This is a genomic window from Pseudomonas zanjanensis, assembly GCF_014268745.2.
Taxonomy (GTDB): Bacteria; Pseudomonadota; Gammaproteobacteria; order Pseudomonadales; family Pseudomonadaceae; genus Aquipseudomonas; species Aquipseudomonas zanjanensis.
The window spans coordinates 1,719,490-1,777,160 of record NZ_JABWRB020000001.1 but is presented as its reverse complement, the minus strand read 5'-3'; the positions used below and the strand labels follow the sequence as shown (position 1 = coordinate 1,777,160).

The following is a 57,671-nucleotide window of genomic DNA, read 5'->3' as shown; positions in this document are numbered from 1 at the left end:
ACGCCTGCGTCATCGGAAAGCAGCACGATCCCGCGCTCGCCCACCGCCACCAGGCGTTCGCCGGCCCGGCCCAGCCCGAGCAAGACCGCGCGCGGCGCCTTGGCCGTCGGCAGTGCCGGTTGCTGCAGCACCGCCAGGGTCGTGGCCTGTGCGACCCAGGGCACGCTCGCCAACAGGCATCCGAGCAAGGCGCAAGCCCCCCATAACGGACCGCGGCGCGCAAAGATTTTTTCAACGTTCATATCGTCATTCCGCCTGGTAAATCGTAAGCGACCGCGACGAACCCCCTCCTCGCCACGGCCGCCACCGGTTCAACGCATGTTTTCGTTGGCCATGGCATCCGGGGTGAAATAGGACGCCGAAGGCTTCGCGACTTTCTGGTACTGAACCGTCAGGTCGTTGCTCGATGAGTTGAGGAAGTAGGCCCCCGTGTCGAGGTTGTAGCTGCCCCACATGACCTGTGCGGTCAGGGCCGGCAGGTCCGGTGCCAGCAGCGTCAGCGAATACATCTGCCTGCCGAGTTTGCCCTGGGCGTCATATCCGTCGGCCATCAGGATCTGCCAGGAATCCTCATCGACGTAGTAAGTGCGACGTGGCACGACATGGCGCTTGCCGGATTTGAGCGTGGCCTCGACCACCCAGACCCGATGTTTCTCCCAACGCACCAGATCGGGGTTGAGGAAGTTCGCCTTGACCAGGTCGTCGCTCTTGGCCAGCGCGGCGCGGTTATTGTTGTAGGCGACGATCAGCTCTTTCTTGCCCACCAGCTTGAGGTCATAACGATCGGTCGGCCCGAACAGCATGAATGCTTCGTCGAACAAGCCGACGCCGGAGGTCACGAAGTCCGGCGTGTCATAGGCAATGTTCGGCGCCCGACGAACCCGGCGCTGACCGACCAGGTACTGCCAGGCCGCCCGATTGGCCGGGTCCAGGTCCCAATGGGTCATCAGGCCTTCGCCGGCCTTGGATGACGGCAACTCGGTGAACAGCTTGCCCAGCAGGTACTTGCCCGAATAGTTTTCCAGGCTGCCGCCTTCGACGTAGTAGGGAAACTGGTAGGTGTATTGGGCCCGGGTCGCCTGGACTTTCTTGCCACCGGCAGTCATCAGCCAGGTATCGAATGGCGAGCTGATGGTGTCACCGCCCTGCCAGGACAACCGATAATTCCACAGCACCTGCGCACCGTTTTCCGGGATCGGGAACGGGATGCCGCCGTACGCACTGGAGACCTTCTCGCTGTCCACGTCCAGCGTGGCGCGGGTGGCGTTCTTGCTGGTGTTGTCATAGACCCATTGCGGCGCGGCGGCCGAGCGATGGGTCGGGTACACGTCCAGGCGGTAGTCCGGGTACTTTTTCAGCAGCAACTTGGTGCCTTCGGCCAATTCGCCGGCGTACTGCTCCATGTTCGCGGCCTTGATCGAATACAGCGGTTTCTCGCTGGCGAACGGATCGGCGCGCTTGTCGCCCGGTTTATAGCCGGGCGTGACCTGGGTGTACCCGCCCTGCCATGCCGGGATGCTGCCATCGGCGTTGCCGGCACGCTCGCCGCCCAGGGGGGTCAGATCGGTTTTCAAACGGGCGGCCTGTTCAGGCGATACCGCCGCCTGCGCCAGCCCCATGCCGGCGAGGGCCAGGGTCAGGACGCAGGTGTTCAGGAAAGCTGTGTTCTGCATGGCGAATCCACCTTATTAGAATGAGGTTTTCACGTAGAGCGAGACGAAGTCGCGGTCGGCCAACGACTGTCCGTAACTGAAATTGCCGTCCTCGCGCAGCCCGGCTTTCGGGGCGCCGAAGAAGTTCACGTAATTGAGGCCGACGTCCCAGCGTTGGAGGTAGGTGGCTTTGAGCCCGACACTCCAGTCACCGGAATGGGTGTTGCCGAAGCCGGATTTGTTGACGGCCGATGAGCGCCCATCGAGCACGATCCCCATGCCGATCGGCACCGTCAGGTCGATCCCATCGATAATCTGGAAGTACGCGGGCTCCAGCAGCACGCGCAGCGCCGTGGCATCGCGGGTGGTGTTGGAATCCAGGGCGGCCGCGTTCTTGGTCACGCTCAAGGTGCGGTTCCAAGCCAGTTCGGCCAGGGCCGAACCGCCGTCCCAGAACGCGGTGGGCGATAACAGGTAAATCGCCGACAGGTTGGCGTGGGCGGTCTTGCCCCTGGCAAACAACTCATTGTCGCCACCATCGGCCTCCACGCCGGGGGCCACCACTTGCAGGTTGCTCACCAGCGGCGCGTTCCAGCGCAACGACGTTTCACCGGCAAAGTTGAACGGGCCATAGGCGGTGGAGAAGCTGACGCCGGCCGTCTTGATGTCTTCGGCGTAGACCTGACGATAGGAACCCAGGATCGGCAAGCCAGTGGCCGCTGCCGCCGGACCGTCCAGGTAGGCATACAACCCGATCGGCGCTTTATCGTGATACTGGGCCGCGTAGAAACCCAGCTCCAGCTCAGTGCCGCTCGGCTTGAAGCGAATCTGCATGCCGCCCTGCCCTGAATTGCGCGGTTTCAGGTCGCCGCCATTCACCGTGTCATTGCCAAAGACTTCGCGCAGCGGACCGCTGCCGTAGCCGATGGCATCGACGTCGCTCAGGTAGCTGCCGGCGCCGGGCAGGTTGGAACGCTCCCACTCAAACTGATAGTAAGCGCCCACGGACAATTGCGGGTTGATCTGCAACTGCCCGGAGATCTGATTGACCGGGCGCAGGATCTCCTTGAACTGCGTACCCGGCACGCTGAGCAACTTGACGACGTCGGTCGGCCCCTGGGCATTGGCGATGCCGTTGCCACCGTAGAACAGGCTTTCGCCGTAGATCAGGCTATGGCGGCCCAGGCGCGCCACGCCCTGGGAGTCTTCACCCAGATCACCGCGCACGAACACGAAGGCATCGAGAATTTCCGCGTCGCGACCGTGGAGCTCGCGGGTTTCGCTGAGGAAATGCGGTTGCTCGCTGCTGTCGGTGTCCTGGTTGTAGATATCGTCGTACCAGGCCGCGCCGCTCACTCGCAGGCCATAGTTTTGCCGGCTGAGGTCCATTTCGGAGAACAGGTCCAGGCGGTTGGAGACCAGGCCGCGACTGAAGTTCTTGTCACCCTGGCTCTGGATCGAGGGGTACAGGCCGTTGGCGGTCGGCGCGTTGACCAAGCGGCTGTCCTGCCCTTGCAGGCGCCAGGCCTGGCTGTACTTGATGGTGTTGTCCCAGCGCAGTTTCCAGTCGGAGTCACCCAGGTCCATTTGCATGGCTTCGACCCGATCGACCATCACACCGGTGCTGCATAACGCCAGGAACAGCGCGCAATGCTTGAAACGAAAGCTCTCTTTGACGTTATCCATGGACGCTTCTCATTATTGTTATTTTTGGGCATGGCTTTGGCAGCCAACACGCTCAGGTCGCGGCTTGCGCCGCTTTCCACAGGTGCGCATTTCAGATGTAGGTAGAGGCCAATCCCCCATCGACCGGCAGGTTCACGCCGTTGATCCAGCGCGACTCGTCGGCACACAGGAACGCGATCACCGCCGCCACCTCATCGGCGTAGGCGGGACGTTTCATGCGGTGGGCATCGGCCTGGGTCCGCGCCTCGCCGAGCATGCTCACGAAGTCGTCGAGGATGGGCGTGAACACCGGGCCTGGGGCGACACTGTTCATGCGCACCGAATGCTCGAGGAACCAGGGCTGGGCCTGCAGGTAGTTCCAGACGATCAAGGCTTCCTTGAAGTACTGGTAGCAGGTCTGGTCCGGCACCGGGTGGTCGGCCAGCCAGGCTTGCGCGGCGGCGAAATCCTCGATGCGCGCCAGCGCCTTGTGCTGTTCCAGGCGCAGCGGCCATTCGGCGCCAAGGATCGAGGCGATATTGACGATGCTGCCGCCCGCATTGATGCGCGGCAGCAGCGCACGGCTCAGGTGGCGCAGCCCGAGGTAGTTGACCCGCGCCAGCAGCCGCGGATTGGCGGTGCCCGGCACACCGGCAATGTTGCACAGGCTGTCGAGTCGGGCGGGCAGCTGTGGCAGCAAACGGTCGATGTTCTCGGCGCTGCTCAAGTCGCCCTGTACAAAACCGTCCAGGGTCATGTGCGGCGCCTTGAGATCCACGCCGATCACCTGGGCACCGTGGGCACGCAGCAAGCTCGCCGTGGCAGCACCGATACCCGACGAGACACCCGTCACCAGCACAATCTTGTTGTCGAGTTTCATGTTGAGTCCTCTTCTTATTGTTGTGTACTCGCCGGGCCCAGCTCATCGGGCCCGGTAAAAACGGCCGGTCAGAACGGGTAGACCGGCGCCGTGTCCTTGATCGTGACCCACTGCCATTGGGTGTATTCGTCCCAGTCCGCCGGGCCGCCGACACTGCCGCCATTGCCCGAGGCGCCGCGTCCGCCGAACGGGTTGACGCACTCATCGGCGACGGTCTGGTCATTGATGTGCAACATGCCGCACTGCAACCGCTCACCGATGGCCATGGCCCGGCCCACCGACGGTGAAATGATCGCTGCGGCCAAGCCGTACTCGGTGCGATTGGCCAACTCGATGGCTTCGTCGTCGGTGGCGAAGCTGACCACCGTGGCCACGGGCCCGAAGATCTCTTCGTCGAAAGCACGCATGCCCGGCTTCACGCCGCTGAGCACAGTGGCCTCGTAGAACAGCCGATCGTGGTCGCCGCCCGCTTCCAGCCGAGCCCCGGCAAGCACGGTGTCGCTGACGATGTCGTGGACCCGTTGCAACTGCCGCTGATTGATCAGCGGCCCCATCGCGGCTTCTTCCCGGGCAGCGTTGCCAGTCGTCATGGCCTGGGCCTTTTCCACCAGTTTGCGGGTCAGCTCGGCGGCGATGGATTCATGGGCGAGGATCAAGCCGGTGGCCATGCAAATCTGCCCTTGGTGCAGCCAGGCGCCCCAGGCTGCGTTCCGAGCCGCGAGGTCGAGGTCGGCGTCTTCGAGAATGATCAGCGGGTTCTTGCCACCCAACTCCAGGGCGACCTTCTTCAGGTTGCGCCCGGCCACTTCAGCGACCTTGCGCCCGGCGCCGGTGGAACCGGTGAAGGCGATCATGCGCACGTTAGGGTCGCGGCACAGCGCCTCACCGGCATCCGCCGCGCCGGGCAACACTTGCAGCAAGCCCTTGGGCAGGCCTGCTGCCTCGAACAAGCAGGCGATGAGGAAACCGCCACTCACCGGTGTCTGCGGATCCGGCTTGAGCACCACCGCGTTGCCCGCCGCCAGGGCCGGCGCGACAGAGCGCATGGACAGCACCAAGGGAAAGTTGAACGGCGAAATCACCCCGACCACGCCGTGGGGCTGGCGCCGCGCATAGGACAGGCGCCCCGCCTCGCTGGGCAAGACCACCCCATGGGCCTGGGACAACAGGCCGGCGGCCTGGTGCAACAGCACGATGGCTTCGCGTACCTCGTGCTGTCCCTTGAACAGTGCAGCGCCGGTCTCCCGGGCCACGTACAACGCCAGTTCGTCGAAGGACTGCTCGGCTACATCGGCGGCCTTGCGGAAGATCGCCGCCCGTTGCCGCGGGCCCAGGGCCGCCCATGCCGGCTGAGCGAGGGCTGCGTCGCGACTGGCCTTGGCGATGTCGGCGGTGTCGGCCGTGGCACAGCGCATCAGCCGCTCACCGGTGGCCGGTTCGATGATCGTTTGCAGCGGGCCCGAGGCAGGCACCCAGTCACCGTTGAAGACACATTCCGACTCGATCACCTGAGACAACAGGTGGCTCTTGGATGCAGACATTTAACACTCCCGGCTCTTTGTTGTTGTCATCGTTTGCCGCACCTGGACGGTGTCGACGCAAACGCCGTGCAAGTGCTTGAGCAAGCGCTGTGCCGGTTTTGCCCGCAGGCCTTGATAAACCTGGCGCAGGGCTCTGGCTCAGGGTTCTTCGCCGGACACGACGGGGCGGGAGCCGTCGCTGTCCTGGCCGTTGGCCAGCTGCCGCTTGTTCATTTGATAAAGTTATGCTTAATAACTATCTCGCCAGGTGATCATTTCGATCACTGCGTCATCAGGGGCATAACAATGAATAATCCCCACTGCCAGTTGCCGGACCGGATCGCCACCGAGCATTTCCATCCACGGGGCGACAGCAAAGAGCTGAGCGACAGCAGTTCGCCCACCACGGCAGAGCTCACCGCGTGCCTGTTTTTCTCCCCCGACGATGGCCGTATCTGGCTCAACGACCAGCGCATGTTGCTGCTGCACAGTTCCTCCTTCGGTGCGTTGCGCCGGGAAATCATCGAGCGCCAGGGGCTGGAGCAGGCCCGCGGCATGCTCACCCGCACCGGCTATTCCTCCGGCGCCCGCGACGCCCGGCTGATTCGTGAACGCTGGCCCCACGCCGATGCCGCGGCGGTGTTCCGCGCCGGCACGCACCTGCATACCCTCGAAGGCATGACCAAGGTCGAGCCGCTGCATTTCAAGTTCGACGCCGACTCGGGGTTCTATGAAGGGGAATTTCTCTGGCATCACTCCTGCGAGGCCGACGAACATGTCGCCGCCTATGGCACCGGGCAGGATCCGGTGTGCTGGACCGAACTGGGCTACGCCATCGGCTTCGTCAGCGGGCTGTTCGGGCAACTGGTGGTCTTTCGCGAAGTGGAATGCCGGGGCATGGGTCATGAACGCTGCCGAGTCGTCGGCAAGACTGCCGAGCAATGGGGTGACATCGAGCAGGACCTGAACTACCTCAATGCATCACCGACGACGGTCGTTCCGCGCGCCGATACTCAGTCCGACAACGTCGCCGGAACCGCCCCGCTGCCGGACAGCGAACAGCCGCTGATCGGTGCCAGCGCCGCCTTCAACGCCGCGACCCAGGCCTTGCAACGGGTGGCCTTGACCCCCGCCACCGTGCTGGTCAGCGGCGAGTCCGGCGTCGGCAAGGAGATGTTCGCCCGCCAGTTGCACCAACTGAGTCGCCGCCGTGACGGTCCGTTCATCGCCCTCAACTGCGCGGCCATCCCCGACAACCTGATCGAGGCCGAACTGTTCGGCGTCGAGCGCGGTGCCTACACCGGCGCCACCCATTCACGCCCCGGACGTTTCGAACGCGCCCATGGCGGTACGTTGTTCCTGGACGAGATCACCTGCCTGAGCCTGGCCGGGCAAAGCAAGCTGCTGCGCGCCTTGCAGGAACGGGAAATCGAACGGGTTGGCGGCGGCCATGGCATCAAAGTCGATGTGCGGGTCGTGGCGGCCACCAACATCGACCTGCGCAAGGCCGTGGCCGACGGCGCGTTCCGTGAAGACCTGTTCTACCGGCTCAACGTCTACCCCATCGCCCTGCCGCCCCTGCGCGAGCGTCGCGACGACATACCGTTGTTGATCAACGCCTTTCTCAAGCGCTTCTGCCAGGAATACGGCCGCACGCCGATGGGGCTGACCATGCGCGCCTTGAAGGTGCTGTTGCGCTATGACTTTCCGGGCAACGTGCGGGAATTGCAGAACCTCATCGAACGCGGCCTGATCGCCAGCGAAGAGGGTCAGGCGATCGATCTGGTCCACCTGTTTCGCAATGAGCAATTGCCGGTGGATGCGTACTCCGTGGACCACCTCGGCGGCCTCTCGACCATGGGCCTGGTCGGCAACGACGTGGCAGAAAAACCGGCGCTGCTCCGGTCACTCAGCCAACTGGACGCGGACTTCTCCATTGACGGGCTGGAATCGCGGCTGATCAACGAAGCCCTGCAACTGAGCAGCGGAAACCTGGCGGCGGCCGCACGCTCGCTGGGGCTGAGCCGGGCGCAGTTCGCCTATCGGTTGAAAAAGCACCAAAGGACGCTCCCAAACTAAACACCGAACCGACTGTGGGAGCGGGCTTGCTCGCGAAAGCGGTGGGCCAGCTTGCATGTATGTCGAATGTGCTGACGCCTTCGGGAGCAGGCTCGCTCCCACATGGGTTTTCTGAATGGCCGCACGATCTGTACCCGCCCCAAATCTCCTGTGGGAGCGAGCTTGCTCGCGATGGCGGTGGGTCAGTTGGCGTCGATGCGGGCAGACTGACGCCATCGCGAGCAGGCTCGCTCCCACAGGGGTTCCCGGGTGGTTTTAAGGTCTGTGTTCAGGCCGATCAATCCGTCGTACTTGCAGCCAGCACGGCGAGCGTGCGGCGCTTGGGGTTCCAGATGCTCAGGCACCAGACGCCCCACCACTCCAGGCCATCGTCGAAATAGTCGCTCCAGGGCTCCCGTGCCGGATCGGCTTCGTCGCTGGCGGTCCAGTTGACGTTGAAGTTGTCGACCCAGCTCAACACCACGACATCCTCCCCTTCTTCGAGCCCGAGCAGGTCGAGCCATTCCTTGAACAGCGCTTGCGGCGTGTCGTCGCTGAAACGGGTGCCATAGGGCGGTTCGCAGAAGTCCGCGTACAAGGCGTAGGGCTGCTGATTGTGTTCGCCCACGTCGGTGCGCATGAGTCGGGTCACCTCCTCGTGGTTCAGCGGCTTGGCGAGAGCCTTGTCCAGATCCCAATTCATGATGGGCGACGCAACCTCGGCATAGCGCGGATCGAGGGTCAGTTGGCGGTGACGTTCCAGCCATTGGGCCTTGATCTGCTGGAACAACAGATCCACGGCCTGGCGATGGAGCGCCTCGTCAGCCGCCTCATGCGCCTCATGCGCCTCAGGCGCGAGCACCAGGAATTCGAAGGCGCAACCAGCCCTCTCCATCCGTTGGCGCAACAATGCACTGGTTGGCTGTTCAACGACATTCAACATGACAGGCTCCGTCAGACAGGGGAAAAGCGCCCCGCCGATACTCGCTGGGGGTCTGGTTCATTTCGATGCGGAAATGCCGGTTGAAGTTGGAGAGATTGTTATAGCCCACTTCAAAACAGATGTCGGTCACCGGCATTTCGCTTTGCAACAGCAAGCGGCAGGCGCGCTGGACCCGCAACTTGCGCATCAGGTCGATGAAACCGTGCCCGGTGATGCGCTTGAAGAATCGCGAGAAGCCTGGCTCGCTCATGTCCAATTGACGGGCGATCACCGACAGTCTCAGGTCGCCGGTGAGTTCGGCTTGCAGGTACTCGAAGGCTTTGTGGATACGCTCGGAACTGCGAGCGTCGAGGGTCGGCGCGTAGCATGGGCTCGCCAGGCTCAGGACCTCGTCACCGGGAGCCTGGTTGAGGGTGTGGAGCAACTCCAGGAACAGCGTCAATCGCGCCAGCCCCTGGGCCGGGCCGATGGTTTCCAGCAGGTGCGCAGCCCTCAGTGCGGTGTCTCCTGCGAAGGCCAGGCCACGGCGGGCTCGTTCGAACAGCCCCTGCAGATCCCCCAGTTCAGGCAGGGTGCGACGCAAGGTCAGCAGCGTGGCGCCGTCGAATTGCAACACCACGTCACGTCCGGTCAAGTATTCCCCCGACGCCAGATCGCCCATCCAGTCGTGGGGTAAATCCGGGCCGATCATCGCCACATGACCGGGGCCAAACGGGCCGATGTAGTCGCCCGCCAACAGTTTGCCGCTGCCCTGGCGGATCAGGTGGATCTCGAATTCAGGATGATGGTTCCAGCGCGCCAGCGGGTACGGGTAATCGTGCTCGTACCAGCGAAAACTGTGTTCGGGTTCGGGCAGGATGACTTCCAGTTCGGCCGGTCGCTGCTGGAACAGGGGCGTTCGGTGATCAGGCATGTCGCGCCTCTTTTAGCGTTATAGCGGGCACCTTACGCTGAGTGCGCAGCGCTTAGCCAGCCTCGGCCTGACCGACCTCTGGTACTTTTTTAACCCGCGCCTGTCACGTTCAGCGACGTTAAAAAAATATCAGCCCACGATTCTCCCCGCGTTTGTCCTCCTCCACGGGCGCTGCTGTAATCGGCTTATCCATGACCGGCCTTTTGTGGCGAGGGAGCTTGCTCCCGCTGGGTCGCGCAGCGCCCCCATCGGCGAGCGCTACGCACTCGAGCGGGAGCAAGCTCCCTCGCCACAGCGTGTGTGTGTGACGCCCTACTACCTCGACTGACAGGAAAATCCCATGAAACGACTCGAAGGAAAAAGTGCCCTGGTGACCGGCGCCGCCCGTGGCATCGGCAAGGCATTCGCCCAGGCCTATATCAACGAAGGCGCCACCGTGGCGATCGCTGATATCGACCTTGACCGAGCCCAGGCCACCGCCATCGAACTGGGCGGCTGCGCCTACGCCGTCAAAATGGACGTGACCGACCAGGTGTCGATCGACCAGGCCATCGAGGCCGTGGTGGCCCGGGCGGGCAAGCTGGATATCCTGATCAACAACGCCGCGCTGTTCGACCTGGCGCCCATCGTCGACATCACCCGACAAAGCTACGAACGGCTGTTTTCCATCAACGTCGCCGGCACGCTGTTCACGCTGCAGGCGGCGGCGCGGCAGATGATTCGCCAGGGCCATGGCGGCCGGATCATCAACATGGCCAGCCAGGCCGGCCGGCGTGGCGAGCCCCTGGTGGCGATCTATTGCGCCACCAAGGCCGCGGTGATCAGCCTGACCCAGTCCGCCGGGCTGGGCCTGATCAAGCATCGGATCAACGTCAACGCCATCGCCCCCGGCGTGGTGGATGGCGAGCATTGGGATGGCGTGGACGCGCTGTTCGCCCGTCACGAAAACCTGCCGCTGGGGGAAAAGAAGCGCCAGGTTGCGGAGCAAGTACCCTATGGCCGGATGGGCACCGCGGAGGACCTCACCGGAATGGCGATTTTCCTGGCCTCGGCGGAGAGCGAATACGTGGTGGCACAGACGTATAACGTCGATGGGGGTAACTGGATGAGCTGATAATCGAGGTTTTTATGGCCTTGAAACGACGGAAATGGACTTATTCGCTTGAAAACTGATCCCACTACTTGAGGATTGTCCCGAACGGTGCCCAACGGTACCGTTCCAAGGATTTCAAGAGAGCGTGAATACCGTTGCCCCGGCGGGGCAAAAATTGCGCATCATAGGCGCCGTCCGCTCAAGGGAGATTTACATGCGTGCCATTTCATCCGTCATGGGTCTTGTCGTGCTGTCGCTGGGCCTGGCGTTCACCACCAGCGCCCCGGCCACCGAAGAGACGCAACTGGTCGAGTCCATCAACCTTTACCGCAGCCAATCCCAAAGCTGTGCCGGCCAGGCCTCGTTGGAGCTGCCGCCGCTGGCGATGGACTCCCGGCTGATCCTGTCGGCCAATGGCATCGGCGACCTGCAACAGGCGCTGGCGCGGGCGGCCTATCCCATGGTCAACGTGCAAGCCATCAGCCTGTCCGGGCCGCGCGATGCGCAATCGGCCATGAAAGCCGTGCAGGAAAGCTTCTGCCAGGTGGTGCTCGACCCACAGTTCGTCGACATCGGCGTCAGCCGCCTGGATCGCGAATGGCGCATCGTGCTGGCGCGCCCGTTGCTGTCGGCGCGCCTGGGTGATTGGCAAGCGGAGGGCCAGAAACTGCTGAAGCTGATCAACAGCGCCCGCGCCCAGCCGCGTCGCTGCGGCACCGAAGCCTTCGCCGCCACCACGCCGCTGGCCTGGAACGCCACCCTGGCCCTGGCCGCCGTCACGCACACCCGGGCCATGGCCAACAACAATTTCTTCGATCACAAGGACCGCGACAACCGCACGCCCGGCGACCGCGCCGAACTGGCCGGCTACCTGGGCCAATTGATCGGCGAGAACATTGCCGCCGGACAAGACACCGCGCTCAAGGTGGTGGATGGCTGGCTGGCCAGCCCAGGGCACTGCGCCAACCTGATGAACCCGCAGTTCCGCGAATTGGGCGCCGGGTATGCGACCGATCCGAAAAGCGATGCGGGGATCTATTGGACGGCGATGTTTGGCACGCCGCAGTAGCGGTGCCATCGCGAGCAAGCTCGCTCCCACAGGGGGATTTTTGGCGGCCATGCGATCAAGTCCCAGCGCCAGCCAGTGTGGGAGCGAGCCTGCTCGCGAAGGCGGTGGCATATTCAACATCGATGCAAGCTGAACCACCGTTTTCGCGAGCAGGCTCGCTCCCACAGGGGATTTATGGCGGTCATGCGCTCAAGTTCCACCACCCGCCAATGTGGGAGCGGGCTTGCTCGCGAAGGCGGTGGCATATTCAACATCGATGCAAGCTGAACCACCCTTTTCGCGAGCAGGCTCACTCCCTCAGGGGATTTGGTGGTGTTCATGAATAGCGTTTTCAACGCCCTCTCCCTGTGGGAGCGAGCTTGCTCGCGATAGCCAGTGCCTGATCAATCTCAGCACCCATGGCTGACCTCATCCTGCCGCAGCACCTGCCGCACATGCTCCATGAACTGGCTCAACGAAGGTGATGGGGCCACCGGCTTGCGCTGCAACAGGCCAATCGAGCGTTTCGCCGGCTGGTCGATGGCGGTGACCGTGCACTGCTCGCCAATGTTGAACACGGCCGTGCAACTGGCCGGCAGCAGGGAGAACCCCAATCCTTCGCGCACCAACGCCGTGGCGGTGCTCAAGTGCGCGACCTCCCAGGCTGGAAAAGCATCGACGTTCAGATAGCGCAATGCAGCGTCAGCCAGGGGACGGATGCTGGTGTCGGGCGTAAGCGCGATGTAGGGCTGCCGCTTCCAGTCGTCCAGGCCTTCGCGCAGGTGATCCTTGTGGCTCAATAGCACAAGGTTGTCATCCAGCAGTCGCTCGAAACTCAATCCGGAAAGATCGTCAGGCAGCGAACTGATGCCGGCGTCCACCTCGCCTCGCTGCACCCAGCCCATGACTTCCCCCGCGCGGCCATCCAGCAAGCTCACCGTCACGCCCGGGTTCTCACGCTGGAAAGCAGCAATGGCGATCGGCAGGAACGACGCGGCGGCGGTAGGCAGGGCCGCCAGCCGGAGCGTGCCCCGGCTCAGGTTGAGGGTGTCACGAGCATCGCGCACGGCATCGTCCATGTCCCGGAGCATGCGCCGGGCCTGGGGCAAGAAGTGCTCACCGGCGGGCGTCAGTTCGACGCTGCGGGTGTTACGCGCGAGCAGTTGCAAGCCCATGCTCTCTTCCAATTTGCGAATGCTGTAGCTCAACGCCGGTTGGGACAGGTGCAGTTGTTCTGCCGTGCGGGTAAAGCTCGACGTCTCGGCGATCAGGATGAAGGCACGAAGCTGACGAAAAGAAACGTTCATGGCTCGCTCATAAAATTACTGGATCAATTGATTCTATCTTTAAAATTCACAGAATAATCCAGCCCCTTCACTATGGAGTCACCCTTCAGTGGAACTCGGACATGACAAAAACAATTCTCGTCGGGTGTGGCGCCGGTTTCGCCAATGATCGACCCGACGCCGCCCTGCGCCTGGCCCAGGACCTGGCGCAACGCAGCGGCCAGCGCTACATCATGCTGGAGCTACTGGCTGAGCGGACCCTGGCCGAGGCGCAGCTACGCAAACGACTTGATCCAGAGACAGGCTACTCCGCCCGCCTGTTCGACTTCCTCGAACCCATGCTCGACCTGTGCATCAAGGCCGGCATCCCGATCATCACCAACGGCGGCGCCGCTAATCCCCGGGCGGCGGCGCAACGGCTGCGCCATGGGTTGGCGGGTCGTTTCCCTGAGCTGAAAATCGCCTGTGTACTGGGCGATGACCTGTTGGAGGAAACGCCTCCCCGCTACGAACGATGGTTGTCATCGGCCCCCTTGGAGCACCCCGTTTCGGTGAACGTCTACACCGGGGCCGACGGTATTGCCCAGGCGTTGGCCGAGGGCGCCGGCATCGTGCTGTGTGGCCGGGTCGCGGATCCGTCGCTGGCGGTGGGGGCGATCCGCCATGGGCTGGGTTGGGCGGCTGACGATTGGCAGAAAATGGCCGTCGCGACCACGGCCGGGCATCTGCTGGAATGTTGCACCCAGGTTACTGGCGGCTACTTTGCCCATCCTGGGATAAAGGACATTCCGGACCCGGCCAATCTCGGTTGTCCGATAGCCGAGGTTCACCAGGACGGCCGCCTGATCATCGGCAAGACTCGCAACAGCGGTGGCCGGGTCAGCGAACAGACCGTCAAGGAACAACTCCTCTACGAAGTACATGACCCTCGACGCTATCTGACGCCAGATGTGGTGCTGGACCTGGGCCAAGCTCGCGTAGAAGATTTGGGTGGGGACCGTGTCGAGATCAGTGGCCTGCTTGGCCATCCACGTCCCTACACGCTCAAGGGCCTGGCGGGGGTGCGCGGCCTGTGGTTCGGCGAGGCGGAAATCTCCTACGCAGGCCCCGGTGCCGTGGCGCGTGCCGCGCTGGCGCGGGAGATCCTGCTGCAACGTTTTGACCAATTGGCACCGGGAATACAGCCCTGGATCGACCTGTCCGGGGTAGCCAGCCTTTTCAACGACCAGGGCGGTCGTTATCTGCAAAAGCAACTGGCCCAGGCGCCTTCCCTGGAGGATGTGCGCGTGCGCATCGGCTTGACCCACACCGACCGATTGTTGGTGGAAGCGCTGCTGGCGGAGGTTGAGTCGCTCTATACCAACGGGCCCGCGGGCGGCGGTGGCGTGCGCCGGCACCTCGCCGAGACCGTCACCACTCGCAGCTTCCTGCTGCCGCGAAATGAAATCCACACAACCCTGGAGTGGTATTGATGAACCTGGTCACCCTCGCTGACTATGCCCATGCCCGTGCTGGCGACAAAGGCAACATTCTCAGCATCGCCCTGTTTCCCCACGATCCTGCCCACTACCCCTGGCTGCTACGGGAACTGACCTGCGCCCGGGTGGCCGAGCAATTCGCGACGCGCCAGCCCTCCAAGGTGCATCGCTATGAGCTGCCGAACCTGAACGCATTGAATTTCGTACTTGAGGACGCCCTGGAGGGTGGGGTGAACCGCAGTTGCGGTCTTGACCGTCACGGCAAAAGCCTGAGTTACCTGCTGCTGGCCTTGCGTTTGCCAGGCCCGCAAGGCTGACCGAGCCACCGCCCGCGCACCATCCGACAACAATAAAAAGAGAGGCTGCAACATGATTACAACCCTGGGTTTCCTGATGATGTTCGCCATCATCGGCTTGATATTGCTGCGCAGGATCAGTCCGGTCGTGGCGTTCACCACCCTTCCCGTGGTCGTTTGCCTACTGGCCGGTTTCAATCTCGGACAGATCGGCGAGTTCATCAAGGCCGGCCTGATTACAGTGGCCCCGACCGCCGCACTGTTTCTGTTTGCCATCCTGTTTTTCGGCATCATGCGTGACCGCGGACTGTTCGATCCGTTGGTCAATCTGCTGATCCGCAGCACGGGCGGCAAGCCGTTGGCCGTGGCGTTGGTAACGGTATTGGTGACGTCGGTGGTTCACCTCGACGGCGTCGGCGCCGCCACGTTCTTGCTGACCATCCCGGCCCTGCTGCCCTTGTACAAACGCCTGAACATGAGCCCAGCGATGCTGTTGTGCCTGGTCGGCACTACCGCCGGTGTCATCAATATGGTCCCTTGGGGCGGCACGACCGCACGGGCCGCCGCGGTGTCGGGGCTGGATGCCACGCAGTTGTGGCTAGGATTGCTGCCGGTGCAGATGGTGGGCCTGGCGTGCATGCTGCTGGTCGCGACCGTATTGGGCCTGCGCGCCCAACGTCGCCAACCGATGTCCCTCGGGGCGGCGGCGACGTGCGACCTCGACGGCCTGCAACCCCAGGACCGGGAATTCAGCCTCTCGCCCCGAGAGCTGCGCTACTGGCTGAACGTGGCGCTGACCGCTGGGATCCTGGTGTGCCTGTTCACCGGTATTTTCCCCCTGTACGCCTGTTTCATGGTGGGACTGGGCATCGCCCTGCCCTTGAACTTCCCGTCCCTGGACGCCCAGGCCGAACGCCTCAAGGCCCATGCGGCCGACGCGCTGCAAATGGTCCTGGTGATGATGGCCGCTGCCGTCCTGTTGGGCGTGCTCTCCGGCGCGAAGATGTCCGACGGGATGGCCTTGGCACTGATCGATATCCTGCCGGCGGGATCCGCCCAATACCTGCACGTGATCGTCGGTTTCTTCGGCGTGCCCCTGGGCATGATCTTTTCACCGGACGCCTATTATTTCGCCCTGCTTCCGGTGATCAAGGACGTGGCCGCCGCGGCGGGTGTTCCTCTCGAAGCCGTGGCCCGGGCCATGCTGATCGGGGAGAACACTGGCTTTTCCATCAGCCCGGTGGTGCCCAGCGTCTATCTAGCACTGGCGTTGTCCGGGGTGGAGCTGCGCAAGCACATCACCTATACGTTCTTCTGGGCCTGGGGCGTCAGCCTGGTGATGCTTGCCTTTGCCGTGGCAACCGGCGCGGTACAGGTATAACGCTCAAGGGCCGGCTTCAATGCGCATCGAAGATCAGCGAACGATGCACCCCGGAGCCCGCCCTCACCCCATCGCCGACCGCCAACGCGACTGAGCCGAACGGCATCGCCGCATCGCCACAGACAAAAACACCCGGGACGCTGGTTGCACGCGTCATCGGGTCGGCCTGGATGAACGCCCCGAGCGGGCCGTCTTCAAAAGCACAGCCCAAGGACGCCGCGAGTGAACCGGCCACCTGGATGCGTGGCAAGACAAACAAGCCGTCAATGGCGATCACCCGTCCGTCCGCCAGCACCACGTCGGCCCGGTCGCCTTCAATACGTTCGACACGCTCCGGCACCAGGGTTACGCCGCGTCGGGCCAGGCTGTCCTGTTGCTCAAGGTCGGGCTCGAACACGCCATTGGTGAAGAATGTCGTCGGCCCCCAATCAGGCAGCATCAAGGCATGGTGGAGCGACATCGGCGAGGTCGCCAACACCCCGATGGGACCTTGTTCCAGTTCATAGCCGTGGCAATACGGACAATGGAAGACGCTTTTGCCCCAGCGCTGCGCCAGCCCTTCCACGTCGGGCAACTCATCGATGACCCCGGAGGCCAACAACAGCCGCTGGGTGCTGTAGCGTTGCCCGTCATGGCTCTCCACGAGGAAGCCGCCCGCCTCCTGGCTGGCCTTGCTCGCGGTAGCCGATACCCATTCCACCGTCGGGTAGGCCAACAGCTGGCGGCGGGCATCATCGGCAATGTCTCCGGGGGCGCGGCCATCCTGTCCGAGAAAACCATGGGCGCTGGCCGCGAACCGGTTGCGCCGCTGGCCGGCATCGATGACCAGCACTTTGCGGCGGGCACGGGCCAATTGAAGGGCTGCGGACATCCCGGCGTAGCTGCCGCCTGCGATGATGACGTCGTAGTGCATGATCAATCTCCTGGGTGGTCCGGCGGAATTGATGAAATCTCGACACATCGTAAGTTCCTTGAAAAGCGCCTGTCAACGATCTCGTAACTTTTGCAATTACAGGCGATACTCGGGCCGGTCTTCGCCACGGAACGCTGCAACGCTCATGAGAACCGACACCCGCCTGTCCCGCATGCTCCACGTTTTGATCCACATGGATCGCCACCAACAATCGGCCACGTCCGACACCCTCGCGCAAATGCTGGGCACCAACCCGGTGGTGGTGCGCCGGACCATGGCGCTGCTCAAGGAACAGGGGTATGTCACGTCGGAAAAAGGCCATCGTGGCGGCTGGACCTTGAGCAAGCCGCTGTCGGAGATGACCTTGCTGGACATCCACCAAGCCTTGGGCAGCACGTCGATCTTCGCCATTGGCCTGTCCACCGATCATCCGCAATGCCTGGTGGAACAGGCAGTGAATGGCGCGCTGACGGATGCGTTCGATGAGGCCCAGGCGTTGCTGCTCAAGCGTTTGGGAGCAATTACCCTGGCGCAGTTGGCGGAGGATTTTGACGCGCGGTTTCGACAGGTGTGCGCAGAGGATGGGGCAGACCTTTCGCAGATCGGGCATTGATGTTGGCGGGCCCACCGCTATCGCGAGCAGGCTCGCTCCCACAAGGGATTCGCGGCGAATAGAAGGCTTGTGGTCAAGTCTGCCCCCTGTGGGAGCGAGCCTGCTCGCGATAACGGCGGCACATCCAACATCACCTGTTCAGATGAATCGCCATCGCGAGCAAGCCCGCTCCCACATTAGGGGTTAACCGAGCGCCCAATAAAAACGCCGCTCATTTGAGCGGCGTTTTTTGTACGACTTCAGACAGCGTCCGGCTTACAGCGCCATGTCAGCCGCTGGATTGGCCTCCGGAGCAGCGCCCGGCTTGGCCGGTGCCACGGGGGCGCCAGGCTTGCCGATCAGCGGCGGTGTGTCCAGTTGCAGGACTTCGCTGGTGTACGCCCATTCCTGGGCTACGCGCTCAGGGCTATCGTTGAGCTTGGTGCCGTAGCTCGGCACGATCTGGCGCAGTTTTTCCTGCCAGGCCGGGCTGGCGACCTTGTCCTTGAAGACCTTCTCAAGCACGGTCAGCATGATCGGTGCGGCAGTCGAGGCGCCTGGCGAGGCGCCCAGCAGGCCGGCGATGCTGCCGTCCTGGGACGCGACCACTTCGGTGCCGAGTTTCAGCACGCCGCCCTTCTCTTCGTCACGCTTGATGATCTGCACGCGCTGGCCGGCCTGCCACAGGCGCCAGTCTTCCTGCTTGGCGTCCGGGAAGTACTCTTTCAGCGCGTTGAAGCGGTCTTCGTCCGACAGCATCAGTTGGCCGGCCAGGTACTCGACCAGTGGGTACTGTTCGATACCGACCTTGGTCATCGGCCACACGTTGTGGGTGGTGGTGCTGGTCAGCAGGTCGAAGTACGAACCGTTCTTCAGGAACTTGGTGGAGAACGTTGCGAACGGGCCAAACAGGATCACGCGCTTGCCATCGAGCACACGGGTGTCCAAGTGCGGAACCGACATCGGCGGTGCGCCCACCGAAGCCTTGCCATACGCCTTCGCCAGGTGCAGTTGGGCGACGGTCGGGTTTTCGGTGACCAGGAACGAACCACCTACCGGGAAACCGGCGTATTCACGCGCTTCCGGGATGTCGGACTTCTGCAGCAGGTGCAACGCACCGCCGCCAGCGCCGATGAACACGAACTTGGCGTCGGTCTCGGTTTCGGTACCGTCTTTCAGGTTCGTGTACGAAACGCGCCAGGTGCCGTCTTCGTTGCGGGTGATTTCTTCCACTTCGCTGGACAGCTTGAGGGAGAAGTTCGGCTTGGTTTGCAGGTAAGTCGCGAACTGGCGGGTGATTTCGCCGAAATTCACGTCAGTACCCAACGGGCTCCAGGTGGCCGCGACTTTCTGGCTCGGGTCACGCCCTTGCATCATCAGCGGAACCCACTTGCTGATCTGTGCAGGGTCTTCGGAATACTGCATGCCGGCGAACAACGGGCTGGCCTGGAGCGCTTCGTAGCGCTTCTTCAGGAACGCGATGTTGTCATCACCCCAGACGAAGCTCATGTGCGGCGTGGAGTTAATGAACGAGCGCGGGTTCTTCAGCACACCGTTCTTGACCTGCCAGGACCAGAACTGACGGGAGATCTGGAACGCTTCGTTGATCTCGATGGCCTTGACGATCTCGACCTTGCCATTCTTGTCTTCCGGCGTGTAGTTCAGCTCGGCCAGTGCAGAGTGACCAGTACCGGCATTGTTCCAACCGTTGGAACTCTCTTCGGCAACACCGTCCAGGCGCTCGACCATTTCCATGGTCCAGCCCGGCTCCAGCTCATTGAGCCAGACGCCGAGAGTCGAGCTCATGATGCCCCCACCAATGAGCAAGACATCCACTTTTTTTGGCTCGGCGGCGTGCGTGGTCGCAAGACCCATCGCCATCGCCAGGCCCAGTAGCGCCGTGTGTGTTTTCTTCAACATGTGTGTATCCCTAGGATGAACGCCATTCCGTCCACCGGTCCTGATCAAGGATAGATCACATCCACGGCCAGCAATGCTGGGGGATGGATCGAGACGGACTGGAGGATGGACCTACAGGGCCGAGCATATTCGTCGGCCTCTCGTTTATGTCTCTCCGGCGCTGACTTCTTGTAGGTCTTGGCTTCAGCTGGGTGAGGGACGCTGCAAACGGTGCTCATCGGGCCTGGCGTGGCCGTGCCCGATTGTCGCAGCGGGGGGAGTTTACATAAGGAAATAAACAGACCGAAGCGCATTTTTACATTCTTGGCAAAAACGCCGACCAAATGACGGCATTTTAATGGCCCTGGTAACCATTCGCGTAGGAACTGTGCGTGACCCGTGTAGGAGCTCCTACGCAACTCCTACAGCGCCAACCTATCCGAGGATCTGACTCAACACCGCCCGCAACTTGCCAGGCTTGACCGGTTTGTTGAGCAACGGAGCATCCAGCTTGCGCAGGGCGCGGCGGCACTGGTCGCTGCGGTCGGCGGTGATGATGACCGCCGGGATTGCCTGGTGGAAATGCTCGCGCAGGTGCTTGACCACTTCACAGCCGACGACACCATGATCCAGGTGAAAATCCGCCAGGATCAACTCCGGCGCGCGGTTTCGCAGCACGTCAATGGCGCCCGCCTCGTCGGTGGCGGTCAACACCTCGCAACCCCATTGCCCCAACAGCGCGGCCATGCTTTGCAAGATGCTCAGTTCATTGTCGATCACCAACAAACGCCGCCCCGGCAGTGGGTTGCCGACGACCGCCTGGGCCGGGGCCTGGGACACGGGTTGCGGTTTTTCACTGGACAGCGGCACCTCGATGCTGAACACCGAGCCCCGCCCCGGCCGCGAACGCACCTGTACCCGGTAACCGAGGATATGGGCGATGCGTTCGACGATCGCCAACCCCAGGCCCACGCCTTTGCGATCCGCCGCCCGGCCGACGTCCAGTTGGTTGAACTCAAGGAAAATCGACTCCAGGCAATCGGCCGCGATGCCCCGTCCCGTGTCCCAGACTTCCAGGCTCAGGCGCCCTCCCCGACGTCTGGCCGCCAGGAGAATGCCGCCTTGATTGGTGTAGCGGCAGGCATTGCTCAGCAGGTTGCGCAGGATACGGCTGATCAATCGCAGGTCGGTCAGCACCGCTTCGTCGCCAAACCGCACCCGCAGCTCCAACCCGGCGGCACCGGCCACCGATTGAAACTCCGACACCAGCGGCCCCAGCAGCTCATCCAGCCGATACGGCGCCAGGTCGGGCTTGACGGCGGCCTGGTCGAGCCGGGAAATGTCCAGCAGGTCAGTGAGCAGGTCTTCGGCCCCTTCGAGCGCTTGATGAGTGCGTTCCACCAGCACGTGCTCGGCGGCAGGCAACTGGCGTTCACGCAAGGTGGCGATCAGCAGGCGGGCCGCGTTGAGGGGCTGCAACAGATCATGGCTGGCGGCGGCCAGGTACTTGTCCTTGCTGCGGTTGGCGGCCTGGGCGACATCCCGGGCATCGCGCAATTGCTGCTCTATTTGCTCGCGCTGGGCAATCTGCTGCTGCAGGTTGTGGTTGGCTTCCAGCAACGCATCGGTGCGCTCGGCCACCCGTTGCTCGAGTTGGTCATTGAGTTGTTGCAGGTGTTTGCGGGCCTGTTCCAGCTCATCGAGACGGGCCGTCAGTTCCGGGTAGTGACTCTTGCGCGTCGAGTGATTGCCCAGCCCCAGCAGCCCGGCCAGGGCTTTTTGCTGCTCGTCAGAGGGCTTCGCCATAGACGACCTCGACATCCCGCTGGCTCGACTCCCGAGGGTTGGTGAGGATGCACGGGTCGTGCATCGCATGTTGCGACAGGAACGGAATGTCCGACGTGCTGACACCGTGCAAGCCCAGGGTCTCGTGGAAACCGATGGTGCGCTTGAGGGCAATCAGGTGCTCCACCAGCCGGCCGCGGATCTGCCGGTGATTGAGCCCCCGGCAATCGATGCCCAGGGTCTCGGCAATCACCTTGAAACGCTCCGGTGCCGAGTTGTAGTTGAACGCCACCACATGCTCCACCAATACCGCGTTGCACAAGCCATGGGGCAAGTCGAGGAAACCGCCCAGGCTGTGGGACATCGCATGCACCGCCCCGAGGATCGCGTTGGAGAACGCCAACCCGGCCTGCATGCTGCCCAACATGATTTTTTCCCGCAGGGCGACGTCCGCCGGGTTGGCGATCATCTGCACTAGGTGGTTGTTGATCAGGCGCATGGCTTCCAGCGCATGGGGGTCGGTCAACGGACCGTGGCCGGTGGACACGAAGGCCTCGATGGCATGCACCAGGGCGTCGATGCCGGTACAGGCGGACAGGAACGGGTCCATGCTCAGGGTGGTTTCCGGGTCGATCAACGACACGTCCGGCACCGCCGCCTTGCTGACGATGGAAAACTTCATGCGTTCTTGCTGGTTGGAGATGATCACGAACTGCGACACGTCCGCCGACGTCCCCGCCGTGGTGGGAATCAAGATCAGTGGCGGGCTGGGCACGTGCAGGGTATCGACGCCTTCGAACTCGAGGATGTTGCGGCCGTGGGCGACGACAATGCCGATGCCTTTGCCGCAATCCATCGGGCTGCCACCGCCCACCGCGACGATGACATCGCAATGGTTTTCCCGGTACAGGTCAGCGCCGAGCATCACTTCCTCGACCCGGGGATTGGGCGAGACCGCGCTGTAGATGCAGTAATCGATACCTTGGGCCTGGAGGCTGGCTTCGACGTCCGCCACCCAACCGGCGGCGATGACCCCGGGATCGGTGACGATCAGCACTTTGCGCGCGCCGAAAGTCTTGGCGTAGTTGCCGACATTGTGCCGACAACCGGCACCGAACATGATTTCAGGGGACACGAACTTGCGCAGCGGGCTGAGGCTCATCTTTTCAGTGACGTGGCTCATCGGTAAGCCTGTTGTTATTGTCTGGAATACCTTGAGCCTAAAGCATCCCACCGTGATTGCAATCAGACCAATGGGGTAGCCCGGCCTGAACGCCTCAGGCCAGGCCGGCACTCATCGGTTGGCGAAGTACATCGTCACTTCAAAGCCGATACGCAGGTCGGTGTACGCGGGTTTAGTCCACATGGGTCTTTCCTCTTCTTGTACCGGGCGATTCCGGCAAGGTCATTAATGCACGCCACGCCTGGGGCTCGAATGCTACTTTCGAAGCGGTGGGTGGGGTGCGTTGGTACTACTGGAGCAGCGAGCACTTGTGGCGAGGGAGCTTGCTCCCGCTGGGCTGCGCAGCAGCCCCAAAAATAGCAGCCACACAATCAATATGTGCATCAAGGAAAGGGCCGCTTCGCGGCCCAGCGGGAGCAAGCTCCCTCGCCACAGGGTCCCTGCAACTGCCTTGTTATCCCCCAGGGTTAGAAGAAGCCCAGCGGATTGATGTCATAGCTCACCAGCAGGTTCTTGGTCTGCTGGTAGTGGTCGAGCATCATCTTATGGGTTTCACGACCCACGCCGGACTTCTTGTAGCCACCGAACGCGGCATGGGCCGGGTACAGATGGTAGCAGTTGGTCCACACGCGACCGGCCTTGATCGCCCGGCCCATGCGGTAGGCGCGGTTGATGTCGCGGGTCCACAGGCCGGCACCGAGGCCGAACTCGGTGTCGTTGGCGATGGCCAGGGCTTCGGCTTCGTCCTTGAAGGTGGTCACGCCCACCACCGGGCCGAAGATTTCCTCCTGGAATACGCGCATTTTGTTGTGGCCCTTGAGCAGCGTCGGCTGGATGTAATAGCCGCTCGACAAATCACCCTCGAGTCGCTCGGCAGCGCCGCCGGTGAGCAGCTCGGCGCCTTCTTGCTGAGCAATCTCAAGGTACGACAGGATCTTGTCGAATTGCTGCTCGGACGCCTGGGCGCCGACCATGGTTTCGGTGTCCAGCGGGTTGCCGCGCTTGATCTTGGCGATCTTTTTCATCACCTCGGCCATGAACGGCACGTAGATCGACTCTTGCACCAAGGCGCGAGATGGGCAGGTGCAGACTTCGCCCTGGTTGAAAAACGCCAGCACCAGGCCTTCAGCCGCCTTTTCGATAAAGGCCGGCTCGGCTTGCATGATGTCTTCGAAGAAGATGTTTGGCGACTTGCCGCCCAGTTCCACGGTGGACGGGATGATGTTCTCGGCGGCGCACTTCATGATGTGCGAGCCCACCGGAGTGGAGCCGGTGAAGGCGATCTTGGCGATGCGCTTGCTGGTGGCCAGGGCTTCACCGGCTTCGCGGCCGAAACCATGGACGATGTTCAACACCCCGGGCGGCAGCAGGTCGGCGATCAGTTCCGCGAAGACCATGATCGACAGCGGCGTCTGTTCGGCTGGCTTGAGCACGATGCAGTTACCGGCGGCCAGGGCCGGAGCGAGTTTCCAGGCGGCCATCAGCAGCGGGAAGTTCCACGGGATGATCTGCCCGACCACGCCCAGCGGCTCGTGGAAATGATAGGCGGTGGTCAGTTCGTTGATCTCGGCCGCCCCACCCTCCTGGGCGCGGATGCAGCCAGCGAAGTAACGGAAATGGTCGGCTGCCAGCGGCACGTCGGCATTGAGGGTCTCGCGCACGGCCTTGCCGTTGTCCCAGGTCTCGCTGACGGCGAGGACTTCCAGGTTCTGCTCGATGCGGTCAGCGATTTTCAGCAACACCCGCGAGCGGTCCTGCACCGAGGTCTTGCCCCAGGCGTCGGCGGCGGCATGGGCGGCATCCAGTGCCTTGTCGATGTCGGCGGCGTTGGAGCGTGGGAATTGGGCAATGACTTCGCCGTTGACCGGGGACGTGTTGGTGAAGTACTCACCGTTGACCGGCGCGACGAATTCGCCGCCGATGAAATTGCCATAGCGCGGTTTGAAGGAAACGACGGCGCCTGGGGTTCCGGGTTGTGCGTAGATCATGATGGGGCCTCTGCCTGGTCGATGCCTGTCACGGGACAGGCGATAGGCCGATGGTAGAGAGCCCCGTGCCGTGGACGAATGCGTCATTGGCAGGGGGCTCTCTCGTTATTTGGTCGTAGGTTTCAAGCGATTGGCGCAAGTTCAAGGCCAGCGCAGGCCCTTGTGGCGAGGGAGCTTGCTCCCGCTCGGCTGCGAAGCAGTCGCCAAGAATCGGGAGCGCTTCGCACTCCAGCGGGAGCAAGCTCCCTCGCCACGGGTCCTGGCAGGTTTTAGCGCTTGGCGACAAGCTCTTTCGGCAACTTGAAGGTCCAGAGCATGCCGCCCTGGTTGAAGTCCTTCACGCGCTTGGCCACCTCGCCGCCCCACAGCGGCACCGCACCGCCCCAGCCGGAAACCACGGAGACGTATTGCTCACCGTCCATTTCCCAAGTGATGGGCGAGCCAAGCACGCCGGAGCCGGTCTGGAATTCCCAGACCTTTTCCCCGGTCTTGGCGTTGAACGCCTGCAGGAACCCTTCAGGCGTGCCGGTGAACACCAGGTTGCCCTTGGTGGTCAGGACCCCGCCCCACAGCGGCGCGAAGTTCTTGTGGCGCCAGACCTCCTTGCCGGTCTTGGGGTCGATGGCCCGCAGCACGCCGATGTAATCCTCGTTCAGCGGCTTGATGGTGAACCCGGCCCCGAGGAACGCCGCGCCTTTCTTGTAGGCGATGCCTTCGTTCCAGATGTCCATGCCCCATTCGTTGGACGGCACGTAGAACAGGCCGGTGTCCTGGTTGTAGGCCATGGGCATCCAGTTTTTCGCACCGAGGAAGGCCGGGGCGACGAACACCGAACTGCCCTTGGCTTCGCTGCCCGGTGCGCCCGGACGGCTGGCCTCGTTATAGATCGGCCGCCCGTCCTTGTCCAAGCCGGTGGCCCAGGTGATCTTGTCGACAAACGGGAAGCCGCGGATGAACTTGCCGTTGGTGCGGTCGAGCACGTAGAAGAAGCCGTTACGGTCAGCAGTCGCTGCCGCCTTGATGTCCTTGCCGCCTTCCTTGTAGTTGAACGAGATCAGCTCGTTGACGCCGTCATAGTCCCAGCCGTCGTGGGGCGTACTCTGGAAATGCCACTTGATGGTGCCGTCGTCCGGGTTCAGGGCCAGGCGCGACGACGAATAGAGGTTGTCGCCAGGTCGCAGGTGGGAGTTCCATGGGGCCGGGTTGCCGGTGCCGAACAGCAGCAGGTTGGTTTCCGGGTCGTAGTAGCCGCCCAGCCAAGGCGCCGCGCCGCCGGTTTTCCAGAGATCGCCCGGCCAGGTCTTGCCCGCCTCGCCACCGGAGATACCGTTCTCGACCGCCTTGCCATCCTTGTAGACGTAACCCATGTGGCCTTCCACCGTCGGGCGGGTCCACAGCAGTTCGCCATTCTTCGGATCGTAGGCGCTGATCTGGCCAACCACGCCGAATTCGCCACCGGCCACACCGGTGATCAGCTTGCCGTTCACCACCATGGGCGCGGCGCTGATGGAATAACCTTCCTTGTGGTCGGCCACCTTCTTGCTCCACACCACTTTGCCGGTGTCCTTGTTCAAGGCCACCAGCTTGGCGTCGAGGGTGCCGAAGAACACCAGGTCGCCATACAGCGCCACGCCGCGGTTGATCACGTCGCAGCAGGGACGGATGTCATCAGGCAGACGCGCATCGTACTGCCACAGTTTCTTGCCGGTGCGCGCATCCACCGCGAACACCCGCGAATAGGAACCGGTGAGGTACATCACCCCGTCCTTGATCATCGGCTGGGCCTGCTGACCGCGCTGCTTTTCGCCACCGAAGGAGAACGCCCAGACCGGGCGCAAATCCTTGACGTTATTGACATTGAGACTGTCGAGCGGGCTGTAGCGCTGGCCCTGGACGCCCAGGCCGTTGGTCACGACCTGCTGCGGGTTCTTCGGGTCCTGGAGAATTTCCTGATCGGTCACGGCGGCCAAGGCCGAACCTGACAGCAGCATGGCACTGAGCAGCAGGCTCACGGCGAAGGGTTGGCGACGTGCGGGATGAGTCATGACGGCTACCTCTGCGGTTATTGTTATACCCGGGAAATTTTCCCGGTCTGCCACAGATTCTTGGGCTCGGGGCCGTTGCCAACAATTGCCCGCTGTGTTGAGTTTTCTAGTTCCTTGGTACACATGAGGCGTCGTCGCATCCAGCTTCTTTGCCGGTGCCTCCCCCTGTGGCGAGGGAGCTTGCTCCCGCTGGGGCGCGCAGCGGCCCCAAAAATAGCCCAGCCAACATTGATAGCCAGGTTGACCGACAGGGGGCTGCTGCGCAGCCCAGCGGGAGCAAGCTCCCTCGCCACGGGGTATGTGTTCAGTCAGGGTCGTGGGTATCCACCCGCTTCATCCCCGCCCGCTCATAACGCGGATAAAGATGACTGACACTGCGAATCAACTCGTACCGAGTCAAGCTGATCCCCGCAAAGCGCTCGGAAATAGGGCAGCGGATCATCTCGGCCATGTCGTCGCCCCGCGCCGCGCCGTCGCGCATCAGTTGGTCGAGCCAGCCCAGGTAGTCGCGCATCTGCACAAAGGGCCCGGCGTCGCTCGCGACCGGGCCATGGCCGGGCACGATCTGCTTCCAGGGCAAGGCCTGCAAGGTGTCCAGGTCCTGGAGCCAGACTTCCAGACCGGGGCTGTTGGGGGTGGTCAGGGCCCGTTCGTAGAACACCAGGTCGCCGGCGAACAACGCGCCAGTGGTTTCATCCAGGATCGCCAGGTCCGCGCCGGTGTGCCCGGCCAATGCCAGCAGACGCAATGAATGATTGCCCACCGTCAACGTCCCGGCCGCCAGCTCGCGGGTCGGCAACACCACCTCGGTGCCGCGCATCCAGTCGCCCACCAGCCGGTACATGTTCTCCGCCAGCGCATCACCCTGCTGTCGCAGCAGGTCGGTGGTGCCCGCCAAGGCACCGATAGGCACGTCGCTGAACGCCTGGTTGCCCAATACGTGGTCAGGGTGATGATGGGTCAGCAAGACCTGGATGACCGGCTTGTCGGTGGTCGCGGCAATGGCCTGGCGCAGCGCCTCGCCGTAGCGTTTCGACGGCCCGGTGTCGATCACCACCACGCCGGCCTCGGTGACGATGAACGCCGTATTGACGATGTTGCCGCCGTTGGCCTTGGCAAAATTCTCGGTGCTGCCTTCCAGCAGCCAGGTGCCTGCGGCGATCTGCCGGGGCTTGAGTGAATAATCGGTGGCGGACCATGCCGGCAGGCACAGGCCAAGACAGAGCAGTAACAGCCAGCGCATGGCGCGCTCCTTCTGGTCAGGGAATGGCCGCCTCGAACGCGTTGCCGCTGTTGTCGCGCAGCACCAGGCGGGTCTGTCCCGGGCCTTGGATATCGAAGCCCAGGTTGGGGTTTTCGCTGACCGCCGGGAACAGCTCCAGGCGCGCCAACACCTGACCGTCGGCGTCCAGCAGTTGCGCCTGGTTGAGGAAAAACTCCGGGATGCCGCTCACCAGGCCGTTGTCCATTGGATGGTTGACTTGCAGGCGCAGGCGACTCGAATCCCCTCGCGGATAACGGCCGCCCAGTACCTCGCCCAAGTGTTCCTCCCAGCCCGGCTGGGTGCGCACCACGCTGGGGGCAGTGCAGCCGCCACCGGCTGCATCGATCAGGGTCGAACCGACGTGCCACAGGCCATCGCGGGTCTGCACGGCGGCGCGCAACGGCGTGGCTTGCTCGATGCGAATACGGACCGACAGCCAAGGCAGCACCCGCTCCCCGGGTTGGAAGTCGACGATTTTCGGCAAGGGGTTCAGCTCGGCCCAGGCCAGCACCCGTACGACGTCGCCGGCAAAGGCCCGGGCATCGATTTCCAGTGGCACCTGGCGCGCATCTTCGGCAAACGGTGGCGCCAGCAGCCGCACTCGGTCGTCGAACACGAACGGCGCCTCCCCCAGCAACTGCTTGTGATAAAAGGCCCACATCACCGACGGCACCGGATCCTTCCCCGGCTCGACCGCCATCGCCAGCCACGGCAGGCACCCTAACAGCAGGCCATACGCTCGCCAGTTCATCCCAGCGCTCCTATTGGTACATTTCGGGTACGTCGTAGCGCAGGCCATAGCGGGCATACATCGCCTTGAGGCTGCCGTCGCGGATCAAGCCTTCCAGCGCCTCTTCCACCGCGTAGGCCAACTGACGGTTGCTTTCGTGCACCGCCATGCCGATTTCCCAGCGTTGCTTGCCCATGTTCGGATAGGCGTTCTCCGCCAGCGCCAACTGCCGATCGGCCGCCTCATGCACCTGCCAGTCAACTTCCCCGCGCATGGCCATGACGGCGTCGACCTCTCCGGCCTGCATGGCCCCGAAGGCCTTGGCGACGCTGGGGTAATGGCGAGTCTTGGCGCTGAGCATGCCGTTGAACACCGAGGTCAGGTAGAACGACGGCACACTGTCGACCTCCACCCCGACGGGGTGTTGCTGGAACACGGCGACACTGCCCACCGACTCCAGCCGGCGACGGTCATACGCCACCTGCCAGCATTCCTGCTGATAGGGACCGAACATCACCACCTGGGCGTTTTCCAGTTCCCCGATGTCGTTGCGCCTTTGCACGTAGTCATGATCGTATGGCACCCGCATCATCAAGTCGGCCAGTTGCCGGTCGTGCAGCGGGCTGCTGCGCCAGATGTAATCGCGCAGATCGTCGTCGAGCTTCTCGCCGGGCGGTGCCCACATCAGTTTCAGACGCACGCCCATGGCCTTGGCCAAGGCTTGCGCCAATTCAACATCGACACCCCGGGGCTGGCCCTGATCTTCAAAACTGTAGGGCGCGAAATCCTTGTAGACCGCCACCTTCAACTCCCCGGCGGCGATCATCTGATCGTAGCTGCGCACCTGCGCCTGCACCGCCTGGCCACACAGCAGCACGCTGCACATCACCCACGCGAACAGGCGCATGGCGATCACTCCTCGACGTGCACGCTGTCGAGGTAGGTGCGCACCGCCCATAGCGCTTCCTGGCTCAGGTAGTCGGCCATTTTCGGCATGTAGACCCGGCCGTCGCGCACCGCACCGTGGCGCACGCGTTCGACGAACCATTCATCGCCGGCTTCGGCGGCGTCGAGCATGCGCAGGTCCGGGGCGATCCCGCCAGACTTGGCCTCCAGGCCATGGCAGGCCGCGCAGTTCTGGTTGTAGGCCGAGGCGCCGATCTCCACGGCTTTTTCACGCTCGGGAGCATTGCGATACGGGTTCTGGGCAGCCCACCCATCGGCGTCCAGCGGCAGGTTGGTGTCCTTGATCGGGGTCAGTCCCTTGGTTTCCACTGCTTGGGGCACTACGTTGCCATGGGCCCATGCGGAGCCTGCGCCGGTCAGCCCCATCCATAATGCGGTAGCGATGATGGCGTTGCGTTTTGTTGTCATTGTTATGCCCTCTGGATTGCACGCAAGACCTCTTGGCAGAGGCCGTGCCGTCATCTTAGGAACCCTGTGCCGCCAGCCGAATGCTGCTTTGGTGGCCGGGGTCTAGTTCCTTGGTAGCAGGCCATCCGACGCAAGTCGCAAAGACAGGCGGTTTGGGAAATCTTCCCGGCAAAGGCGGGACTTTTTCCGTATCGGCGGCCCCCCGGCGCGACCCAACCTAGTCAGGCCAAAACCTTTCACTGGGAACTGCCACCATGAGAATAAAAACGCTACCCGCCCTCTCCTCCCTGACGGTTGCCTTGCTGCTGGCCGGCAGTCTGTCGCTGAGCCCCTTGGCCAGCGCCGCAGCGCCAGGGGTCAGTTGGGAAGACATCGCCAACGACCACCTGACCACCCAGGACGTGTTGCAATACGGCATGGGCACCAACGCCCAGCGCTGGAGCCCGCTGGCCCAGGTCAACGACAAGAACGTGTTCAAGCTGACCCCGGCCTGGTCCTACTCATTCGGCGACGAGAAGCAGCGCGGCCAGGAATCCCAGGCCATCGTCAGCGACGGCGTGGTGTACGTCACCGGTTCGTACTCGCGGGTGTTCGCCCTCGACGCCAAGACCGGCAAGCGCCTGTGGACCTACAACCACCGGCTGCCGGACAACATTCGCCCGTGCTGCGACGTGGTCAATCGCGGCGCGGCCATCTATGGCGACAAGATCTATTTCGGCACCCTGGACGCCCGCGTGGTCGCCTTGGATAAAAACACCGGCAAGGTGGTGTGGAACAAGAAGTTCGGCGACCACGCCGGCGGCTACACCATGACCGGCGCCCCGGTGCTGATCAAGGACAAGACCAGCGGCAAGGTCCTGCTGATCCACGGCAGTTCCGGTGACGAGTTCGGTGTGGTCGGGCAACTGTTCGCCCGCGACCCGGACACGGGTGAAGAAGTCTGGATGCGTCCGTTCGTCGAAGGCCACATGGGCCGCCTCAACGGCAAGGACAGCACACCGACCGGCGACGTCAAGGCGCCCTCCTGGCCCGACGACAAGACCACCGAGACCGGCAAGGTCGAGGCCTGGAGCCATGGCGGCGGCGCACCTTGGCAGAGCGCCAGTTTCGATCCCGAGACCAACACCATCATCGTCGGCGCGGGCAACCCCGGCCCATGGAACACCTGGGCGCGCACGTCCAAGGACGGCAACCCCCATGATTACGACAGCCTCTACACCTCCGGCCAGGTCGGCGTCGACCCAAGCACCGGCGAGGTGAAGTGGTTCTACCAACACACGCCCAACGACGCCTGGGATTTCTCCGGCAACAACGAGCTGGTGCTGTTCGACTACAAGGACAAAGACGGCAAGGTGGTCAAGGCCACCGCCCACGCCGACCGCAACGGTTTCTTCTACGTGGTGGACCGCAACAACGGCAAGCTGCAGAACGCGTTCCCCTTCGTCGACAACATCACCTGGGCCAGCCACATCGACCTGAAGACCGGCCGCCCGGTGGAAAATCCCGGCCAGCGCCCGGCCAAGCCATTGCCTGGTGAAACCAAGGGCAAGCCAGTGGAAGTCTCGCCGCCCTTCCTCGGTGGCAAGAACTGGAACCCCATGGCCTACAGCCAGGACACCGGCCTGTTCTACGTCCCCGGCAACCAGTGGAAAGAGGAGTACTGGACCGAGGAAGTGAACTACAAGAAAGGTTCGGCCTACCTGGGCATGGGCTTCCGTATCAAGCGCATGTACGACGATCACGTCGGCAGCCTGCGAGCGATGAACCCCACCACCGGCAAAGTGGTCTGGGAACACAAGGAACCGCTACCGCTGTGGGCCGGCGTGCTGGCGACCAAGGGCAACCTGGTGTTCACGGGCACCGGCGACGGCTTCTTCAAGGCCTTCGACGCGAAGACCGGCAAGGAACTGTGGAAATTCCAGACGGGCAGCGGCATCGTCTCCCCGCCCATCACCTGGGAGCAGGACGGCGAGCAGTTCATCGGCGTGACCGTCGGCTACGGCGGCGCCGTGCCGCTGTGGGGCGGCGACATGGCCGAACTGACCAAGCCCGTGGCCCAGGGCGGGTCGTTCTGGGTATTCAAGATCCCGAGTTGGGATAAGGCGACGGCGCAGAAATAGCCGCTGACCTGTACCCCATCCCCTGTGGGAGCGGGCTTGCTCGCGAAAGCGGTGGTTCAACCAGCATTGATATTGACTGGCACTACGCCTTCGCGAGCAAGCCCGCTCCCACACTTGCCCGAGTTCATGCCATGAAATCATTGCCACTGCTGCTTCTGTTCATCGGCACCTTTGCCCATGCCGACGACCCCGACACCCCACTGGCCATCAACGGCTGCATCATCGCCGAATCCAGCCAATGCCCCGGCGCCAACCTGCGCGGCGCACAACTGGCGAATCAGGACCTGCGCAAGATGAACCTCAGCGGCGCCGACCTGCGCGATGCCGACCTGCGGCACGCGCGGCTGGACTTGGCCAACCTTGAGAAAGCCCAGCTACAAGGCGCCAACCTGACCCGTGCCAGCCTGCAACAAAGCAACCTGCGCCTGGCGGACTTCAGCGGTGCCACGCTCATGGCGATCCAGGGTTGGGGCCTGTTCGCCCAAGGCGCGCAATTCCAGCGTGCCGACCTGACGGCGGCCTACCTGCAATTCGCTCGCCTGTCCGGTGCCCGCCTGCACGAGGCCAATCTGCAAGCCGCGGACCTGGAAATGGCCTGGCTGAGCAAGGCCGACCTCAAGGGCGCCAACCTGCGCGACACCAACCTGCAAGAAGCCAAGCTCGGCGAAAGCAACCTGGAACAGGCCAACTTGAGCGGTTCTCGCCAGCATTATGGGAATTTCCAGGATGCGAATATGCAGGGCTGTACCGGGTGCCCAACGTCCTGGGATAGATAAGCCTGTCGCGCCCCTGTGGCGAGGGAGCGTGCTCCCGCTGGGGTGCGAAGCAGCCCCCAATAGGGTCAACTCAATGAGCCTGACACACCGAGGTGCCGGGTTTTGGGGGCGCTCCGCACCCCAGCGGGAGCAAGCTCCCTCGCCACAGGTGATCGCATTTCAAATCAAACATTAGCCGGCCACCCGCACCACGCCCATATCGATACCCAAATGCACCAGCTCCGCATGGGAACTGACCTGCAGCTTGCTCTTGAGCAGCGTCAGGTGGTTGGACACGGTCTTGGCGCTGATGCACAGCTGCTCGGCGATGGTCCGGGCCGGAGTGCCCTTGGCGAGCATGACGAAAATCTCCAATTCCCGTTGGGTCATGCATTGCAGGCGCGGGTCGGCATCGTGTCGGGAGCTGGCGCAGGCCAGTTGCGTGGCCAGGGACTGTTCGATGTAGGCATGCCCGGCCAGCACCCGGCGCACCGCCTCCACCAGCACCTGGGGCGCCGAGTTCTTGGTCAGGTAGCCCGCCGCACCCGCATCCAGCGCCTGGCGCACCAGCGGCAGTTCGTCGTGCATGCTGAAGAACAACACCCGCAGTTGCGGCAGTCGCTGGCGCAGCCGCCGGGTGGTTTCCAAGCCACTGATCCCGGGCAAGCCGAAGTCCATGATCACCAGATGAGGCACCTGCTCCTGCACCTGGCTCAGCGCCTCTTCACCCGTGGCTGCTTCGCGGACCCGCAGGTCCGGCATCAGTACCTGCAACAAGCTGGCATAGCCCTGCCGCACCACCGCATGGTCATCCACCAACAAAATGTTCATCACGCCTCCCAGGCAATATTCAAGGCCAGCGCCCAACCGGCACCGGGCTGGCTGATGACGCGCAACTCACCGCCTAGGCTGCGTGCCCGTTCGGCCATCGAGTGCAGGCCCACCCCCGCACGCGGTGGTTGCGGCGCGCCCTGACCGTTGTCGCGCACCAGCAAGCGCAAGCGTCCGGCGCGATGTTGCAGGCGAATCCGTACCTGCGTGGCACCGGCATGTCGGGCAACGTTGGTCAACGCTTCCTGCAACAACCGATACAGATGGGTCTTGTCGGGCCCCGACATGGGCGGCAGGGCTGTATCGATCCGCAACTGGCAGGCGATGCCCTGGGTTGCCTGCCATCGCCCGGCCAACACCTCGATGGCTTCACATAACGGCAGGTGCTGCAACACCACCGGGTACAAGTCATGCACCAGCGCCCGGAACCCCTGCTGCAAATGCTCGCAATGGTCTTCAAGCTGGCTGACGGTCTGTTCCAGCGTCGGCGGTTGATCCATCACCAGCCGCAGCAGGCAGGCACGGGCACGAATACCGGCCACGTATTGCCCCAGGTCGTCGTGCAGGGTCTGGGCCAGCCGGGTGCGCTCCTGCTCCTGCACCGCCAGCAAGGCCTGGGTGAGCCGGGCGTTATCGGCCTGGGCCTCGGCCAAGGCAGCGGTCATGCGATTGAAATGCCCCGCCAGTTGCTGCGTCTCCGGCACACCTTCAGTGCCCAGGCGCACCTGCAGGTTTCCCGCAGACACCTGACGCAGCGCTTGCAGTAGCTCGTCGAGCAAACGCATGCCACGGCGTACGGCCCAGCGGATGACCAACAGGCTGAGCAACAGCGCCAAGGCGCAGACGTACAACAATTGCACCAATGAATCGAGGATTTCGTCGATTTCATCCCGTGGATCGACGGCAATCCACGCCCGTCGACCGTCAGGCAAATCCACCACCTGGGCCGCCGGGCCGTCGTCCAGCAGCCGGCGGCCGAGCCAGGCCTTCACCCCTTCCTCATCCGCCGGGAACAACTCGCCGGGAACCAACCAACGGACCCGCACATGACGCAGGCTGCCGGTCAACCGTGGCTGAAGACTGGCCGGGTCGCGCTCGGCGGTTTCGCGCAGGTAATGCACCACCGACTCGGCTGATTGCAATTCACGTTTCACATCGGCCGTGGCCTGGTGCAGCAGCAAGACGGCACAGGCCAGGGTGACCAGGGCGAAGAAGGCGCAAACCCCGAGGTTGATTCGCCAGAGGGCTGACATGTTCAGTGGCCCATTTCCGGAATGAACTCACACCTCATATGCACGCCACAGATCCCTTGTGGGAGCGGGCTTGCTCGCGAAAGCGGTGGATCAGTTAGCATAGGTGTCGACAGTACGGCCCCCTTCGCGAGCAAGCCCGCTCCCACAGGGGGCTGTGGGTGTTTATAGGGTTCAGGCAACCGATCCACCCCGATCAAGCTCAGGATCAACAGGAACGGCAGCAGCAGGGTCTTGAGAATCCGCATGGTCTGTCCGCTCCTGGTCAATGACGATTGCCATGCATCCTAAAACCCCGGCCGCCAAGGTGAGTTACTACCTTGGTACTGCCCCGGCGGTACTTTCTGCATATTTCCCCTTGGCCGTGGCCTTCCTATGCTGGCGCTACCCGCAATGGAGGACGTCATGCGCCGGCTCGTCAGTTACGCCCTGGTTTTTCTGCTGGCAGCGACAACCGCTCACGCCGGCGATGCCGCGCCGTTGCAAGTGCGTATCGGCTACCTGGGTTATCGCCCCGACCCGGGGCCGCTGCTCTCCAATGTCATCGCCGAACCGGCCGATGCCGGCTTGCGCGGCGCTGAGCTGGCGATCGTCGACAGCAACAGCACCGGGCGTTTTCTCAAGCACGACTACCGCCTGGAAAGCGCCAGCGTCGACACGCCCGAAGCCCTGCTCCAGGCCGCCCGAACCCAACACGACCAGGGCCTGCGGTTGTTCGTGGTCAACGCACCGGCCAGCAGCCTGCGCGATCTCAGCGCCGCCCTGCCCGACAGCCTGCTGTTCAATGCTGGCAGCCCCGACGACAGCCTGCGCACCACCGACTGCCTGGGCAACGTGCTGCACAGCCTGCCCGACCGCGCCATGCTCGCCGATGCCCTCGTGCAGTTCAGCGTCGTGCGCAAATGGCAGCGGGCCTTGCTGGTCGTCGGCCAGATGCCCGAGGACCAGGCGTACGCCGCCGCATTGCGCCGGGCCATGAAACGCTTCGGCATGAAGACCGTCGCCGAGAAGGCCTGGCAGTTCGACAACGACCAGCGCCGCAGCGCCCAGGCCGACATGCCGCTGTTCACCCAGACCGCCGAGTACGACGTGGTGCTGGTGGCCGACGAACGCGGCGACTTCGGTGAATACCTGCCCTACCAGACCTGGTACCCGCGCCCGGTGGCCGGCACCCAAGGGCTGACGCCCACCGGCTGGCACAAGACCGTGGAAACCTACGGCGCGGCGCAGTTGCAAAAACGCTTCGAAGCCCTGGCCGGGCGCTGGATGAACGACCGCGACTTCGCCGCCTGGATCGCCGTGCGCAGCATCGCCGCCGCCGTGAGCAAACTGCGCCAGGACGACCCGTTCGCCATCCGCCAACTGGCCCTCAGCGACCAATTGCCGCTGGACGGTTTCAAGGGTCGCAAGCTCAGCTACCGGCCGTGGAACGGCCAACTGCGCCAGCCGATTCCCCTGGTCCAGCCCCGGGCCCTGGTCAGCACTTCGCCCCAGGACGGCTTCCTGCACCCTTCCAATGAAATGGACAGCCTGGGCTATGACCAGCCCGAAGTGAGCTGCCGTTACCCCTGATCGATAACAACAATAAGGAAACCGCCATGCACCGCGCCTTGATTTACCCGGCCCAGCTCCGCCCGACCCTGCTATGCAAAGCTCTCGCCCTGGGCGCTGCGTTGCTCGCCGCCGACCCCGCCGCCGCCAGCATCGCCTGGGTCTCCAACGAAAAAGACAACAGCCTGAGCCTGATCGACCTGCAGCGCCTGGAAGTCATCGACACCCTGCCGGTAGGCCAGCGTCCCCGGGGCCTGCTGCTGTCCCATGACAATCGCCTGCTGTACATCTGCGCCAGCGACTCGGACCGGGTCCAGGTGATGGACGTCGCCACCCGCAAGATCATCAAGGAACTGCCGTCCGGCAAGGACCCGGAGCAGTTCGCCCTGCACCCCAACGACCGCTGGCTCTACGTGTCCAACGAAGACGATGCCCTGGTCACGGTGATCGACACCCAGACCTCCGAAGTCCTGGGCCAGATCGGCGTGGGGGTCGAGCCCGAAGGCATGGCTGTCAGCCCCGACGGCAAGTGGGCGGTCAACACCAGTGAAACCACGAACATGCTGCACTGGATCGACACCAGCACCCAGACCCTGGCCGACAACACCCTGGTGGACCAGCGCCCGCGTTTCGTCGAATTCAATCGCGACGGCACGCAGCTCTGGGCCTCGGCGGAGATCGGTGGAACCTTGACCATCCTCGACGTCGCCACGCGCCAGGTACTCAAGACCTTGACCTTCCAGATCAAAGGCGTGCACCCGGACAAGGTCCAGCCGGTGGGCATCAAGCTCAGTGCCGACGGCACGCTGGCGTTCGTCGCCCTGGGCCCGGCCAACCATGTGGCGGTGATCGACGCCAAGACCTTCGAAGTGCTGGACTACCTGTTGGTGGGCCGGCGGGTCTGGCAACTGGCGTTCACCCCAGACCAGAAGCAACTGCTGGCGACCAATGGCGTCAGCGGCGATGTCTCGGTAATCGATGTAGAGCGCCGCAAAGTCCTGAAGTCGGTGAAAGTCGGGCGCTATCCATGGGGTGTGGTGGTGACGCCATGAACGCCCTGGAGGTCAGCGACCTGAGCTTCGCCTATGGCGCACGCGACGCCCTCAAGCAGATGAGTTTCCGCCTGCCCGCTGGACGTTTCGCCGCGCTGCTGGGACCCAACGGCGCCGGTAAGTCGACGCTGATCGCCCTGCTCACCCGCCTGTACGATCTGCAACGTGGCGAGATCCGCATCGGCGGTCATTCTCTGCAAAAATCTCCGCATCCGGCCTTGCGCCAGTTGGGTGTGGTGTTCCAACAAAGTACCCTGGACCTGGACCTGAGCATCGAACAGAACCTGCGCTACCACCTGGCGCTGCATGGTTTTTCCCGACGCCAGGGCAGCGTCCGCCTCGACGCCGAACTGACTCGCCAGCACCTGATCGAGCGGCGCCATGAACGGGTGCGCGACCTCAACGGCGGCCACCGGCGCCGGGTGGAAATCGCCCGGGCCCTGCTCCACGAACCGCGCTTGCTGCTGCTGGACGAACCCAGCGTCGGCCTCGATCCGGCCAGCCGCCTCGCCCTCGGCCTGCACATCCGGCAACTGTGCCGCGAGCAAGGCATCAGCGTGCTCTGGACCACTCACCTGCTGGACGAAGTGCAGCCCAGCGATGACCTGTTGATCGTGCACCAGGGCCGCCTGGTCGCCAGCGGCCAGGCCGATGCGGTGAGCCAGGAACACGGCGGCACCCTCGGTTCGGCCTTCACCCAGTTGACCGCTTCGGGAGCCCGGCCATGAGCGCGTATTGGCACTGTTTCAGCGGCATCGTCATGCGCGAATGGCTGCGCTTCGTGCTGCAACGCACCCGGCTGCTCAGCGCCCTGGTCCGGCCACTGCTGTGGCTGCTGGTGTTCGCCGCCGGCTTTCGCGCGGCACTGGGTATCGCCATCATCGCCCCCTACGACACCTACATCCCCTACGAGGTATACATCGTGCCGGGGCTGGCCTGCATGATCCTGTTGTTCAACGGCATGCAGGGCTCGCTGTCGATGGTCTACGATCGGGAAATGGGCAGCATGCGCGTGCTGCTTACCAGTCCCCTGCCCCGGGCGTTCCTGCTGGCAAGCAAGTTGCTGGCGACGTCGCTGATCTCGCTGTTGCAGGTCTATGCCTTTCTCGCCATCGCCTGGCTGTACGGCATCCAACCGCCGGCCATGGGCCTGCTGCTGGCCTTGCCGGCGCTGCTGTTGGTAGCGCTGATGCTCAGTGCCCTGGGCCTGTTGTTGTCCAATGCCATCCGGCAACTGGAGAACTTCGCCGGGGTGATGAATTTCGTGATCTTCCCGATGTTCTTCCTATCCTCGGCGCTGTACCCGCTGTGGAAAATGCAGGAAGCCAGCCCGTGGCTGTACTGGCTCTGCGCGGTCAGCCCGTTCACCCATGGCGTGGAGTTGGTGCGTTATGCGCTGTATGAGCAGTTCAACCTGCTGGCGATGGCGGTGTGCGTGGGCTTGACCCTGGTGTTCGCGCTGTTGGCGGTGTGGACGTTCAATCCGCAGCATGCGGCGTTGCGCAAGGCCAATTGAACTGCTCCACACAAATCCCCCTGTGGGTGAACCTCCCTGTGGGAGCGAGCCTGCTCGCGATTGCGGTGGTTCTCAGCGAGTAAAAATGTGACTGGTAGACCGCTATCGCGAGCAGGCTCGCTCCCACAGAGACCGTGCATGACTTCAGGATCACACTTGTCTTTAAGACCGAAATTACTACTTTAGTACCGGTTTCCCTGTCCATGGTCGCATTCACAAGACCTCGACCCTGGCATGTAATGGGCGCATAACAAAAAGGATAAATCCTATGCCCCGTTTGCTGGCGATCCTCCTGCTGGGCCTGGCGCTGAATATCGCGCAGGCCGAGACCGCGCTGTTTTCAGCCCAGGGCTATCGCATCGCCCAATACCGCAGCCCGACGCCCACCACCGTCGACGGTGCCCAGACCCTCGACACCCAAACCCTGCAACGCCTGCTCGATCAAGCCCAGCCCCCGCTGCTGATCGACGTCTACCGTCGTCCATGGGTCCAGGGACACTTCATCGACAACGAACCCCATGCCAACCTCCCCGGCAGCCTGTGGCTGGCCAATACCGGGGATGGCGATCTCGACCCGACCTGGCAGGACTACTTCAGCCATCACCTGCGCACGGCCACCGGCGGGCGGCTGGAGCGACCGCTGGTCTTTTATTGCCGCTCGGATTGCTGGCTGAGCTGGAACGCGGTAAAACGCGCCGCTGCCATGGGCTATAAGCATTTGTATTGGTACCGCGATGGCCTGGACGCCTGGGAGGCGGCGAACCTGCCCCTGCAAGCGGCCCGGCCCGAACCCTTTCCCTGAACGTGCAAGAAATGCGTGCAACTGCCCTGCCCCACACGACAATAACGAGGTGAATGGCCATGTATAAGATCCTGATAGCCGACGATCACCCACTGTTTCGCGAAGCCATCCACAACGTCATCAGCGACGGTTTTCCTGGCAGCGAGGTCATGGAGACCGCCGACCTCGACAGTGCCCTGGCGTTGACCGCCGAGCACGACGACCTGGACCTGATCCTGCTGGACCTGAACATGCCCGGCATGCATGGGCTCAATGGCCTGATCAACCTGCGCAACGAAGCACCAACGATCCCCGTGGTAATTGTTTCTGCCGAGCAGGACAAGCAAGTGGTGTTGCAGGCCATCACCTATGGCGCGGTGGGTTTCATCACCAAATCCTCGCCACGCTCGCAAATGACCGACGCCATCGAACAGATCCTCAACGGCAACGTGTACCTGCCGCCCGACATCATCCGCACGCAAAAAAGCCCGACGGGCCGCCGCCTGAACGAAACCCCGGCGTTCCCACCGAAACTACTCCAGGCCCTGACTCGCAAGCAGCTGCTGGTGCTCGAACGCATGACCAAGGGCGAGTCGAACAAGCAGATCGCCTACACCCTGGACATCGCCGAAACCACGGTCAAGGCCCACGTCTCGGCGATCCTGCGCAAGCTCAATGTGCACAACCGGGTGCAGGCGATCCTCAGTGCCGGGGATATTGATTTCGGGGCTTATTTGCGGCGTTGATCAGCTGAACACTATAGGGACAGGTGTACACCCCCGTGGCGAGGGAGCTTGCTCCCGCTGGGCTGCGAAGCAGCCCCATTCTGAACAAGGCGGGCACACTGAGGCGCCTGGATTTGGGGCCGCTTCGCGCCCCAGCGGGAGCAAGCTCCCTCGCCACGACAGCGCTCGCTCAATGGCTCTGGGATTGGCCTAGCAGATGACTCATCGCAATCTTGAGTTTCATCGGCCGCACCGGCTTGTGCATCAGGGTGTGGCCGCGCTCGCGGATCTGCTGCTTGAGTTCGTTGCTGTAGTTGGCGGTGATCATCATGGCCGGGATCGGTGAGGCCCGGCGGGCGTTGATCCGGGCCACGGCGTCCACACCGTTCTGATCGTGGTCCAGGTGATAATCGGCGATCAGCAGGTCGGCCTCGGCGTGGTAGTTGTCCACTTGGCGGGCCAGGTCCTGCTCCGACAACGCCGTCACCACCTGGCAACCCCAGCCCTCGAGCAAGGTGCGCATGCCGGCGCAGATCGCCGCATCGTTATCCAGCACCCAGACCCGTGCCCCCCGCAGTCTTTCCAGCATCGGCTCACTCATGTCCAGGCACGGCAACGGCTTGGGTGCGGTGGCGCTCAGTGGCACGTCGATGGCGAACATCGAGCCCTTGCCCGGCCAGGAGCGCACCTGGATCCGGTGCCCGAGGATCCCGGCGATTTTCTCGACAATCGCCAGGCCCAGGCCCAACCCACGGTCCTGGTTCGGGCGCTGGACGTCGCCGCGCTTGAATTCCTGGAATATTTCCTCCAAGCGATTCTCGGCAATGCCGATGCCGCTGTCCCAGACTTGGATCGACACGCGCTGGCGATACCTCCGGCAGCCCAGCACCACCCGACCGCTGGGGGTGTAGCGGATGGCGTTGCTCAGCAGGTTGCGCAGGATCCGCGCGAGCAATTGCATGTCGCTGCGCACCAGCACCGAACAGCCGACATAGTGCAGCTCCAGCCCTTCGCTGCGGGCGATCTGGGCGTATTCGGCGGCCAGGTTGTCCAGCAACTCGCTAAGGCCGAACGGCGCGACATCGGCCTTGATCACCCCGGCGTCCAGCTTGGAAATGTCCACCAGGGTGCCCAGCAGGTTCTCGACGTCCTGCAACGAATTGCTGACGTTGCGCACCAATTGCGCGTTGGCCACCGGCTCGCGACGTTCGAGCAAGGCACTGGTGAACAAGCGTGCGGCGTTGAGCGGTTGCAGCAGGTCATGGCTGACCGCTGCGAGAAACTTGGTCTTCGACAGGTTGGCTTGCTCGGCCTCGCGCTTGGCCTCCCGCAGGCGCAATTCCACTCGGCTGCGCTCGTCGATCTCCCGCAGCAACTGGTCGTTGAGGGTGGTCAGTTCGGCCGTGCGCTCCTGGACTCGCTGTTCCAGGTTCTGGTAAGCCTGGTGCAGCGCTTCGGCGGTGCGGCGGCGTTCGGTGATGTCGCGGATCAGCACGAAGATCCCGACCACTTCGCCGTTGACCAGGCGGTTCGGCACGTAGGAGCGCAGCATGTAGCGCTCCTGGTTGTTGATGTTGGTTTCGGCGAATTCGAAGGTGACGCTCTCACCCGCCAATGCCCGGGCCACGTAGGCTTCCAGGCGCTGGTAATGCTGCTCGCTGTGGGCTTCACGCAGGCTCTGGCCGAGCATCACGCCACGGGGCCAGCAATACCACTGCTCATAGACCTTGTTGGTGAATTCGTAGACCAGGTCGGCATTGAGGTAGGCGATCAGCGCCGGCACATGGTCGGTGATCAGGCGGATCCAGCGCTCGCTTTCGCTCAGTGCCTCGGCGTGCTGGTAGCGCTCGGTGATGTCGGTGAAGGTGTTGACGTAGCCGCCGGTGGGCAATGGATGCGTGCGGATTTCCAAGACGCGGCCATCGGACAGGCGCTGCTCGCATTCATGGATCAACCGGCCGTTGCTGTCGCGACTGGCCGGGGTCAGCAGTTGCAGTTCACTGTCGCCGATCACTTCGTTGAAGGGCCGGTGGGCCGCCACCGGGGCCAGGCCACTGAGTTCAAGGAAGCGCCGGTTCCACAGCTCCAGCACACCTTGGGCATTGACCATCGCCACACCCTGGGACAGGTTGTCCACCGCCCGCTGCAGCAGGTGGGACTTCTGCGCGATGGCCTGCTCGCGGCGCACGGTTTCGCTGAGCTTGACGTCGGTGATGTCAGTAAACAGGATCACTCGCCCGCCTTCCTGGGTCGGCCGCTCGCTGACTTGCAGCCAGCGGCCGTCCTGCAAGCGATACAACACGTGCTCGTCGGCCTGGCCGCGGGGCTCTTCGCTGAACAAGCCTTTGGCGGTCATCAAGCGCTTGACCTCGCAAAGACGCATCCCGGCGATGATGCGCACCCGGCTGTTGGCCCAGAAGGCCTTGAAGCGGCTGTTGAACAGGACGATGCGTTGCTGCTCGTCGAACAGCACAAACGCATCGGAGATGCTCTCGATGGCGTCGATCAGGTGCCGGTGGGCGGTTTCCGCCCGCAGCCGCGCCTCGCCCAGCAAGTGATTGCCGGCCTTGAGCTCGGCCATGGCCTGGTTCAGCGCGTCGGTGCGCTCACGCACCTGCTCGGCCAGCACCACCGAGTGCTGGAACGCCGCATAGGGGTCGTTGCCGCGGGTCACGCCGGACTCCACCCGCTCGATCAGCGCCGCGTTGATGCGCCGCAACTTGCGGTTTTCGTGCTGCAGGCTGGCGAGCTGGGCCTGTAGGTCAGCGATGGCCGGGGACGCGATGTCGGGCAATGGCAACTCCGGTGAACGTCTGGTTGATGTGCATGCCATTGAACTGTTCTCCATAGGTGTTGAACCCCATCACCCGTTGTTCGCGCAGGAACTCGCCGATCTGTTCCAGGCCGCCGCGGTCTTCCAGCTCCAGGCGCCGCAGGAAGCAATCGCAGCCGATGGTCAGCAGCAAGTCGCCGAGGCGTGCCTGCAAACCGTCGAACAGCGTTTGCAGGTTGTGCAACAAAGGACCGGGGGTCATGGCGGTGAGGACGATGCCGTTCTCCACCGCACAGTAGAAACTCAGGCTCAGGTCTGGGTGCACCTGCTGGATCGCACGCACGTAGTACTGGTCGTTGATCCGCACCGCCAGTGGATGGGCGGCGAAGACTCGGTAGTCGAGGGCGCTCACTGGGACGCCGATGTGCCGGGCGTATTCCTCGGCGGCGGGTTCGGCGTTGAGCTCATAGACCCGGCGCGAAGCACTGTCGGCGCCGGTCACCACCAGTTTCTCGTCCCGGGGCAGGATGTGATGGGTGGTGAAGACCTCGAACTCCAGCCACGTGTTGATCAGCACCACCACGGCCGCGCCGCTGTGGAACTGGCCTTCGAAGTAGACGTGGGTGTGGGTCAGGTAGTTGTCATCGCCGGCCGAGCCGCCGAAGTGCGGGATATCCCCCAACGCGGCGCTCAAGGCCGCCAGGACCATTTCCTCGCGGCTGGACAGGCCGTCGAGCAGGGTCAAGGCGAAACTGTGGCCCTTGATCGGCGCCAAGGCGTTACTGCGACAGCCGCTGGCCAGGCGCTCGACCATTTGCTGGGCATCGATCAGGCTGAAGTGTTCCATTTCACCGATCAGCTCGGCGGCAATGGAAAAGTGTCGATGATCGAACCCCACCGCCGTCACACAGTTGCGACCGTAGCCCTGGGCGGTGATTTCCCCGGCGCTGGTGCAGCCCACCAGGCGAATCCCGCCGAAACTCTGGGACAGCGCCTGGCCCAGGGCCGGCAAGTCGTATTCGGCGGAACAGAAAAACAGCACGAACCCCAGGTGCGGGTGCAACAACTGCCGCGCCAGCGCCTGGGCCACCTGCTGGACGTCGGTCGCCTGGGACATGGCGCTCACCACACCTTCGCTCTGCTGCATCATCGCCTCCGGCGGGTGCGTGATAGGAGCCCTGAGTGTACGAAGCCGCGCCGGGGCGACGAATGCTACTTGGGTAGTGGGTGGACACTTCCATGGGATGAGAAGGTGATGCGCACCGCGCGCCCTCCTCCTGGTTTGGAATACCTTTGTGGCGAGGGAGCTTGCTCCCGCTGGGCGCGAAGCGCCCCCATGAAGCTGCCCACATCAGCCTGACACACCGCGGCGCCTGGCCTTGGGGCCGCTGCGCAGCCCAGCGGGAGCAAGCTCCCTCGCCACAACAGCCGTTCAGCCGTGTTTCAGGGGCTGTCGATCGTTCCCTCGCTCCTGCGTTGGAATGTCGCCAGGAACGCTCCGAGTTCCACTTCTTCAAAAACTAAACTCTCCATCCGTGAGCACACCCAGACGTCCAGCAAGATGAAGGCCGCTTTTGTGGCGAGGGAGCTTGCTCCCGCTGGGGTGCGAAGCGCCCCCATGAGGCTGACGACACCAGCCTGACACACCGCGGCGCCTGGCCTTGGGGCTGCTGCGCAGCCCAGCGGGAGCAAGCTCCCTCGCCACAACAGCCGTTCAGCCGTGTTTCAGGGGCTGTCGATCGTTCCCTCGCTCCTGCGTTGGAATGTCGCCAGGGACGCTTCGAGTTCCACTTCTTCAAAAACTAAACTCTCCATCCGTGAGCACACCCGGACGTCCAGCAAATGAAGGCCGTTTTTGTGGCGAGGGAGCTTGCTCCCGCTGGGCGCGAAGCGCCCCCATGAAGCTGCCCACATCAACCTGACACACCGCGGCGCCTGGCCTTGGGGCTGCTGCGCAGCCCAGCGGGAGCAAGCTCCCTCGCCACAACAGCCGTTCAACCGTGTTTCAGGGGCTGTCGATCGTTCCCTCGCTCCTGCGTGGGAATGTCGCCAGGGACGCTTCGCGTTCCACTTCTTCAAAAACTAAACTCCCCATCCGTGAGCACACCCAGACGTCCAGCAAATGAAGGCCGCTTTTGTGGCGAGGGAGCTTGCTCCCGCTGGGGTGCGAAGCGCCCCCATGAGGCTGACGACACCAGCCCGACACACCGCAGCGCCTGGCCTTGGGGCTGCTGCGCATCCCAGCGGGAGCAAGCTCCCTCGCCACAACAGCCGTTCAGCCGTATGTCAGGGGCTGTCGATCGTTCCCTCGCTCCTGCGTGGGAATGTCGCCAGGGACGCTCCGCGTTCCACTTCTTCAAAAACTAAACTCCCCATCCGTGAGCACACCCGGACGTCCAGCAAGATGAAGGCCGCTTTTGTGGCGAGGGAGCTTGCTCCCGCTGGGGTGCGAAGCGCCCCCATGAGGCTGACGACACCAGCCTGACACACCGTGGCGCCTGGCCTTGGGGCCGCTGCGCTGCCCAGCGGGAGCAAGCTCCCTCGCCACAACAGCCGTTCAGCCGTGTTTCAGGGGCTGTCGATCGTTCCCTCGCTCCTGCGTGGGAATGTCGCCAGGGACGCTCCGCGTTCCACTTCTTCAAAAACTAAACTCCCCATCCGTGAGCACACCCGGACGTCCAGCAAATGAAGGCCGCTTTTGTGGCGAGGGAGCTTGCTCCCGCTGGGGCGCGAAGCGCCCCCCATGAAGCGGCCCACATCAACCTGACACACCGCAGCGCCTGGCCTTGGGGCTGCTGCGCTGCCCAGCGGGAGCAAGCTCCCTCGCCACAACAGCCGTTCAGCTGTGTGTCAGGGGCTGTCGATCGTTCCCTCGCTCCTGCGTGGGAATGTCGCCAGGGACGCTCCGCGTTCCACTTCTTCAAAAACTAAACTCCCCATCCGTGAGCACACCCGGACATCCAGCAAGATGAAGGCCGTTTTTGTGGCGAGGGAGCTTGCTCCCGCTGGGCGCGAAGCGCCCCCCCATGAAGCGGCCCACATCAACCTGACACACCGCGGCGCCTGGCCTTGGGGCTGCTGCGCATCCCAGCGGGAGCAAGCTCCCTCGCCACAAAAAGCGGTTCGGTGCTGGCAATAGAGCGGTTCGGTACGCGGGCAATATCAGTGGTTCATCGGCGCCATGGCGCTCACCTGCCCCAGCAGTTTCTGGTCGATGTCTTCCAGGCGCAGCACCCGGCCGCCGCTATCGCTCGCCAGTTTTTCTGCCGCCTGGGGATCGGAGAACGAAGCCAATACCACGCCCATGGCGCCTTTGAGCCCGCTGCCAATGACGAAGTACGCGCTGCGGGCGTCGATCAGATGGGCATCATCCGGCGCATCCCAATGGCTGCGCCCCATGTCGTGGACATACAGCTTGACGTCGGCCCGATGGTTTTCCGGCTGCAACCACCAACCCAGCATTTCCGCCGGCGAGCAGAACTTCTTCACGCCTCCTGTCCCGACCGCCGCGCCCTTGGGCCCGGGAAAGTCAGTGATGACCATGCCGCACACATGGCACTCATCACTGGAATGGAACGCCAGCGCCGCCTCGCTGGCCGCAGGTGGCTCGGCCTTGTCGCAAGCCGCCAACGCCAGGCACATCAATAACCCGGCCAAGAGGCGGCCCGTCTTCAAAGACACTCTATTCATCGTTGCATGCTCCCTTGATCAAGATCAGACATTCACGGGCACCGGCGATAGAACAACCGATAGGCCAGCCACAACGGGATTGCCACCCACAGGCCCAGGCACAACCAGAGCAAAGGCGCCGACACCGGCAAATCGCTGCCCAGGGTCAACACCGCGGCACCGCTGGAAGCCGCATCGAACCCAGTTAGGTTGATCAGCCGATACACGTCCGTAGGACTGAACAGCAGCAACCATGGCAGCAGCTCCGGGCTGAACCGCCCCTCGCTCAGCACCAGCAGCGCCAGCAAGGCCAGGTCGAACACCAACACGAAGAAAAACCACACCCCGAGCGCCAATCCGGCGGCGGTGGATTTCTCTGCCGACACGCTGCTCAGCACATAGGCCAGCCCGAGGAACACCCAGCCCAGCAGCGTGCTGGACAACATGAACCGGCCAAAGGCCCAGAGCAGCAGGCCCAACTGAACATCGTCCACTAGCAGAGCGATGGCCAGCATCGCGCAGCCAAAGCCGATGAAGGTGGCCAGGGCCAGGATCAAGCCGTGCCCGACAAACTTGCCCAGCAGCAATTGGCCGCGCCCCAATGGGTAGGTCAACAACAGCAGCAGCGTGCCGTTCTCGTCCTCGCCGACAATCGCGTCGTAGGCCAGCAGCAAGGCAATCAGCGGCATCAGGAACGTCGCCAGGCTGGACAGGCTCGCCACCGTGGCGGGCACCGAGGTAAACCCCAGCTGACCGGCCGCCGCCGCGCCGAGCCAGGCGATGCCGATCGCCAACACCGCGAACAACAGGCTGATCGCCAACAACCAGCGATTGCGCAGGCCATCGCTGAACTCCTTGCGGGCCATGTTCCAGACCGGGTTCATAGGCTGGCCTCCTCGGCGGCGGCACGGACCATGTAATGACGGTACAGATCCTCCAGGGACGGCGGCTTGATCTCGACATCCGTCGGGTCGTCCTGGGCCAGTAACTGGCGCAGCAATTTCAGTTTGCTACCGTCCGGCGCGGACACCTGCACCCCTTCCGCGCCCCAGCCCTGCGTGGCGTGCCCTTCGCTGCGCCAATGCTGGCGAAGCCAGTCGGCTCGTGACAGGCCCGAGGCGCGGATCAGCGTCGGCAGTCCCGCGTCCTCCCGCAGCCGGGCCAGGCTGCCCAAGGCCAACAGCCGACCCCGGGTCAGAATCGCGGCGCGGTTGATGTGCGCTTCCACCCCGGGCAAGACATGGGAGCAAAGAATGATGCTGGTGCCCTGCCAACGCAGGCGGTCGAGCAGTTGATAGAGGTCCTGAGTGGCGATGGGGTCCAGGCCCACGGTCGGTTCGTCCAGCAATAACAGGCGCGGCTGGCCGAGCAGTGCCTGGGCCAGGCCGAGGCGCTGGCGCATGCCCTTGGAATAGGTCCTCACCCGCCGCCTGGCGGCGCCCGCCAGCCCCACTTCCTCCAGCAGACGCTCCACCTGCTCCGGTGCCGCGCCTTTGAGCCGGGCGAAATGGCGCAAGGTTTCCAGCCCGCTCAACTGCGGGTAGAACATCACGTTCTCGGGCAGATAACCGAGCATCTGCCGCACACTCGGGTCGCTGGGTGCGCGACCGAAGACACGCACCTCCCCCTCGCTGGCCCGCAGCAAACCGAGGATCAACTTCATGGTGGTGGTCTTGCCCGCGCCGTTGTGCCCGAACAACCCGAGCACCTCGCCTTGGGCCAGGGTCAAGTCCAGCCCGCGCAGCACGGCGACATCGCCATAACGCTGGCTGACCCCTTCGATCTCGACGACGTTCAAGACGCGTTCTCCTGGGCACTGTTGCGTGATGGGGGCTGGACAGGGGTTTCCATCAGCGGATGGCTGTCCATCACCCCGGGAGATTTCATCACCGGGAACGCCCGCTGCACCCAGCGCAGCAGCTCGATCCCCGGACTGTTCATCAACAACCGCACCTGGGGATACAGCCACAGCAGGCGATCGACGTTGTCGTTGGGTTCATAGGCCACATCGCCCAGGCCGTCGCCGTTGCGATCCCACCCCAGGTAATCGCTCCAATAATTGCCGCGCCCGTCCGCCGACCATTCCTGCAACCGCGTGGCCACGTATTTGACCTGGCGCTGGTTGTGGACGAAGGCATTGCCGGCGATGCGGTTGTCCTCCGAGCCGGCCGTCAGGTGGATGCCCACGGCGCTGCGCTCGAAATGGTTGCCTTCGATGCGGTTGAACAACGAGTTGTAGATGAACAGGGCCTTGCCCTCGGCGCCGCTGATCATGGTGTCGCCGGTGGACCCGTCGCGCACGTCGCTGACGAAGTTGTCGCGCAGGGTCGAATAAGTGATGTAGTTCATCAGGATCCCGTAGTTCTGGTCCTGTTCGGAGCGATTGCCGATCACCGTCAGCTGGCGGCTTTGCATCAACGCATAGCCGGTGCGGGTGCGCCGGGTGACGTTGTCCAGCAGGCGATTATCGTTGGCGAACATGTAATGCACGCCGTAGCGCAAATCCTCCAGCGTGTTGCCCTGGAGCAGGTTGCCGTTGGAGGTGTCGATGTAGATGCCGTCACGGGTTTCGCGCACCTGATTACCGATGACCCGGGCGCCGTGCACCGCATACAAATGGATGCCGTTGCCTCGGTCCTGGGAGCGCAGGCTGGGGTCGCCCTGGATGCGGTTGTCGATCAGGCTGACGTCCCGCGTGCCATCGACCCAGATACCGAAGCCCTGGCCTTGCATCCGATTGCCGCGCACCACGGCGCCTGTTGCCCCGGGCTGGATGAACACGGCGGCGTTCATGGCCGTGAGGTCGTGGCCCCAGTCCAGGAAGGTGCAGCCCTGGACCTGCACGTTCGGCGCGCGAATGATCAAGCCATTGCCCTCGCCTTGCGCCTCGAATACCGCCTCTGGCGCGCAAGTGAGCGTCATCGGCTGATCGATACTGAACGAGCCTTGATAGTGCCCCGCAGGTAGGCGCCAATGCTGCTCGCCCTCAGCCTGCAAAGGCAGATTCATAATCGGTTGCGGCGCGCCGAACGCACCGCCCGACAGCAGGCAGGACACCAGGGCAATGACCGGTCGACGAACGTTTGCATGCTGCGTTTTCCCGGTCATTGCGCCTGTCTCCTTGATGAATGACTCAGGCTTTCTCAACCAGCATGCGGCCGACCATTTCCATGTGCAGGGCGTGGCAGAACCAACTGCAGTAGTACCAATGCAAGCCGGCCTTGTCGGCGGTGAAGGTGATGGATGAGGTCTGTTGCGGGCTGATCTCCATGCTGGCGCCGTGGTTGGTCATGACAAAACCGTGGGACACGTCTTCGATCTGGTCGATGTTGGTGATGGTCACGGTCACCTCGTTGCCTTGCTTGACGGTGAACTCCGTCAGGCCATAGGCCGGCGCCATCGACGTCATGTACACCCGTACCTTATTGCCGTCGCGGATGACCTTGTTGTCGGTTTCGAGGTTGATGCCGTCCTTCTTCGCGAGGGCCACGGTGTCGGCGAAGAACGGATCGTTGCGGTTCCAGATTTTCTGGGTCTTGATCTGGTCGCGCCGCGCGAGAATGCAGTCATGGGGTTCGGCGAAGGCCGGGCCGTCGTGCACCAGCTTCATCTCTTCACCGGAAATGTCGATCAACTGATCGTTCTCCGGGTGCAATGGGCCGGTGGGCAGGAAGCGGTCCTTGGAGAATTTGCATAACACCACCAGCCACTTGCCGTCCGCCTCGCTGGTTTCGGTGAGGGACGCATGGTTGTGGCCCGGCTGGTACTGGACGTCGAGTTTCTGCTTGATGTAGTTGACCTTCTCACCCTTGTAGGCGCGGATGGCCTCGTCCATGTTCCACTTCACCACCTGGCTGTCGATGAACAAGGTCGTGTACGCGTTGCCGCGCCCGTCGAACGTGGTGTGCAGCGGCCCAAGCCCCAGTTCGGGCTCGGCGACGATCACTTCGCGCGGGTCCTTGTAACGGTCGTTGAACAAATCATCCAGGCGGTCGATGGCGATCATCGAGACCGTGGGCGACAGCTTGCCGTTGGCGATGAAGTACTTGCCGTCCGACGAGGTATTGAGCCCGTGGGGGTTCTTCGGCACCGGAATGTAGCGAGTGAACTCGGAGTCCTTGCCGTCGGTCTTGCGGCCATCGACCACCGGCACCTTGGAACCGTCCAGGGTGATGAACTTGCCGGCCTTGATCGCTGCCTCGATCCGCGGGATGTTGAACACCACCACCCAGTCGCGCTCGTTGCGCATCATGCCGCCCAGGTCGTAGGCTTTCTCGGAGTTGTAGCAGGTGCTGGCGGCGTATTTGCCGGTGTAGTCGGCGTCGGAGTTGTCCAGGTTGCCGTCGACGATTACCTGGAAGGCCATCTCCATTTTTTCGGCATCGATGGCGTTGAACATCGTGAAGCTGTTTTTGTCCTGCAGGTCGAAAGTATGGCCGTCGTTGGGGTGCGGGATCACGAACTCGGCGTTGGCGAACACGTACTTGGTGTACGGCACCTTCTGCAGGCGCAAGCCGTGGATGGCCTGGACGTTGGGCACGGTGAGGATCTTGTCGCACTTCATGATGTCCAGGCGAATGCGCGCGACCCGGGAGTTGGCCTTGTCATTGATGAACAGGTATTTGCCGTCGTACTTGCCGTCGGTCATGGAGATGTGCGGGTGGTGGCAGTCGCCGTTCTGGTATTTGGCGCTGTCACCGAGGATGCGCTTGCTCTCGTTGGTCAGCCCCCAACCGGTGGCCGAATCGACGTTGAACACCGGGATGCGCATCAGCTCGCGCATCGACGGCACACCCAGCACCCGCACCTCGCCTTGGTGGCCGCCGCTCCAGAACCCGTAGTATTCGTCCAACTCACCGGGCCCGACGTGGATCTTGGACTTGGCTTCCTTGGCCGCCGCTGCCCAGGACTCGCGGGTGAACGTCCCGGCGCCCAGCGCCGTGGCGCCGGCCAGCACCGCGCCCGTCACCGCACCGGTGCCGAGAAAACTGCGCCGGCTGACACCCCGGGGCGCTTCCACCGCGCCAGGGACTTGGTCTTTTTTGTCGCTCATGCTGTGTGCTCCATGAAGAATGAAACGGTCAAGGGACAGGCCATTGGGGTGCCTCAAGGCGCCGGGTTCACCTGCACCACGGGAATCAGTTGCGCATCGGTCACGGCCGCCTTGCCGCGCTTCTTGCGCTTGTTGATCAGCGGCGGGCATTTGTTTTCGTTGTGCCAGGTCATCTGGCAGTCGAGGCAGTAGTGGCATTCGTTGGCGTTGATCCGACCATCGGGATGGATCGCCTGGATCTCGCATTCCTTGGCGCACAGTTGGCAGGGGTTGCCACATTCCTTGCGGCGCTTGAGCCAGTCGAACAAGCGCAGGCGGGTCGGCATCGCCAAGGCGGCGCCCAGCGGGCAGACGTAGCGGCAATAGACTTTGCGGGTAAAGACATTGATCACCAGCAGGCCCGCTGCGTATGCCACGAACCACCACTGGCGGTCGAACTTGAGGGTGATGGCGGTCTTGAACGGCTCTACTTCGGCCAGCCGTTCGGCGCTGGACATCGACTCCAGCGAGACGCCGAACAGCACCAGCAAAATGATGTACTTGATCGCCCACAGCCGCTCATGCACGGCGAACGGCAGCTCGTATTGGGGCACCTTGAGCTTGCGCGCCAGTTCGTTGATCAGCTCCTGCAACGCGCCGAACGGACACAGCCAGCCGCAGAACACCCCGCGTCCCCACAACAGAATGCTGCCGGCGGTAAACACCCAGAGGATGAAGATCAGCGGATCGGTGAGGAACAGTTCCCAGCGAAAGCCTTCGAACAGGGCGTGGACGAAGGTCAGCACGTTGACCACTGACAACTGCGCCAGCGCAAAGCCGCCCAGGAACACCACGGTGAATACCAGGTAACCGCGACGTACCCAGTGCAACAACGTGGGCCGCCGGGCCAGTGAATCCTGGAAAAACAGGATCGCGGTGAGGACCAGCAACGCCGCACCCAACGCCGAAATCTCCACGCTTTTCTGGTACCAGAGTGTCAACCACATTGGCCGGCTGGCTTCTTCGGCGGCCGCCAGTTGCTCGGCGGTGGGCAATGGCCGTTCCAGGTAGGGTTCGGGCAGTTGATAGGCCAGCTCGAAACTGCTGAAGGTGCCGCTGACCGGACCGGTCTGGCGGCGCACCAGCAGCTCCAGGTTCCAGGGCGAGCCGGGGTCGAAACGGTGGGCGGCACGGATGATGAAAATCGCCATTTCATCGAAGTCCGGCATGTCATCAAGGGCCACATCATTCAGGCGCTGGAAATCCAGGTCGCGAAAACTGATGGTGTCGCCGGACTGACGCAACTGCACCCGGTCGAAAATGCCGCCGCGTACGTAACCCGAGCCCTTGAAGGAATAACGACCGCTGCCCATCACTGCAATGGCTTGTTCGCCCGGCTTGAGCTCGGCCATCAGCGTGCGGTATTGCGCCTCGCCCAGCAGGTTTCGGCCAATGGTGGGTGGGTTGAGGTGGGTGGCGTAGAGGTCGATGAAGGTGTCGTTCACCTGCTCGCCGCTGGCGGTCTCGACCTGTTCGGCTTCGGTGCCCTTGAAGGACGCATCGACCTGGCCACGGGTCAGGTGCAGGCGACGGACCGCGCCGTTGCCGGTCAAGGTCTTCCAGTCGGCAGCCTCGTAGATATCCGCGCGCACCCGCGCCGGTGCCACGGCCAATCCCGCATCGCCCTTGACCAGGCCGAGGGACACCGCGACATCGTGGGCGGCGCGCATGATCACTTCGTTGACCACCATGGCGGTCACCGTGGCGCCGGCGATCGCATCGACCGTCACCGCATTCGGGTCGCTGGAATGCCCTACCACCACTCGCTGGTTGACCTTGATGCCGCTGTAGCGCGCGCTGAAGCCGTGGAGTTTTTCTTCGGCGATGCCGATCAGCAGGATCGGTTCGTGGTGTTCAAGCACATAGGCGTCGAGAATCACCCCGGCAGGATCGAGAATGACCTGGACGTTGATCGGCTTGCCGGAATACGCCGGAATGTCCACCACATCCAGGCTCTGGAACACGTAGCCCGCGACCTTGCCAGCGGCGGACAGCTTGCGAACCTTGAAGGGACCGTCGGGTTCGGAGATCGAATCGACCGAGCCCAGGACGTGGTGGATGCGTTGTTGCGGGAGGTCACCGTAGTCCTTGGCCTGGACGATTCCAGCGAACATCAGCAGTAGAACGAACAGCCCGGGGAGCCAGGAGCGGGATAGGTGCAACATCACAGAGGGACGGGTCATGAGCGCCAGGGCTTGAAGACAGGATCTTGGCGATCATTGTGGGGCCCGCCCGTGGCTTGGGCCCTTGATTGAAATCAACTCGGGAAAACTAAACGCCGAATCCGTGAGCAGACACGAATGTCCAGCAAATGAAGGCCGCTTTTGTGGCGAGGGAGCTTGCTCCCTCGCCACAACAGCCGTTCAGCCGTGTGTCAGGGGCTGTCTGGGTTCAGCGCAAGCCATAGGAATAGACACGGCCGTCATTGCTGTCGTACCAGTTGCCGTTGGCCCAGATCACCCGGTCCTGGGCCGGTTGAAAACCGAGGATACCCAGGTAACCGCCGATGGCGAGGCGTTGCCAGGAGCGGCCCCAATCCTTGGAATAGAACACCCCATTGGCAGAGACGTTCGCGTCCGACCACCAATAGAGCCAGCGCGGTGGATGGTGCTCGCTGGTGGTGTTGATCAGCAGGGTGTCTTGTCCCATCCATAGATTATCGCCACGCACCTGGGTCTGCGACGCCAGGGGTGAAAACACGCTGGGCAATTCCCCCATGGGCGTCCAGGTCAGCGCGGCGGTGTCCAGTTCGGCGACAACAGCTTGCCCGTGGTCGCCCTGGTCAATCAGCCCCATCACCCGCCCGGCGTCGTTCTGCAGCACCTTGTTCACGAACAGGTTGTCGGCACGCTGCACCTCCACGACCCGCCACTGCCCAGCCTTGGCTAGCAGCCGCGCCCGTGTCGTGACGTTAACTGCGATGTTGTCACTGACGCCATCCGGGTGGCTGCCCCAGAAGCGTTGGGAGACCCAGATAAAGGCCGTCTGCGCGTCCAATTGCAGGACACTGGTCCGGACGATCCCATTTGCGCCTTCGCTGGTGTGCCAGTCAGTGATGTCCGGGCGTTTGCCATGGGCGTATTCGGCAGATACGAGCAGCGACTCGGGAGCCATGATCGGCGAGCTGCGCGCACCGCGATCAGCCGAGTAAAAGACGCCGGTGGAAACGGCAGTCGGCTTTGCTTCATCGCCGTCCTCCTCCACCCCATCCGGCGTGCCCACGGCCCAGACGTCATTCGCGCCGTGGAAATAGGGAACCAGGCTCCAGGCCAACGAATCGGCCTCGGGAAACCAACCCTGGGTCAACCACGTCCAGCGCTGGCCTTGATCGTCGCTGCGAAAGACCACGGTCTGATCGGGCTCCGGGGCATTCGCCGTCTCAGGTCGACGCAGGCCCGTGAGCAGGAACACACTGGTCCCATCGGGACTGGCCACAAGACAAGCGGCGCCGCTGACATGGGCCACAAGCTGAAACTGCCCCTTGTCATCCAGGCGGGAAATGAAGGAAGTTTCCGTTTCCCCACGAGAGAACAAACGGGAAAAGGTGCTGGGCTCCTCCGATTCTTCAGTCTCGGCGGGCTTGCCATAGACCACCGCATCCAGGTTGACGACGTCCGCGGACGGCTCGAACGTTCGGGCCTCTTCCTCCAGCCGCGCCACCAGCCAAGTCCCCTGCGGTGTCACCGTCACGCCCGTGCAATACTGGGTCATCGCGCGCAAGCGGGTATCCTTCACGGTGCCCACTTGCTGCTGATCGGGGCCGTCACCGCCCCACTCCAGCTTGGCACTGGCAAGCATCCACATATACCACAGCGCCGCGCCGACCAGCAGCGCGACAAATAATCGAGAGAGCAGTTTTGAACGAGACATGGGGAGGTCCGTATCCAGGGGAAAACTGCGAAGCTTTTCTCATCTCTTTTGTCCGGAGTAAATTTTTATCGCACGAGAATGGCCAAACCCGGTCGCATAAATGTCAGCGCTGTGATCCAGGTTACATTCTTCCCGTAACGCCGCCTCACCTGACCGCCCCAGTGCGACAAGCAGATGCCCACAAGGAACGCTCCATGCCCCCACGCTCCGGCCCCGCCGCATCTTCATTGCCTCAAACCACCGGTTTCGTCCGGGTACGCGGTGCTCGAGAACACAACCTCAAGAACGTCGACGTGGACATTCCCCGTGATGCCCTGGTGGTGTTCACGGGAGTGTCGGGTTCCGGCAAGTCGTCGCTCGCATTTTCCACGCTCTATGCCGAGGCCCAACGTCGTTATTTCGAATCCGTCGCGCCCTACGCGCGACGCCTCATCGACCAGGTGGGCGTGCCAGACGTGGACAGCATCGAGGGCCTGCCCCCGGCCGTTGCCTTGCAGCAACAGCGCGGCACACCCAGCGCGCGCTCGTCGGTGGGCAGCGTCACCACCCTGTCGAGCCTGATCCGCATGCTCTACTCCCGCGCTGGCAGCTATCCGGCCGACCAACCGATGCTCTATGCCGAGGACTTCTCGCCCAACACGCCCCAAGGCGCTTGCCAGGAATGCCACGGCCTGGGCCGAGTCTATGAAGTGACTGAAGCCTCCATGGTGCCGGACCCGTCGCTGACCATCCGCGAGCGCGCCGTGGCCGCCTGGCCCATGGCCTGGCAAGGCCAGAACCTGCGGGACATCCTCGTGACCCTGGGCTATGACGTCGACATCCCCTGGCGCGACCTGCCGAAAAAACAACGGGACTGGATTCTTTTCACCGAAGAAACCCCGACCGTTCCCGTCTACGCGGGACTGACCCCGGCCCAAACTCGCGAAGCACTCAAGCGCAAGCTCGAACCCAGCTACCAAGGGACCTTCAGCGGCGCCCGACGCTACCTGCTGCACACCTTCATGCATTCGCAAAGCGCCCAGATGCGCAAACGCGTGGCCCAATACATGCGCGCCAGCCCCTGCCCCGTGTGCGAAGGCAAGCGCCTCAAGCGCCAAGCTCTAACCGTGACCTTTGCCGGCCTGGACATCGCCGAGCTGTCGCACCTGTCCCTGCTCGAACTGGCCGAGGTGCTCAAGCGGGTCCAGGCCCCTGACTACCTTGAACAGGCCGAAGAAACAGGGGATGTCCTCAGTCACCAGCAAACCCGAAAGGCCCGGGAACAACGCGCCGCCCGGGGCGAGAACCCCCACGCCGGTGGACCGGACGCCCGCCACACACCCAACCTCTCCCTGGAAAAGCGCCTGGCCGCCCAACGCATCGCCGCGGAGCTGCTGGAACGGATCACCACCCTGATCGACCTGGGCCTCGGCTACCTCGCCCTGGAACGCAGCACGCCGACGCTTTCGTCCGGCGAACTGCAACGCCTGCGCCTGGCGACCCAACTCAATTCCCAGCTGTTCGGCGTGATCTACGTGCTGGACGAACCCTCCGCCGGCCTGCACCCGGCCGACAGCGAAGCGCTGTTTGGCGCCCTGCAACGCCTCAAGGCAGCGGGCAATTCGGTGTTTGTAGTCGAACACGACCTCGACACCATGCGCCGTGCCGACTGGCTCATCGACGTCGGCCCGGACGCTGGCGAACAAGGTGGCAAAATCCTC

Annotated in this window: 46 protein-coding genes (2 of these 46 only partly in view); 16 read left to right on the top strand and 30 right to left on the bottom strand. The window is 63.3% G+C overall.

Going from position 1 to position 57,671, the window contains the following annotated elements; genetic code table 11:
- From HU715_RS07440 to HU715_RS07420, 5 genes are all read right to left on the bottom strand, one after another.
- A protein-coding gene (locus HU715_RS07440; protein ID WP_186707636.1) for a WD40/YVTN/BNR-like repeat-containing protein crosses the window boundary here: on the bottom strand, positions 1-242 show its 5' portion. The gene continues 862 nt to the left of window position 1, outside the view; the window shows 242 of its 1,104 coding nt (coding positions 1-242); it begins with the start codon at positions 240-242; its stop codon lies off the left edge, out of view.
- 69 nt (positions 243-311) lie between these two features.
- Positions 312-1,673 (bottom strand): DUF1329 domain-containing protein, encoded by a 1,362-nt coding sequence (locus tag HU715_RS07435; RefSeq protein WP_186707635.1) that lies wholly within the window; start codon positions 1,671-1,673, stop codon positions 312-314.
- A gap of 15 nt (positions 1,674-1,688) precedes the next feature.
- Positions 1,689-3,338 (bottom strand): DUF1302 domain-containing protein, encoded by a 1,650-nt coding sequence (locus HU715_RS07430; RefSeq protein WP_186707634.1) that lies wholly within the window; start codon positions 3,336-3,338, stop codon positions 1,689-1,691.
- Positions 3,339-3,429: 91 nt separating this feature from the next.
- On the bottom strand, positions 3,430-4,197 hold the full coding sequence (locus HU715_RS07425) for a coniferyl-alcohol dehydrogenase (protein WP_186707633.1): 768 nt from the start codon (positions 4,195-4,197) through the stop codon (positions 3,430-3,432).
- Positions 4,198-4,265: 68 nt separating this feature from the next.
- A complete protein-coding gene (locus HU715_RS07420) occupies positions 4,266-5,738 on the bottom strand; it encodes a benzaldehyde dehydrogenase (protein ID WP_186707632.1) in 1,473 nt (490 codons plus the stop codon).
- A gap of 285 nt (positions 5,739-6,023) precedes the next feature.
- On the opposite strand from HU715_RS07420, the gene HU715_RS07415 reads away from it, so the two are divergent.
- Positions 6,024-7,796 (top strand): sigma-54-dependent Fis family transcriptional regulator, encoded by a 1,773-nt coding sequence (locus tag HU715_RS07415; protein ID WP_186707631.1) that lies wholly within the window; start codon positions 6,024-6,026, stop codon positions 7,794-7,796.
- A gap of 277 nt (positions 7,797-8,073) precedes the next feature.
- Here the strand turns inward: HU715_RS07415 and HU715_RS07410 are convergent, their stop codons facing one another.
- Both HU715_RS07410 and HU715_RS07405 read right to left on the bottom strand, forming a co-directional pair.
- Positions 8,074-8,718 (bottom strand): hypothetical protein, encoded by a 645-nt coding sequence (locus HU715_RS07410; protein WP_186707630.1) that lies wholly within the window; start codon positions 8,716-8,718, stop codon positions 8,074-8,076.
- A complete protein-coding gene (locus HU715_RS07405; RefSeq protein ID WP_186707629.1) occupies positions 8,702-9,631 on the bottom strand; it encodes a helix-turn-helix domain-containing protein in 930 nt (309 codons plus the stop codon). The genes HU715_RS07410 and HU715_RS07405 overlap by 17 nt, the downstream gene beginning before the upstream one ends.
- A gap of 340 nt (positions 9,632-9,971) precedes the next feature.
- Between HU715_RS07405 and HU715_RS07400 the strand changes: the two genes are divergently transcribed.
- Positions 9,972-10,745 carry an L-iditol 2-dehydrogenase gene (locus tag HU715_RS07400; RefSeq protein ID WP_186707628.1) on the top strand — a complete coding sequence of 258 codons (774 nt, stop codon included), beginning with the start codon at positions 9,972-9,974 and terminating at the stop codon, positions 10,743-10,745.
- Between the two features lie 193 nt (positions 10,746-10,938).
- Positions 10,939-11,793: a CAP domain-containing protein gene (locus tag HU715_RS07395; protein WP_186707627.1), complete on the top strand. Its 855-nt coding sequence runs from the start codon at positions 10,939-10,941 to the stop codon at positions 11,791-11,793.
- A gap of 389 nt (positions 11,794-12,182) precedes the next feature.
- Here the strand turns inward: HU715_RS07395 and HU715_RS07390 are convergent, their stop codons facing one another.
- A complete protein-coding gene (locus HU715_RS07390) occupies positions 12,183-13,079 on the bottom strand; it encodes a LysR family transcriptional regulator (RefSeq protein WP_186707626.1) in 897 nt (298 codons plus the stop codon).
- A gap of 101 nt (positions 13,080-13,180) precedes the next feature.
- On the opposite strand from HU715_RS07390, the gene HU715_RS07385 reads away from it, so the two are divergent.
- The 3 genes from HU715_RS07385 to HU715_RS07375 are packed head-to-tail and all read left to right on the top strand — an operon-like array spanning position 13,181 to position 16,213.
- Positions 13,181-14,530: an acyclic terpene utilization AtuA family protein gene (locus HU715_RS07385; protein WP_186707625.1), complete on the top strand. Its 1,350-nt coding sequence runs from the start codon at positions 13,181-13,183 to the stop codon at positions 14,528-14,530.
- On the top strand, positions 14,530-14,853 hold the full coding sequence (locus tag HU715_RS07380) for an AtuA-related protein (RefSeq protein WP_003201468.1): 324 nt from the start codon (positions 14,530-14,532) through the stop codon (positions 14,851-14,853). The genes HU715_RS07385 and HU715_RS07380 overlap by 1 nt, the downstream gene beginning before the upstream one ends.
- Before the next feature lie 52 nt (positions 14,854-14,905).
- Positions 14,906-16,213: a CitMHS family transporter gene (locus HU715_RS07375; protein WP_186707624.1), complete on the top strand. Its 1,308-nt coding sequence runs from the start codon at positions 14,906-14,908 to the stop codon at positions 16,211-16,213.
- Between the two features lie 16 nt (positions 16,214-16,229).
- Here HU715_RS07375 and HU715_RS07370 read toward each other — a convergent pair whose 3' ends face one another.
- Positions 16,230-17,126, bottom strand: coding sequence for an NAD(P)/FAD-dependent oxidoreductase (locus HU715_RS07370; RefSeq protein ID WP_186707623.1), 897 nt, complete (start codon positions 17,124-17,126; stop codon positions 16,230-16,232).
- 145 nt (positions 17,127-17,271) lie between these two features.
- On the opposite strand from HU715_RS07370, the gene HU715_RS07365 reads away from it, so the two are divergent.
- Positions 17,272-17,739, top strand: coding sequence for an Rrf2 family transcriptional regulator (locus HU715_RS07365; RefSeq protein ID WP_186707622.1), 468 nt, complete (start codon positions 17,272-17,274; stop codon positions 17,737-17,739).
- A gap of 255 nt (positions 17,740-17,994) precedes the next feature.
- Here HU715_RS07365 and mqo read toward each other — a convergent pair whose 3' ends face one another.
- From mqo to pedF, 10 genes are all read right to left on the bottom strand, one after another.
- Positions 17,995-19,638, bottom strand: coding sequence for a malate dehydrogenase (quinone) (mqo, locus tag HU715_RS07360; RefSeq protein WP_186707621.1), 1,644 nt, complete (start codon positions 19,636-19,638; stop codon positions 17,995-17,997).
- Between the two features lie 414 nt (positions 19,639-20,052).
- Complete coding sequence (locus tag HU715_RS07355; protein ID WP_186707620.1) at positions 20,053-21,423, bottom strand: hybrid sensor histidine kinase/response regulator; 1,371 nt, start codon at positions 21,421-21,423, stop codon at positions 20,053-20,055.
- Positions 21,407-22,564 carry an alcohol dehydrogenase-like regulatory protein ErcA gene (gene ercA, locus HU715_RS07350; RefSeq protein ID WP_186707672.1) on the bottom strand — a complete coding sequence of 386 codons (1,158 nt, stop codon included), beginning with the start codon at positions 22,562-22,564 and terminating at the stop codon, positions 21,407-21,409. The genes HU715_RS07355 and ercA overlap by 17 nt, the downstream gene beginning before the upstream one ends.
- A gap of 132 nt (positions 22,565-22,696) precedes the next feature.
- Positions 22,697-22,768 (bottom strand): pyrroloquinoline quinone precursor peptide PqqA, encoded by a 72-nt coding sequence (gene pqqA / locus HU715_RS07345; RefSeq protein ID WP_003243383.1) that lies wholly within the window; start codon positions 22,766-22,768, stop codon positions 22,697-22,699.
- A gap of 284 nt (positions 22,769-23,052) precedes the next feature.
- Positions 23,053-24,573 (bottom strand): acetaldehyde dehydrogenase ExaC, encoded by a 1,521-nt coding sequence (gene exaC / locus HU715_RS07340; RefSeq protein ID WP_186707619.1) that lies wholly within the window; start codon positions 24,571-24,573, stop codon positions 23,053-23,055.
- Between the two features lie 269 nt (positions 24,574-24,842).
- Positions 24,843-26,618: a PQQ-dependent methanol/ethanol family dehydrogenase gene (locus HU715_RS07335; RefSeq protein ID WP_186707618.1), complete on the bottom strand. Its 1,776-nt coding sequence runs from the start codon at positions 26,616-26,618 to the stop codon at positions 24,843-24,845.
- Positions 26,619-26,922: 304 nt separating this feature from the next.
- The gene (locus HU715_RS07330) at positions 26,923-27,861 is read right to left on the bottom strand and encodes a quinoprotein relay system zinc metallohydrolase 1 (protein WP_186707617.1); all 939 of its coding nucleotides are present in this window, start codon (positions 27,859-27,861) and stop codon (positions 26,923-26,925) included.
- 16 nt (positions 27,862-27,877) lie between these two features.
- A complete protein-coding gene (locus HU715_RS07325) occupies positions 27,878-28,633 on the bottom strand; it encodes a quinoprotein dehydrogenase-associated SoxYZ-like carrier (RefSeq protein WP_186707616.1) in 756 nt (251 codons plus the stop codon).
- A 10-nt stretch (positions 28,634-28,643) separates the two neighbouring features.
- Positions 28,644-29,519, bottom strand: a complete 876-nt coding sequence (locus HU715_RS07320) for a substrate-binding periplasmic protein (protein WP_186707615.1) — start codon at positions 29,517-29,519, stop codon at positions 28,644-28,646.
- Between the two features lie 5 nt (positions 29,520-29,524).
- Positions 29,525-29,986, bottom strand: a complete 462-nt coding sequence (pedF, locus tag HU715_RS07315; protein WP_186707614.1) for a cytochrome c-550 PedF — start codon at positions 29,984-29,986, stop codon at positions 29,525-29,527.
- A 254-nt stretch (positions 29,987-30,240) separates the two neighbouring features.
- Here pedF and exaA point away from each other — a divergent pair, with 254 nt between their 5' ends.
- The gene (exaA, locus tag HU715_RS07310) at positions 30,241-32,106 is read left to right on the top strand and encodes a quinoprotein ethanol dehydrogenase (RefSeq protein ID WP_186707613.1); all 1,866 of its coding nucleotides are present in this window, start codon (positions 30,241-30,243) and stop codon (positions 32,104-32,106) included.
- 131 nt (positions 32,107-32,237) lie between these two features.
- Entirely contained in the window at positions 32,238-32,882 is a 645-nt protein-coding gene (locus HU715_RS07305) for a pentapeptide repeat-containing protein (RefSeq protein ID WP_186707612.1), read from the top strand.
- A gap of 171 nt (positions 32,883-33,053) precedes the next feature.
- Here the strand turns inward: HU715_RS07305 and HU715_RS07300 are convergent, their stop codons facing one another.
- Positions 33,054-33,692 (bottom strand): response regulator, encoded by a 639-nt coding sequence (locus HU715_RS07300; RefSeq protein ID WP_186707611.1) that lies wholly within the window; start codon positions 33,690-33,692, stop codon positions 33,054-33,056.
- A complete protein-coding gene (locus HU715_RS07295; RefSeq protein WP_186707610.1) occupies positions 33,692-34,945 on the bottom strand; it encodes a HAMP domain-containing sensor histidine kinase in 1,254 nt (417 codons plus the stop codon). The genes HU715_RS07300 and HU715_RS07295 overlap by 1 nt, the downstream gene beginning before the upstream one ends.
- Before the next feature lie 402 nt (positions 34,946-35,347).
- On the opposite strand from HU715_RS07295, the gene HU715_RS07290 reads away from it, so the two are divergent.
- The 6 genes from HU715_RS07290 (at position 35,348) to HU715_RS07265 (ending at position 40,588) form a co-directional block, all read left to right on the top strand.
- Positions 35,348-36,514: an ABC transporter substrate-binding protein gene (locus HU715_RS07290; protein WP_186707609.1), complete on the top strand. Its 1,167-nt coding sequence runs from the start codon at positions 35,348-35,350 to the stop codon at positions 36,512-36,514.
- 26 nt (positions 36,515-36,540) lie between these two features.
- Complete coding sequence (locus tag HU715_RS07285) at positions 36,541-37,545, top strand: YVTN family beta-propeller repeat protein (protein ID WP_186707608.1); 1,005 nt, start codon at positions 36,541-36,543, stop codon at positions 37,543-37,545.
- Positions 37,542-38,273, top strand: coding sequence for an ABC transporter ATP-binding protein (locus HU715_RS07280; protein WP_186707607.1), 732 nt, complete (start codon positions 37,542-37,544; stop codon positions 38,271-38,273). Before HU715_RS07285 ends, HU715_RS07280 begins: the two co-directional genes overlap by 4 nt.
- Positions 38,270-39,061, top strand: coding sequence for an ABC transporter permease (locus HU715_RS07275; RefSeq protein WP_186707606.1), 792 nt, complete (start codon positions 38,270-38,272; stop codon positions 39,059-39,061). The genes HU715_RS07280 and HU715_RS07275 overlap by 4 nt, the downstream gene beginning before the upstream one ends.
- Before the next feature lie 268 nt (positions 39,062-39,329).
- Positions 39,330-39,863: a PQQ-dependent catabolism-associated CXXCW motif protein gene (locus HU715_RS07270; RefSeq protein ID WP_186707605.1), complete on the top strand. Its 534-nt coding sequence runs from the start codon at positions 39,330-39,332 to the stop codon at positions 39,861-39,863.
- Positions 39,864-39,922: 59 nt separating this feature from the next.
- Positions 39,923-40,588 (top strand): response regulator transcription factor, encoded by a 666-nt coding sequence (locus HU715_RS07265; RefSeq protein ID WP_186707604.1) that lies wholly within the window; start codon positions 39,923-39,925, stop codon positions 40,586-40,588.
- A gap of 169 nt (positions 40,589-40,757) precedes the next feature.
- Here the strand turns inward: HU715_RS07265 and nahK are convergent, their stop codons facing one another.
- From nahK to HU715_RS07220, 9 genes are all read right to left on the bottom strand, one after another.
- The gene (gene nahK, locus HU715_RS07260; RefSeq protein WP_225917567.1) at positions 40,758-43,400 is read right to left on the bottom strand and encodes a hybrid sensor histidine kinase/response regulator NahK/ErcS'; all 2,643 of its coding nucleotides are present in this window, start codon (positions 43,398-43,400) and stop codon (positions 40,758-40,760) included.
- Positions 43,330-44,487: a nitric oxide-sensing protein NosP gene (nosP, locus tag HU715_RS07255; protein ID WP_411384821.1), complete on the bottom strand. Its 1,158-nt coding sequence runs from the start codon at positions 44,485-44,487 to the stop codon at positions 43,330-43,332. Before nosP ends, nahK begins: the two co-directional genes overlap by 71 nt.
- 2,015 nt (positions 44,488-46,502) lie before the next feature.
- Positions 46,503-47,030 carry a nitrous oxide reductase accessory protein NosL gene (locus HU715_RS07250; RefSeq protein ID WP_186710346.1) on the bottom strand — a complete coding sequence of 176 codons (528 nt, stop codon included), beginning with the start codon at positions 47,028-47,030 and terminating at the stop codon, positions 46,503-46,505.
- Between the two features lie 32 nt (positions 47,031-47,062).
- Complete coding sequence (locus HU715_RS07245) at positions 47,063-47,893, bottom strand: ABC transporter permease (RefSeq protein ID WP_186710345.1); 831 nt, start codon at positions 47,891-47,893, stop codon at positions 47,063-47,065.
- Positions 47,890-48,807, bottom strand: a complete 918-nt coding sequence (locus HU715_RS07240; RefSeq protein ID WP_186710344.1) for an ABC transporter ATP-binding protein — start codon at positions 48,805-48,807, stop codon at positions 47,890-47,892. The genes HU715_RS07245 and HU715_RS07240 overlap by 4 nt, the downstream gene beginning before the upstream one ends.
- Positions 48,804-50,117: a nitrous oxide reductase family maturation protein NosD gene (locus HU715_RS07235; protein ID WP_186710343.1), complete on the bottom strand. Its 1,314-nt coding sequence runs from the start codon at positions 50,115-50,117 to the stop codon at positions 48,804-48,806. Before HU715_RS07235 ends, HU715_RS07240 begins: the two co-directional genes overlap by 4 nt.
- 25 nt (positions 50,118-50,142) lie before the next feature.
- Positions 50,143-52,062, bottom strand: coding sequence for a TAT-dependent nitrous-oxide reductase (gene nosZ, locus HU715_RS07230; protein ID WP_186710342.1), 1,920 nt, complete (start codon positions 52,060-52,062; stop codon positions 50,143-50,145).
- 53 nt (positions 52,063-52,115) lie between these two features.
- The gene (nosR, locus tag HU715_RS07225) at positions 52,116-54,266 is read right to left on the bottom strand and encodes a transcriptional regulator NosR (RefSeq protein ID WP_186710347.1); all 2,151 of its coding nucleotides are present in this window, start codon (positions 54,264-54,266) and stop codon (positions 52,116-52,118) included.
- A gap of 226 nt (positions 54,267-54,492) precedes the next feature.
- Positions 54,493-55,971 (bottom strand): hypothetical protein, encoded by a 1,479-nt coding sequence (locus tag HU715_RS07220; protein WP_186710340.1) that lies wholly within the window; start codon positions 55,969-55,971, stop codon positions 54,493-54,495.
- A 194-nt stretch (positions 55,972-56,165) separates the two neighbouring features.
- Here HU715_RS07220 and HU715_RS07215 point away from each other — a divergent pair, with 194 nt between their 5' ends.
- Positions 56,166-57,671 carry the 5' portion of an excinuclease ABC subunit UvrA gene (locus tag HU715_RS07215; RefSeq protein WP_186710339.1) on the top strand. 1,149 nt of this gene lie beyond the right edge of the window, so 1,506 of the gene's 2,655 nt are visible here — the first part of the coding sequence; the start codon lies at positions 56,166-56,168; its stop codon lies beyond the right edge, outside the window.

Bases quoted from the DNA above. Each gene is read 5' to 3' on its own strand.
- HU715_RS07295 (WP_186707610.1), bottom strand. From the start codon at position 34,945: ATGTCAGCCCTCTGGCGAATCAACCTCGGGGTTTGCGCCTTCTTCGCC.
- nahK (WP_225917567.1), bottom strand. From the start codon at position 43,400: ATGGCATGCACATCAACCAGACGTTCACCGGAGTTGCCATTGCCCGAC.
- HU715_RS07355 (WP_186707620.1), bottom strand. From the start codon at position 21,423: ATGGCGAAGCCCTCTGACGAGCAGCAAAAAGCCCTGGCCGGGCTGCTG.
- HU715_RS07400 (WP_186707628.1), top strand. From the start codon at position 9,972: ATGAAACGACTCGAAGGAAAAAGTGCCCTGGTGACCGGCGCCGCCCGT.
- HU715_RS07300 (WP_186707611.1), bottom strand. From the start codon at position 33,692: ATGAACATTTTGTTGGTGGATGACCATGCGGTGGTGCGGCAGGGCTAT.
- HU715_RS07435 (WP_186707635.1), bottom strand. From the start codon at position 1,673: ATGCAGAACACAGCTTTCCTGAACACCTGCGTCCTGACCCTGGCCCTC.
- HU715_RS07275 (WP_186707606.1), top strand. From the start codon at position 38,270: ATGAGCGCGTATTGGCACTGTTTCAGCGGCATCGTCATGCGCGAATGG.
- exaC (WP_186707619.1), bottom strand. From the start codon at position 24,573: ATGATCTACGCACAACCCGGAACCCCAGGCGCCGTCGTTTCCTTCAAA.
- HU715_RS07375 (WP_186707624.1), top strand. From the start codon at position 14,906: ATGATTACAACCCTGGGTTTCCTGATGATGTTCGCCATCATCGGCTTG.
- HU715_RS07290 (WP_186707609.1), top strand. From the start codon at position 35,348: ATGCGCCGGCTCGTCAGTTACGCCCTGGTTTTTCTGCTGGCAGCGACA.
- HU715_RS07395 (WP_186707627.1), top strand. From the start codon at position 10,939: ATGCGTGCCATTTCATCCGTCATGGGTCTTGTCGTGCTGTCGCTGGGC.
- nosP (WP_411384821.1), bottom strand. From the start codon at position 44,487: ATGCAGCAGAGCGAAGGTGTGGTGAGCGCCATGTCCCAGGCGACCGAC.
- HU715_RS07250 (WP_186710346.1), bottom strand. From the start codon at position 47,030: ATGAATAGAGTGTCTTTGAAGACGGGCCGCCTCTTGGCCGGGTTATTG.
- mqo (WP_186707621.1), bottom strand. From the start codon at position 19,638: ATGTTGAAGAAAACACACACGGCGCTACTGGGCCTGGCGATGGCGATG.
- nosZ (WP_186710342.1), bottom strand. From the start codon at position 52,062: ATGAGCGACAAAAAAGACCAAGTCCCTGGCGCGGTGGAAGCGCCCCGG.
- HU715_RS07415 (WP_186707631.1), top strand. From the start codon at position 6,024: ATGAATAATCCCCACTGCCAGTTGCCGGACCGGATCGCCACCGAGCAT.
- HU715_RS07305 (WP_186707612.1), top strand. From the start codon at position 32,238: ATGAAATCATTGCCACTGCTGCTTCTGTTCATCGGCACCTTTGCCCAT.
- HU715_RS07265 (WP_186707604.1), top strand. From the start codon at position 39,923: ATGTATAAGATCCTGATAGCCGACGATCACCCACTGTTTCGCGAAGCC.
- pedF (WP_186707614.1), bottom strand. From the start codon at position 29,986: ATGACAACAAAACGCAACGCCATCATCGCTACCGCATTATGGATGGGG.
- HU715_RS07410 (WP_186707630.1), bottom strand. From the start codon at position 8,718: ATGTTGAATGTCGTTGAACAGCCAACCAGTGCATTGTTGCGCCAACGG.
- HU715_RS07420 (WP_186707632.1), bottom strand. From the start codon at position 5,738: ATGTCTGCATCCAAGAGCCACCTGTTGTCTCAGGTGATCGAGTCGGAA.
- HU715_RS07325 (WP_186707616.1), bottom strand. From the start codon at position 28,633: ATGAACTGGCGAGCGTATGGCCTGCTGTTAGGGTGCCTGCCGTGGCTG.
- nosR (WP_186710347.1), bottom strand. From the start codon at position 54,266: ATGTTGCACCTATCCCGCTCCTGGCTCCCCGGGCTGTTCGTTCTACTG.
- HU715_RS07245 (WP_186710345.1), bottom strand. From the start codon at position 47,893: ATGAACCCGGTCTGGAACATGGCCCGCAAGGAGTTCAGCGATGGCCTG.
- HU715_RS07425 (WP_186707633.1), bottom strand. From the start codon at position 4,197: ATGAAACTCGACAACAAGATTGTGCTGGTGACGGGTGTCTCGTCGGGT.
- HU715_RS07280 (WP_186707607.1), top strand. From the start codon at position 37,542: ATGAACGCCCTGGAGGTCAGCGACCTGAGCTTCGCCTATGGCGCACGC.
- HU715_RS07270 (WP_186707605.1), top strand. From the start codon at position 39,330: ATGCCCCGTTTGCTGGCGATCCTCCTGCTGGGCCTGGCGCTGAATATC.
- HU715_RS07235 (WP_186710343.1), bottom strand. From the start codon at position 50,117: ATGACCGGGAAAACGCAGCATGCAAACGTTCGTCGACCGGTCATTGCC.
- HU715_RS07430 (WP_186707634.1), bottom strand. From the start codon at position 3,338: ATGGATAACGTCAAAGAGAGCTTTCGTTTCAAGCATTGCGCGCTGTTC.
- HU715_RS07335 (WP_186707618.1), bottom strand. From the start codon at position 26,618: ATGACTCATCCCGCACGTCGCCAACCCTTCGCCGTGAGCCTGCTGCTC.
- HU715_RS07220 (WP_186710340.1), bottom strand. From the start codon at position 55,971: ATGTCTCGTTCAAAACTGCTCTCTCGATTATTTGTCGCGCTGCTGGTC.
- HU715_RS07330 (WP_186707617.1), bottom strand. From the start codon at position 27,861: ATGCGCTGGCTGTTACTGCTCTGTCTTGGCCTGTGCCTGCCGGCATGG.
- HU715_RS07370 (WP_186707623.1), bottom strand. From the start codon at position 17,126: ATGCACTACGACGTCATCATCGCAGGCGGCAGCTACGCCGGGATGTCC.
- exaA (WP_186707613.1), top strand. From the start codon at position 30,241: ATGAGAATAAAAACGCTACCCGCCCTCTCCTCCCTGACGGTTGCCTTG.
- HU715_RS07320 (WP_186707615.1), bottom strand. From the start codon at position 29,519: ATGCGCCTGTTCGCGTGGGTGATGTGCAGCGTGCTGCTGTGTGGCCAG.
- HU715_RS07405 (WP_186707629.1), bottom strand. From the start codon at position 9,631: ATGCCTGATCACCGAACGCCCCTGTTCCAGCAGCGACCGGCCGAACTG.
- HU715_RS07390 (WP_186707626.1), bottom strand. From the start codon at position 13,079: ATGAACGTTTCTTTTCGTCAGCTTCGTGCCTTCATCCTGATCGCCGAG.
- HU715_RS07385 (WP_186707625.1), top strand. From the start codon at position 13,181: ATGACAAAAACAATTCTCGTCGGGTGTGGCGCCGGTTTCGCCAATGAT.
- HU715_RS07365 (WP_186707622.1), top strand. From the start codon at position 17,272: ATGAGAACCGACACCCGCCTGTCCCGCATGCTCCACGTTTTGATCCAC.
- HU715_RS07380 (WP_003201468.1), top strand. From the start codon at position 14,530: ATGAACCTGGTCACCCTCGCTGACTATGCCCATGCCCGTGCTGGCGAC.
- HU715_RS07285 (WP_186707608.1), top strand. From the start codon at position 36,541: ATGCACCGCGCCTTGATTTACCCGGCCCAGCTCCGCCCGACCCTGCTA.
- ercA (WP_186707672.1), bottom strand. From the start codon at position 22,564: ATGAGCCTCAGCCCGCTGCGCAAGTTCGTGTCCCCTGAAATCATGTTC.